Source organism: Microbacterium marinilacus (genome assembly GCF_019753765.1).
GTDB classification, from domain to species: Bacteria; Actinomycetota; Actinomycetes; order Actinomycetales; family Microbacteriaceae; genus Microbacterium; species Microbacterium marinilacus.
Genome location: NZ_JAIJZW010000004.1, coordinates 168,459 through 223,927, shown reverse-complemented (window position 1 = coordinate 223,927; position 55,469 = coordinate 168,459). Strand labels below are relative to the sequence as shown.

Below are 55,469 nucleotides of genomic sequence, written 5' to 3'. Positions count from 1 at the left end.
GGCTCCGCTCCCGAGCGCGACGAGGAGACCAACCAGGTCACCGAGGCCTCCGACGTGGACGTCTTCCAGCTCGAGGTCGGCGACTGCCTGCAGCTCGACGACGCCACCGAGCTCTCCGCTGCGGCGGTGGTCCCCTGCGACGAGCCGCACACCGACGAGATCTACGACGAGTTCGAGATGCCCGACGGCGACTGGCCCGGCAGCGAGGCCGTGCAGACGGCGGCCAGCGAGGGCTGCTACACCGAGTTCGAGCCGTTCGTCGGACTCGCCTACGAGGAGTCCGTTCTCGACTACAGCGCGTTCACACCCCTGGAGGAGGGGTGGAACGACCCCACCCTGCAGGACCGCATGGTGCAGTGCGTGATCTACGAGCCCTCCGCCGAGGGCGTCGTCGAGGTCAGCGGCTCCCTGGCAGGCTCCGCGCGCTGATCGAGACCGGTGGGCGTCCTCATCCCCGAAGGGTCATGAAGACGTCCACCGCGTCCTCGGCGTCGACGACGAAGCCCCGGCGCTCGTAGAGACGCCGCGCAGCGCTGCCCTGCAGCACGTTCAGCCGGGTGGGCTTGGAGCTCGGCTCTTCGAGGATCTCGGACAGCACCCGGCCGCCCACTCCCCTGTTCTGCGCTGCCGGCATGATGTAGAAGTGCTCGACCCAGCGCGCGTCGGGGGCATCCCGGACCGCCACGCAGCCCACCTCCTCGCCGTCGACGACGACGATGCGCGTCGCGGCGGGCGAGAACCCGTCACGCAGACGCTGCCGCACGCGCACCGGGTCGTATCGGCCGAGACGTTCGAGGTCTTCCCGCAGCACCTCGGCACGGAGCTCGACCAGCCATTCGAGGTCTTCCTCGCGGCTCGGTCGCAGCACGACGCTCACCTGTGACAGCGCCTCCGAGAAGGAGGCGCTCAACCACGGGCTCCCGCGAGCTCGTCGACGAACATCTGCGTCGCGCGCGGCACGTAGTCGGTGTTGGTGGAGGGGTCCCAGCCGACCAGGGCGAGCACCTCGTCCCCCACCCGCACCGTCGACCCGATGAGGGTGAAGGACGAGCCGGCAACGTCTCCGCTCACCTTCCACCCCAGGGAGTCGTCCGCACCGGTCAGGGCGAGGTCGTACGGCTCGACGGTCGTCGTCACCGGCTCGCCCTGCATCGTGAACAGCTCCTCGCCGTCCGCGCAGCGCGTCAGGGCGTCCTCCGACTGAGCCAGCAGCTCGTCGGCCGCGGCGGCGCCCGCCGCGCTCACGACGACGGCCGTCATCGACCGATCGGTGCTCGTGCCGAACTCGGCGGTGCCGCCATCGCCGGCGGCGGACTCCCACTCCGCACCGAACGGCGCGAGGCACGAGCGATCGGACACGGCGAGGCCGGGGTAGATCGAGTCGAGCAGCTCAGCGGTCGTGTCGTACTCGTCGGGCCCGAACATGATCGTCTCGAAGACCGTGGCCAGCTGGGCGTCTGTCAGCGGCTCCGACACGGGCTCGGAGGGCGTCGAGGACGAGGACGGCGCAGGCGCCGAGGCCGAGGCGGCCGGCGAGGTCGTCTCTGCCGCACCGTCGGGCTCGTCCGCGGCGGAGCAGCCGGCCAGCAGCAATGCGGCGCTCGCCGCCACCGCCATCGTCGTCAGGGTCCTCTTCATCGTCGTGCGCCTCCTGGGTATGCGGGTCGTGCTCACCACCGTACCCAGGCTCCTCCCCGGCGAAGGACGACGGCCATGGGGCAATCCTGCCCACACGCGCACCGACCCGGGCGTCACGACGAGAAGGCGCTACGGCGCTAGCTCCGTCGTCCACCTGCAGTGCGTGCAACGACATAGCCAATGCTCCGGCGCGTCATCGCCGGCCTTCCATCCCATCCCGACGGCGACGACCTGGCCGCCGCATTCCGGACACGGTTCCCCTTGTGCGTAAGCACTCAACACGTCCCCCAACGTGGTCATGAGCAGTTCTCCCCTTCACACTACGGTGTGCGCGTGGGGTGCTGCCCGACCGCGGCCGGGCACGGCTCCCCATGCCCGCGACCCGGCGGCGGGCGCTAGCCGCTCTGCTGCGCCGTGAAGGTCATGCCCCCGAAGGCGGCCTCCTCGGCGAGCTTCGTCAGCCACGACGGGTCGAGCTCCGGCCGCTCCGGCTCGTCGAAGATGAAGCGCAGCGGCACGGCAGGGTTCACCCAGATGGTGTTCCGGCCGTGCCCCTTCTCGTCCGCCCAGGACACCGCGAAGCTCTCGTTGCGCCGGAGCTTCGTCAGCATCACGGCCTTCAGGTGGCTCAGCGCCCTGTCGTCGACCGTGATCGGTGTCTCTTTGCCGTCGTAGTAGAAGCTCCCCATGAGACGAACATAGGCGCTGCCGGCTGGGCAACCGCCCTCGTACCGCCACCGCGCGGGAATCCGCCCCTCCGGGGAGCGAGGTAACGCTCTGACCCGGAGGGGCGGAGATGATGTCGCCGGTACCCGAAACCGGCTTCGAGGCCTCCCCTCACCCCAGAAGTGGATGCCTCGCCAGACAGCATGCCGGATGCCGCATGTCTCGCGCCAAAGAGCGGCACAGGGTTGACAACGCCCGCGCTGCGGGACTATCCGGGATGACCCCGAGGCGGCGGCGCCCGTCCGGTGCTCTCCCCTAGAGTGAGCCCGTGGCGGCGCGATCAGAGGACGGACTGCGACGGCTCGTCGAGGCCTTCTTCCGCGCGGAGAACGCTCGCGACTGGCGCACGTACGCGCGCCTTCTGCATCCCCACGTCGAGTGGACGCTCGTCGACGGGGCCTCCGAGCGCGTCGTCGTCGGGCGCGGCGACTACCTCTCGGCCATCCGGGCCGCCTACTCGGACGTCGCCACCGCCTTCCGCTGCGTCGACATGACGATCGACGTCGAACGGGCTCGCGTCGCGACATCTCTCGTCGACGACGCCGGCCGGCGGTCTCTCGACGTCTTCGAGTTCGACGGCGAGCTGATCCGCCGAGAGTGGGAGGTCCTCCTCGGCACCGAGCCATCCGCGATGAGCGGCTCGCTCACGGTCACCGGACTCGCCATCGCCGACAGCGACAGCGCGTGGCGCGCGCTCACCGCCGAACGCGGAGCGTGGTGGCCGGAGCTCGTCTTCGAGCCCGTCGTCGGCGCGCCGCTCACGGAGACCTGGACGCAAGACGGAAGCGCGCGCACCGCAACGGGGACCGTCCTGGCCGCCGAGACGTCGCAGCGCCTCGCCTTCGAATGGCACGACGGCGCCGTCGGCGCGCCGCGCACCGTCACCATCCGTCTCGCGCAGACCGGACCTGTGACCCGGATCGACATCACCGAGACGGGGTTCCCCGACACCGCCACAGGCCGACGGCTACGGGAGGAGCACCGGGACGGTTGGCGCCACCACCTCGCGAACCTCTGCAGGGCCGCCTCCGCCTGAAGCCGATGTCCCGAGGCATCGAGACGCCCGCGACGGACTGATGCGTCGCGGCGCGCGCGATCACGCCATGCAGGTGCCGATGTAGTGATCCGCCAGCCGCTCCCCCGCCTCGCGCGCCCCGGCGTCCGCGGACGAGAGCACCTCGTTCGCGGCGCCTGCCTCGTCGGAGTCGAGGAGATCGCGGGCCTCTTCGAGATGCGCCTGCCAGGCGTCGAAGTCGGACCGGAGGTCTTCGGGCACGTCGTCGCCCACCTCGTCCAGCAGCGCGAGACGCGTGTCCACCTCGGCCGACGTCGTCATGCCGGGGATGACCGGCGTGAACACGGTCGCCGACGTGGCGCTGTTCTCCGTCAACGTGTCGCAGTACGCCGAGCCGGCGCCCGAGCACCCCGCGACGAGCGTCATCGCACCGATGACCGTGACCGTGGCGGCGACTCGTCTCGCGGTTCGGCGTGCCCAGCTCATGTCTCGTCTCCTCCATCGTCCGGCGTCCTCCAGGTCGACGGGGACGCGCCAGCACGCAGGCTACCAGCCGTCACGGCCCGCTCCACGGCGGCAGATCTCCGCCGTGCGACGGAAGCGGCCCGACATTCGGACTCGTACGTTGGGGGCATGGCCGATGAGCAGAAGCCGCAGAAGGACGACAGGCGACCCCAGAGAGGCCTCGCGATCGGCATCTCGCTCGGCATCGCCTTCGGGCTGGTCTTCGGCTGGCTCGTCTTCGACAACCCCGCCCTCGGGCTCGGCTTCGGCATCGCCCTGGGCGTCGCCTTCGGCGTCGCGGTGGACAGCCGCCGCCAGAGCTAGCCTGCGTCGGAGACGGGTCGGCGATTCGCGAGGAGGCCGCGGCCGTGCCTCATCCGCTCCGTCAGGCCGGCGCCGAGACCGCGTTAGGCGGCGTTCTCGATCAGGTTGAGCTGCGTGCCGTCCGGGTCGACGAGGAATCCGGCTCGTTGCCCCCAGGGCTGCGCCTGCGCGGGGTGCAGCCGCGGACGCCCGGCGGTCTTCTCGACGACGCCCGCCTGCGTGATCTGCCGGTACAGCTCGTCGAGGTCGTCGACTCGGACGCTGCACATGAAGGAGCTCTCCTCGGGCACGAGATCGGGGAAGAGGAAGAACTCCAGCCGAAGCTCGCCGCGGCGGAGGATCAGCCAGCCCTCGTCTCGATGCGTCTGCTCGAAACCGAACCCCTCGTAGAACGCTCTCGTGTCGTCGAAGTCACGAGACGGGAGATTCGGAACCGCGTGATCGGTCATGGCCGAAGCCTAACGACCCGGTCCGATTCTCGGACGTGCGCTCGCACACGTCTCGCTCAGCCCTTGCCGTATCGGGCCTTCAAGATCGCCAGATCGCGTGCGTGGGGCTTCGTCGCCACGCCGTCGTAGGTCGTGACGTTCATGCACGACGAGCGATCCTCGTAGTGGGCGACGCCGAAGGCGTGTCCCAGCTCGTGGCAGATGATCGGCTGGCGGGTGCGAGGGTTGTTCTTCCAGAACTCCTCGACGTCCACGACGATCCTGCTGCCGCTGATCACCGTGTTCGGGTAGTCGCCCTTCACGGTGTTGTTCGTCGTCGCGAGAGTGCCGGTCTCGAGGCTGCCGCTCTTGATGGTCACCGTCCGCCCCTGGTAGGCCGACCCGCACTGCGCGCGATTCTTCGTCACGATCCTGAACGCGCTCCCGCTCTGCCAGTCGGTCGCGGCCTTCTTGACGTAGGTGTCCCACGTCTTGTCCAGCCAGTTCTCGACGCACACGGTCGACTTCGACCAGACGAGGTTGCGGGGGGCCTTCTCCTGCCCGGGAGCGGCGTGAGCCGCCTGCGCCGGGAGGAGCAGCGCGAGAGCGACGATGATGGTCGCCAGGCGCGCGAGTGTCTTCTTCATGGGGATCTGTTCTGTGGCGGTGAAGGACGCGAGCACCGCGATCGCGGCTGTCCTCCCTCCATTCGGCACGGACGGGGAAACGGATGGGCGGAGACGACGACCCGGCTCGGTCGCGAGGGAGACCGCCTCCGCGTCTGTGCCATGCTCGGGGCATGACACCTCCGGATCGCGGGCACTCTCGCCCCCGCAGCGCCGTCATCGGCCTGATCTTCTTCGTGATCGGCACGCCGCTCGCCGTCTGGCTGCTCTTCGTGTTGCTCTGACGCCGGTGCAACCGATCGCGGAAAGGGGAAGAGGCCCCCGACCTTGCGGTCGAGGGCCTCTCGTCGCTCCCCGGCTTGGACTCGAACCAAGAACCTGCCGGTTAACAGCCGGCTGCTCTGCCAATTGAGCTACCGAGGATCACTCCTCTACCCCTGCGGGGCAACCCCACAATTCTAGCAAACGCCGAGGTGTGCTCACGACACGGGTGCGCGCCCTGGCGTGTCGGCCGACCACGCCACCAGACCGCCCGGATTCTGGGCCACGACATGCCCGCCGCGCAGCGTGAGCTCGGCGGCGCCGAGCTCGCGGACGAGCGAGCCGTCGTTCGTGGCGACCAGGGCCGCCATGCCCCATTCCTGCCGGCGGCGGACGATCGCATCGAACACGACGTGCCGCACCTCGAGGTCGATGTTCGCGAGCGGCTCGTCGGCGACCAGGATGCGCGGGTCGAGCACGAGCGCCCGCGCGAACGCGACGCGCTGGCGCATGCCCGCGCTGAGCTCGAAGGGGAACTTGTCGGCGGCGCCCAGCGGAAGGTGCATCTCGTCGAGAAGGGCCGCCACCCGGACCGAGACCGCACGCGTGTTGGCTCGGCGCGTGCGGGAGGTGATCGGCTCCGCGATCGTCTCCCCTACGCTCAGCCGCGCCGGGAGGCTCGCGCCCGCACCCTGCGGCAGATAGCCCACGCGGTACGTCAGCACACGACGGTCGCGCCCACGACGGAGCACCGAGATGCCCGACACGCGCGCGTCCCCGCCCGCGACCGTCAAGGTGTCGTCACCACGTCCGGCGAGCACGCCGAGCAGGCTGGACTTGCCGGCCCCGGTCGCACCCGACACGCACAGCGTGCCGGCCGACGGCAAGGTGAACGTCACGCCGTCGACCGCACGGGTCTCCGGGCCATGCCCCCAGCGGCTCACGCTGAGGTCGTCGCACACGACGGCGTTCACGGGATCATCGGGGACGCGGAACATGCTTCCCATCCTGCCTCCCGCGGAGCACACGTGCCGACAGCGCGTCCCGCCGGGCGGGTCGCACCGGGCACGCGATCACTCCACGTCGATCAGCGCGCGCCGTTCGATGTCGATGTCGCGCAACCGCACCCGCAGCGCACGCCCCTCCTCGGATGACGGCGCGGTCCTCTGCACGGCGCTGAGCAGCTCGGTCTTCGACTGATCGAGCGAACGCAGCACCAGGCGTCGACAGATGTCGTTCACCGATGCGACGGCGTGCTCGTCGTCTCGCGCGGGGAAGTCGCGCGCGAGCAGCTCTCCGGCGAGCTGCCGATAGGGCTCGCGCACCGCCTCGATCGCCGCCATGGCCCATCCCGGTCGCGTCCGGTCGGCGGCAGCCGCGACGCTCGCGCGCACGGCCTCCAGCGCCTGCGTGCGGAACGGGATGGCGATCGCCCGCGCCAGCAGACCGGGCTCGATTCGGTGGCCGTAGAGCAGCACGCCGGTGAGGGCGTCCCGCTCCATCGCTACATCGGTCGTCCGCGGCAGCGAAGCGAGCGTGACCCGCTGAAGGGGCGCGTCGGACGTCGGCTGCTCCGAGCCGGGCATCGGACGCGGCCCGGCCGTCGCCGACGAGCGCGAGCCGCCGCCCTGCGAGGAGGACGACGAGGCGCGGCGTGCGGCCTGCTCGACCTCACCGCGCACGTCCCGCGGCTCCATGCCGAGCTTGCGGGCGAGCACGCGCTCGTACCCGGCCCGCACCATCCGGTCACGGATCGCCGCCACGACGGGCGCCGCGGAGCGGAGGGCACCGATGCGGCCCTCGACGCTGGCGAGGTCGAACCCGCCGATGCGACGGTCGATCACGAACTCGAACATCGGCTGCTTGTGGTCGAGCAGCCCCCGCACGGCGGCATCACCGCGCTGCAGTCGAAGATCGCAGGGGTCGAGCCCATCCGGCGCCACGGCGACGTACGTCTGCGCGTTGAACCGACCGTCCTCCGCGAACGCGCGGATCGCGGCCTTCTGCCCCGCCTCATCGCCGTCGAACGTGAACACGACCTCGCCCGACGCCGAGTCGTCGCCCATGATGCGGCGCAGCACCGTGACATGCTCCGAGCCGAAGGCGGTGCCGCACGTCGCGATCGCCGTCGTCACCCCTGCCAGGTGGCACGCCATCACGTCCGTGTATCCCTCCACCACGACCACGCGCTTCGGGTCGCCACGGGAGATGTCGCGCTTGGCGAGATCCAGGCCGTACAGCACCTGGGCCTTCTTGTAGATCGGCGTCTCCGGGGTGTTCAGGTACTTGGGCCCCTGATCGTCGTCGTAGAGGCGGCGCGCGCCGAACCCGACAGTCTGGCCGGTGACGTCGCGGATCGGCCAGACCAGCCGACCGCGGAAGCGGTCGTACACGCCACCGCGCTGATTCGTCGACACCAGCCCCGCCGTCGTGAGCTCCTCTCGGGAGAAGCCCTGGGCGGTGAGCGCCTTCAGCAGGTTGTCCCAGCCCTGCGGCGCGTAGCCGACCCCGAAGTGCGCCGCGGCGCCGGCGTCGAAGCCGCGCTCGCCGAGGAACCGCCGCCCGGTCTCGGCCTCGGCCGACATGAGCTGGCCGCGGAAGAACTCGGCCGCGGCCGTGTTCGCCGCGAACAGGCGCGAGCGCCCGCTGGTCTCGGGCGCCGGGCCGCCGTCCTCGTAGTGCAACGCGTAGCCGATGCGTCCCGCGAGCCGCTCCACGGCCTCGGTGAACGTCACGTGGTCCATCTCGCGCAGGAACGTGTACACGTCGCCCGACTCGCCGCAGCCGAAGCAGTGGTAGTACCCCACCTGGGGCCGCACGTGGAAGCTCGGGCTCTTCTCGTCGTGGAACGGGCAGAGGCCCTTCAACGACCCGACGCCGGCGGACCGCAGCGCGACGCGCTCGCCGATCACGTCGGCGATGTTCGTGCGGGCCTTGACCTCCTCGACATCGGCCTGCCGGATGCGCGGCATCAGGACACCCCGGCGTCCACCGCGCGCGATCCGGCACCGGCCCGGGCGCGAGCGCCCGGGTGGGCGTGCCGCGGCGTCCAGATGCCCACCTCGGCCGGATCGATCTCGCCGACCAGGCGGTTGTGCCAGTCGACCGCGGTCTGATCCGTCAGGCTCGCGACCTGGTCCACCACGACCCGCGCCCTCTCCGCGTCGGTCGTGGAGGCGCGGAAGTCGGCGGCGAACGCCGGCTCGAGCACGTCCGGGCCGGCCGACCACAGCGTGTCCGTCGACCAGAGCGCGTCGGCCAGGCGCTTGAGCACGCGTCGCTGCTCCTTGTACACGCCCTTGCGTGCGTCGATGGTGACGATGGCCGATCCCATGACGCCCTTCAGCACCGCGATCTCGACCTCGATGACGCGGGGCACGACCACGTGGGCGTTGTATCGCGCCAGGGACGGGCCGGCGTACGCCTCGCGCGTCGCCGACACGGCCGCGCGCGCGAACCGGCCGATCAGGTCGCTCGTGAGGTTCTTCAGCCGCGCCAGATCGCGACGCGATCGATCGAACGACTTCAGCCACATCGGCTGCCGTGTGAGGCGGTACAGACCGTCGGCGAGCTCCTCGCGCGAGTAGTCGTAGCCGACCCACTGCTGGATCTTCCCGATCAGCGGGTGGTGCTCCACGGGGTCGGACAGGCGCGCCAGGTCGACGTAGCCGTTGACCACCGCATCCTCGAAGTCGTGCACGGAGTACGCGATGTCGTCCGAGAGGTCCATGACCTCCGCCTCGATGCATCGCAGGCGCCCGGGGGCGTCCTGGCGCATCCAGTGGAAGACGGCCTCGTCCTCGGGGTACACGCCGAACTTGAGCCGCCCACCCGGATCGGGCAGCGGGTTGTCGACCGTCCAAGGGTACTTGCACGTCGCGTCGAGGCTCGCCCGGGTCAGGTTGAGCCCGACCGAGTGGTCGCGCTCGTCGAGCACCTTCGCCTCGAGCCGTGTCAGGATGCGCAGCGACTGCGCGTTGCCCTCGAACCCGCCGATGTGCTCGGCCCACTCGTTCAGCGCTCGCTCGCCGTTGTGACCGAACGGCGGATGCCCCAGGTCGTGGCTCAGGCACGCCGTGTCCACGACGTCGGCGGACAGCCCGAGGGCGATCGCGAGCTCGCGCCCGACCTGGGCGACCTCGAGCGAATGCGTGAGCCGGTTGCGGGCGAAGTCGGCCGTGCTCGCCGGGCTCAGCACCTGGGTCTTGGCCGCCAGCCGCCGCAGACCCGCCGAGTGCAGCACCCGGGCACGGTCCCGGGCGAAGTCGTCGCGCTCCGAGCGGTGCCGTTCGGCGACGAAACGCTCTCCGTCCAGCTCGCCGTAGCCCGCCGGACGGACCGCCTCAGCCGCCACTGGTGTCCAGCTCCGCTCCCTGCAGGACGCCGCTCGCGTCCTCACCGATGTCGCGCGAGTCGAGCCAGCCCTGCGGCAGCACCGGCCGCTTGGGGGAACCCGCTCGCCCGCGCTGCCCCTCTGCCGCCTCACCCGGATAGGGGGCGCCGTGGTCGAGCTGATCGAGCAGGTCGTCGATCTCCGCGAGGCTCGAGGCGGTGGCGAGGCTCGCGCGCAGGTCGCCTCCGACCGGATATCCCTTGAAGTACCAGGCGACGTGCTTGCGGATGTCGCGGCAGCCGCGGTCCTCGTCCTCGAAGAACTCGGCCAGCAGCTCCGCGTGGCGGCGGAAGGCCTGCGCGACGAAGCCGAGGTTCGCGTCGACCTGCGGCGCCTCCGCTCCGAAGGCCGAGGCCAGCTCGCCGAAGAGCCATGGGCGCCCCAGGCATCCGCGTCCGACCACGACGCCGTCGCAGCCCGTCTCCTCCATCATCCGCACGGCGTCGGCGGCGCTCCAGATGTCGCCGTTGCCGAGCACGGGGATGCCCGTCACGGTCTGCTTGAGCTTGGCGATCGCCGACCAGTCGGCCGTTCCGGAGTAGAACTCCGCAGCGGTGCGGGCGTGGAGCGCGACGGCGGCCGCCCCTGCGTCCTCGGCGATCCGCCCCGCGTCCAGGTACGTCAGATGGTCGGCGTCGATGCCCTTGCGCATCTTCACCGTGACCGGCACGGGCCCCGCCGCCTTGACCGCCCCCTCGACGATCTCGCGGAACAGGCCGAGCTTCCACGGCAACGCCGAGCCGCCGCCCTTGCGGGTGACCTTCGGCACGGGACAGCCGAAGTTCAGATCGATGTGGTCGGCCCGGTCCTCCTCGGCGATGATGCGCGCCGCCTCGGCGGTGACGACCGGATCGACGCCGTAGAGCTGGATCGACCGGGGCGTCTCCGACTCGTGGTGCCGGATCAGACGCATCGTGGCCTCGTTGCGCTCGACGAGCGCGCGGGTCGTGATCATCTCGCTCACGTACAGTCCGGCGCCGTACTCCCGGCACAGCCGGCGGAAGGCCGTGTTCGTGATCCCCGCCATCGGGGCGAGCACGACCGGCACGTCGAGGTCGATCGAGCCGATGCGCAGCGAGCGCCCCGGTTCCGTCGCGTGACGGGCGGGAGGAGCGAGGACGGGGGTCACGGAACCATTCTCCCAGACTCCGGGCTGTGCAGCCGAGCGGTGTGGAGGCGTGCGCTTGCGGCCCGCCGACGGCGCGGACGCCCGCGCATCAGCGGCCACGCGTCAGGAGTCGGCGCGGTGCTCGGCCCAGACCTGGCGGGCGACCTGCGTGAACGCCTCGGGCGGCTGCGCGCCGCTCACACCGTACTTGCCGTCGATGACGAAGAAGGGCACCCCGCTGATGCCGAAGGCGCGAGCCTGCGCCTGGTCCTGCCGCACGTCCGGCAGGTAGTGGTCGTTGTCGAGCACGTCTCGGGCGGCGCTCGCATCCAGCCCGACCTCCTCGGCGAGCTCCACGAGGTCGTCGATGCGGCCCACGTGGCGTCCCTCCACGAAGTAGGCGGACATGAGCCGCTCGGTCATCTCGACCTGCTTGCCGTGCTCCTTGGCGAAGTGCGTCAGCTCGTGCGCCTTCACGGTGTTCGTGTGCTGCTGCAGATCGAACCGGTAGTGCAGCCCTGCCTGCTGCTCGGCGATCTGCGCGACGCGATCGTTCATCTCCTGAGCCTGATCGGGTGAGATCCCCTTGTGCTGAGCCAGGAAGTCGGCGCTCGACCCGTCGAAGTCGATCGGCGTGTCGGGCGAGAGCTCGAACGAGTGGTACGTGATCTCCACTTGAGGCGCGTCCTCGTCGGCGGCCACGGCGGCGAGGCCGTTCTCGAGGTTGCGCTTGCCGATGTAGCACCACGGGCAAGCGATGTCGCTCCAGACATCGATCCGGATCGGGGCAGGGCTGTTCGTCACATCGCTCACACGGGGTGCAACTCGGCGGACCCGCGAGGTATTCCCCGCCGTTCATGCGTCTAGGCGGGGCCGGCGCCCTCCTGCGGAGTGTCGACCGCGCCGCCGAAGCGGCGTTCGCGGCCCAGGTACAGATCGATGGCGTGCCACAGATCCGCACGACTGAAGTCGGGCCAGAGCGTGTCGAGGAACACCATCTCGGCGTAGGCGGCCTGCCAGAGGAGGAAGTTCGACGTGCGTTGCTCGCCGCTGGATCGCACGAACAGGTCGACGTCCGGCATGTCGGGCACGTAGAAGTGACGGCGCAGCGCCTTCTCCGTCACCCCCGACGGCTTCAGCCGCCCCGCCGCGACCTCCTCCGCCAGCGCCCGCGCCGCGTCGACGACCTCGTTGCGGCCCCCGTAGTTGATGCACATCGTCAGCGTCAGCACATCGTTGCCTGCCGTCAGCTGCTCGGCGAAGCGCAGCTCCTTGATCACCGACCCCCACAGCCGCGGCGTCCGTCCCGCCCAGCGGATCCGCACGCCCCACTCGTTCAGCTGGTCGCGTCGCCGGTGCAGGACATCGCGGTTGTAGCCCATGAGGAAGCGCACCTCGTCGGGCGAACGGCGCCAGTTCTCCGTCGAGAACGCGTAGACCGACAGGTGCTTCACACCGGCCTGGATGGCCCCCGCGACGACGTCCAGCAGCACCTCCTCGCCCGCCTTGTGCCCCTCGATGCGCGACAGCCCGCGACGGTTCGCCCAGCGCCCGTTCCCGTCCATCACGATGGCCACGTGGCCCGGGGCATCGCGACCGTAGTCGGGCGCCTGCAGGCCGGTCCAGTCGATCGGGCGATACGGCACCGCGTCGCGATGCGTGTAGGGCTTGGGCGTCATCGGGATCCTCGCGTCTGCGAGAGCGCGCGAAGGCCGCGCTCCATCGTGAACTGTACGTACGCCGACACCAGGCCGGACGCCTGGGTGGCGTCGCGCTCCACGGCCGCGTCGACGGCCTCCCAGTCCCCCGCGAGCAGCGCGCGCAGCAGCCCGAGCACCGTCGCGCTCACGCGCGGTGTCCCCGGCGGGGCGCACGCGGCGCACACTGTGCCGCCCAGCTGGGCGAGGAACATGTCGTGCGGCCCCGGACGACCGCACCGCGCGCAGTCCTCGAGCGCCGGCGCCCATCCCGCCAGCGACAGGGAGCGCAGCAGATAGGAGTCGAGGGTGGGGCGGGGCGAGTGCTCGCCGCGCGAGAGGGAGCGCAGCGCGCCGACGAGGAGGAAGTACTGGTTCGGCGCCGGCTCGTCGTGCGTCAGGCGATCGGCCGACTCCACCATGGCGCTGGCCGCCGTGTAGCGCTCGTAGTCGGCGGCGATCTCGGCGCCGTAGGAGCCCAGCGACTCGGCCTGCTGGACGATGTCGAGCGAACGCCCCTCGTACAGCTGCACGTCCGCCACCATGAAGGGCTCGAGACGCGCGCCGAACTTCGACGAGGTGCGTCGCACGCCCTTCGCGACCGCGCGCACCTTCCCGTGCTCACGGCTCAGCATGGTGACGATGCGGTCCGCCTCGCCCAGCTTGTGCGTGCGCAGCACGACCGCTTCGTCTCGATAGGTGGGCACGCCTCCATTCTGCCGCGGTCGACCGACAAACGGCCGTGTCCCGCCCGGCACGCCGCTCCGGCTCGCCCGGGATGCGCAGGACCGGATGTCACGATAGGGGACGTGACCGAGCCCGCGTTCGTGCTGCCCCTCTGGGCGGACCTGACAGCCGTCGCCCTCGGCGGCGTGCAAGGCGCGGTGTTCGCCTCCGGCTTCCAGGGCCAGCGGCGGCTCGACCTGCTCGGCGTCGCGCTGATCGGCATCATCGTCGGCATGGGCGGCGGCCTCATCCGCGACGTTCTGCTGGGCGTGACGCCTGCCACCCTGCAGTCGAACTGGTACATCCTCACCGCCGTCGCCGCGTCGCTCACCGGCATGCTCCTGGCCGGCGTCTTCCAGCGCCTCAACAAGCTGATCGTCGCGCTCGACGCCGTGCTGATCGGCCTGTTCGGGGCGTTCGGCACCAGCAAGGCGCTGGCGCTGGGGCTGCCGCTGATCCCGGCGATCTTCGTCGGCGCCATCGCCGCGGTGGGCGGCGGCATCGCCCGCGACATCGCGATGGGACTGCCCATCGCCATCATGCACGTCGGCTCGCTCTACGCGGTCGCGGCGGCCGCGGGCTGCACCGCGCTCGGCATCTCGTACCAGCTGGGCCTCGAGATCGTGCCCGCCGCCGTGCTGGGCGTCTCGGTCACGACCGTGATCCGACTGCTCGCCGTGGTCTTCGACCTCAGCCTCCCCGAGCAGCGCCGCATCTACCGCCGTCGGGTCGCGCTCGAGACGTCGGCCATCCCGGTGATCTCTCCGGCGGTTCTCGCGCAGGCGCAGGCCGACGCCGAGCAGGCGCAGGCAGCGGCGTCGCAGGCCGCCGAAGCGGTGGAGCAGGCGCAGGCGGCCGCCGATCAGGCGGCAGACGTCATCGAGCAGGTGACGGAGGCCGTCGAACAGGCACAGGCGGCGGCCGACCTCGCGACCGAGGCGATCGACACGATCACCTGGGACGCGCAAGCGGGCGAGGCCGACGACGGCCCCGCCCGCTGAACGCGACGGCGATCAGACCGCCGCGCCGACCAGCTCGGGGGTGCGCGCGCGGATCGCGCGGTTGACGCCCGAGACGATGGCCTTCAGCGACGCCGTCGAGATGTCGCCGTCGATGCCGATCCCCCACAGCCGCTGGCCGTCGACCTGCAGCTCGACGTAGGCGGCCGCCTCGGCGTCGCCCGAGGCGCTCAGCGTGTGCTCGACGTAGTCGTACAGCGTGACGTCCACGCCCTGCTCCTGCAGCACCTGGAGGAACGCCGCGATGGGTCCGTTGCCGTGCCCCGACAGGTCGACCTGCTGGTCGCCGTCGCGCAACGCGACCTCGAGGGCGACATCGCCGTCCAGGCTGCTGCGCGTGCTCGTGCCGAGCAGCTCGAAACGGCCCCACCGGTCGTCGTCGTGCGAGGCGGGCAGGTACTCGTCCTGGAAGATCGCCCAGATCTGGCTGCTCGTGACCTCGCCGCCCTCGGCGTCCGTCTTGGCCTGCACCACTCCCGAGAACTCGATCTGCAGCTTGCGAGGCAGGTCGAGCGAGTGGTCCGTCTTCAGCAGGTAGGCGACCCCGCCCTTGCCCGACTGCGAGTTGACCCGGATGACCGCCTCGTACGAACGGCCCAGGTCCTTCGGGTCGATCGGCAGGTACGGCACTCCCCACTCGATGTCGTCGACCGTGACGCCCCGCGCCTCGGCCTTCGCGGCCATGGCCTCGAAGCCCTTCTTGATGGCGTCCTGGTGCGAGCCGCTGAACGCCGTGAACACGAGGTCGCCCGCCCAGGGGCTCCGCTCCGGGACCGGCAGCTGGTTGCAGTACTCGACCGTGCGCTTCACCTGGTCGATGTCGCTGAAGTCGATCTGCGGGTCGATCCCCTGCGTGAACAGGTTCACGCCCAGCGCGACCAGATCGACGTTTCCGGTGCGCTCCCCGTTGCCGAACAGACATCCCTCGATGCGGTCGGCGCCCGCCATGTAGCCGAGCTCCGCCGCCGCGACGGCGGTGCCGCGATCGTTGTGGGGGTGCAGCGAGATGATGACGTTCTCGCGGTGGTTCAGGTTGCGGCCCATCCACTCGATCGAGTCGGCGTAGACGTTGGGCGTGGCCATCTCGACCGTGGCGGGCAGGTTGATGATCACCTTGCGCTCGGGCGTCGGCTCGAGCACGTCGAGCACCTGGTTGCAGACGTCCACCGCGAACTCCAGCTCGGTGCCGGTGTAGCTCTCGGGCGAGTACTCGTAGAAGACATCGGTCTCGGGCACCGTCTGCTCGTACGTGCGGCACAGACGCGCGCCCTCGAGCGCGATGTCGACGATGCCCTGCCGGTCGGTCCGGAACACGACCTCCCGCTGCAGCGCGCTGGTCGAGTTGTACAGGTGCACGATCGCCTGCTTGGCGCCGCGGATCGACTCGTAGGTGCGCGCGATGAGGTGCTCGCGGGCCTGCGTCAGCACCTGGATGGTGACGTCGTCCGGGATCAGTCCCTCTTCGATCAGCTGACGGACGAAGTCGAAGTCGGTCTGGCTGGCCGACGGGAAGCCGACCTCGATCTCCTTGTAGCCCATCTTCACGAGCAGGTCGAACATGACCCGCTTGCGCTCGGGGCTCATCGGGTCGATGAGCGCCTGGTTGCCGTCGCGCAGATCGACCGCGCACCACCGGGGCGCCTTCTCGATCCGCTTCGCGGGCCACGTGCGGTCGGGCAGATCGACGCGGATCTGCTCGTGGAACGGCCGATACTTGTGGATCGGCATGCCGCTGGGCTTCTGGGTGTTCTCCATGATGTCGCTCTCTCGCTTCGTCGTTGTGTGTCGGGCCACGACGATCTCCGCGACGAGGAGGCCCTACTGCGAGGTCTCGTCGCGGCGGCTAAGGAGAAGGAGCCCACCGAGGCGCATACCGTCAGGGTAGCACGCACATTGCGCGATGTCGGCGGGGCTCAGCACCTCCAGGTTGCGCAGGATGCTCAGTCGAGCATCGCCTCGCGCCCGGGTGTGTCAGAACCCGAGACGTCCGAGCTGCTTGGGGTCGCGCTGCCACTCCTTCGCGACGCGCACGTGCAGCTTCAGGAACACCTTGGTGCCGAGGAGCGGCTCGATCTGCCCCCGGGCGCGGGCGCCGACCTCGCGCAGCCGCGACCCCTTGTGCCCGATGATGATGGCCTTCTGGCTGTCGCGCTCGACGACGACGCTGGCGAAGACGTCCGTCAGGTCGTCGTGCCCCTCGCGAGCGGCGATCTCGTCGACCGTCACGGCGATCGAGTGCGGCAGCTCGTCGCGCACGCCCTCGAGGGCGGCCTCGCGGATGATCTCCGCGACGCGGTCCTCGGTGCTCTCATCGGTGACCACGCCCTCCTCGTAGAGCGCCGGCCCCTCGGGCATCAACCCGAGCAGCTCGTCGCTCAGCACCTCGAGCTGGTCACCGGTCAGAGACGACAGCGGTATGACGGCCGCCCAGTCCTCGCGCAGCGCGTTGACCTCGATCAGGCGCTCCATCACCTGGTCGGAGGAGGCGGCGTCGGTCTTCGTCACGATCGCCACCTTCTTGGCCCTCGGATAGCCGTCGAGCGACTCCGCGATGCGGCGGTCGCCGGGGCCCACCTTCTCGGGCGCGGGCGCGCAGAACGCGATCACGTCGACGTCGCCCAGCACCTGCTCGACCAGGTCGTTCAGACGCTGTCCGAGAAGGGTGCGGGGCTTGTGGATGCCCGGGGTGTCGACCACCACGAGCTGGCCGGCCGGCCGGTTGAGGATGCCGCGGATCGCGCGACGCGTGGTCTGCGGCTTCTCGCTCGTGATGGCGACCTTCTCGCCGACGAGCGCGTTCATCAGGGTCGACTTGCCGACGTTGGGGCGGCCCACGAACGTGACGAAGCCGGATCGGGACGCCTCAGTCATCTTGCTTCTCTCTTCTGCTGATCTCGACCTCGCCGGTGCGCGGGTGGAACTCCGCGAACGCCTCCTCGACCGCCTTGAGCGCCTCGCCGCGCTCGACGAACACGGTGGCGATGCCGCGCCCGCGCCCGCGAGAGGTGCCGCCGGTCAACAGCACGCCCGAGACCTCGGCGACATCGCCCGGCTGCGGCACCCGGCCGAGCGTCTTGCCGAGCAGACCGCCCACCGAGTCGACGTCGTCGTCCTCGAGCTCGATGCCGAACAGATCGCCGACCTCGTCGAGCGGCAGCCGCGCACTGACGCGGTAGCGTCCGTCGGCGAGCTCGACGATCTCCCGCGACGGGGCGTCGTACTCGTCGGAGATCTCGCCGACCAGCTCCTCGATCAGATCCTCGAGCGTGACGAGACCGGCGATCCCGCCGTACTCGTCGACCACGAGACACACGTGCACGGCGTCGCGCTTCATCTGCTGCAGCAGGGTCTCGGCGCGCATCTGCTCGGGCACGAAGACCGCGGGGCGGGCGATCGCGCGGATGCCCGCGTCGCGCCAGCCGACCCGTTCCGCGCCGGTGACCGTGTCGCGGAATCCGAACTGCACGACGTCCTTGAGGTACAGCACCCCGACGATGTCGTCGACCTCGCCGTTCACGACGGGCATGCGCGAGATGCCGCGATCGAGGAAGAGCTGCATCGCCTCCCGCATGCTCGCGTCGGCGTCGACCGTCACCATCTCGGTGCGCGGCACCATGACCGCGCGCACCACCTGGTCGGTGAAGTCGAACACCGAATGGATGAGCTCTCGGTCGTCGTTCTCGATGAGGGCGTACGAGGCGGCCTCGTCGACGATGCTGAGCAGCTGCTCCTCCGACTCGAAGCTGCGTCGCCCCGCACCGGGCGTGACGCGGTTGCCGACGCTGGCCAGGCCGTGCGCCACGAGCCCGAACGCGACGCGGACGCCCCGCACGAGCGGCGCCGTGAGCGGCAGGAGCGTCGCGGCGTACCGTCTGCCATACGACGCGGGGCTCGAGGCCACCGCCACGTAGTCGACGACCGCCATCAGCACCGCCGCGACGAGGATAGCCCACCACACGCTGTCGAGAAGCAGCGAGAAGGCCGCGGTGACGAGGACCGCGGCGGTCATCTCCGCCAGCACGCGGACGAACACCACCACGCCGCCGTGACGGTCGGGGTCCGCCGCGATCCGGGCGAGAGCGCGCGAGTTGCGCCCCTCGGTGGCGAGGTCGACGAGGTCGCCGCGCGACGTCACGGACAGCGCCGCGTCGACAGCCGACATCAGGCCGGCGAAGAGGACGAGCAGAAGCGCCCCGCCCAGCAGGAGGAGGGGCGCGACGAGCGAGGTCTCGGTCATGCCGGTCGTCGACGCTCCGAGGCGGCGAACGCGGCGATGAGCTCGCGCTGCAGGCCGAACATCTCACGCTCATCGTCCGGCTCGGCGTGGTCGTAGCCGAGCAGGTGCAGAAGCCCGTGGGTCGTGAGCAGGATGAGCTCGTCCATCGTGGAGTGGCCGGCGGTCTCCGCCTGCGACTCGGCGACCTGCGGGCACAGCACGATGTCGCCGAGCAGTCCGGGCGGCGTCGGCTGGTCCTCCGTGCCGGGACGCAGCTCGTCCATCGGGAAGCTCAGGACGTCGGTCGGTCCCGGCTCGTCCATCCACTGGAGGTGGAGCTGCTCCATCGCACCCTCGTCCACCAGGACGATCGCGACCTCCGCGTCGGGCGACACGTGCAGGGCCGCCAGGTTCTCCTGGGTCAGCCGCAGCAGCACCGACTCGTCGATCTCGACGGCGGACTCGTTGTTGATGTCGATCACGATCGTCCTCGTTTGGGCATGCGGTCACGCGGACCGCTGGGTCGGGTGGCCGCTGAGCCGCGGCGCTCGGCGCGATTGGCCAGCTCGGAGGCCTCGTCGCGCTCGTGACGGGCTGCCATGCGGCGCTCGTCGTACTCGCTGTACGCGTCGACGATGCGCCCGACCAGCGAGTGGCGCACGACGTCGTCGCTCGTGAGGCGCGAGAAGTGGATGTCGTCGACCCGGTCGAGCACTCGCATCACGAGCCGCAGCCCCGACGCGCCCTGCGGCAGGTCGACCTGCGTGATGTCGCCCGTGACCACCATCCGCGTGCCGAAGCCGAGGCGCGTCAGGAACATCTTCATCTGCTCGGGAGTGGTGTTCTGGGCCTCGTCGAGCACGACGAAGGAGTTGTTCAGGGTGCGTCCGCGCATGTACGCGAGCGGCGCGACCTCGATGGTGCCCGTCGCCATCAGCTTGGGCACCAGCTCGGGGTCCATCATCTCGTTGAGCGCGTCGTACAGCGGGCGCAGGTAGGGGTCGATCTTGTCGGTGAGCGTGCCCGGCAGGAACCCGAGCCGCTCTCCTGCCTCCACCGCCGGGCGCGTGAGGATGATGCGGTCGACCTCGCGGCGCTGCAGCGCCTGCACGGCCTTCGCCATCGCGAGGTACGTCTTGCCCGTTCCGGCCGGACCGATGCCGAACACGATCGTGTTCTCGTCGATCGCGTCGACGTACTCCTTCTGGCCGACGGTCTTCGGCCGGATCGTCTTGCCACGACTGGACAGGATCGCCTCGCCCATCACCTCGCTCGGGCGCGGACCGGACTCGTCGCGCAGCATGCGGGCCGAGCTCTGCACGTCGGCGGGGCCGAGCGCATGGCCCGCCCTGGTCATCTCCAGCAGCTCATCGACGAGGACGCGCGCCGCACGGACGGCATCCGGCGCGCCCCGCAGGGTGATCTCGTTGCCCCGCACGTGGACGTCGACGCCCGGATGCGCCTTCTCGACCATCCTCAGCAGGCGGTCCTGCGGGCCGAGCAGCTGCACCATCGCGACGCCGTCAGCGGTCACCGTGTCGGTCACGGCGTCGCCGCCGAGCTCGGGGCGGCGATCGTCACTCACCGACGAGGCTCTTCTCTCCCAGGCCGCCCGCGAGCACGTGAGCGTGTACGTGGAACACCGTCTGACCGGCTCCCGCGCCGGAGTTGAACAGCAGGCGGTAGTCGCCGTCCGCGTGCTCGGCCGCGAGATCCTTCGCCACCTGCACCACCTCGGCCAGCAGCGACGGGTCTCCGGCGGCGAGCTCCGCGACGTCGCGGTACGGGGTCTTCGGGATCACGAGCAGGTGCACGGGCGCCTGCGGCGCGATGTCCTTGATGGCGAAGACGCGCTCGGTCTCGGCCACGATCTCGCCGGGGATGTCGCCCTGCAGGATGCGCGTGAAGATCGAGGGTTCAGTCATATGTCCCAGTCTATCCGCGTGCCTCACCAGCGGCCCAGCCGCGCGTTGACCAGCGCGAGCGCCGCCGGCCCCGCCGTGGACGTGCGCAGCACGGTGTCGCCGAGACGCACCGGCGTCGCTCCCTCGCCGACCAGGCGTTCGAGCTCGTCCGGGGCGATGCCGCCCTCGGGGCCGACCACGAGCAGGATCGATGCCGCGCCCTCCAGGCCCACCGCCGACAGGCGTACCTCCGCCGTCGGGTCCAGCACGAGCATCCGACTCGACGACGCCCGCCTGACGAGCTCCGTGGTCGTCTCGACCGGCACGACCTCGGGCAGCCAGGCGCGGTGCGCCTGCTTCGCCGCCTCGCGCACGATGGTCGCCCACCGCGCGCGCCCCTTCTCCGCCTTCGGCCCCTCCCATCGGGAGACGCTGCGCGCGGCCTGCCACGGCACGATCTCGTCGACGCCCAGCTCGGTCGCCGCCTGGACGGCGAGCTCGTCGCGGTCGCCCTTCGCGAGCGCCTGCGCCAACGCGATCCGCGGCGCGGGGGCGGGCTCGTCCCGCCGCCCGGCGATCCGCACGAGCACCTCGCGGGCGGCCACGCTCTCGCACGCGCCGTCGAGCCAGACGCCGCGTCCGTCGGTGACCGTGACGGCCTCGCCCACCCGCACGCGACGGACGTTCGCCGCGTGATGCGCCTCCGCACCGGTGAGGGCGAGGACGTCGCCGGCGGCGACGTCTCCCGCCGCCGGATCGATGAAGTGCAGCGCCACGGCGGCCTACGCGCCCCGGAAGCGATCGCGCAGCTTCGAGAACAGCCCCTGGTGGAACTCCGCGAGGTGCGGTCTCGGCGCCTTCGTGCGCTTCGCGAGCTCCTCGACGAGCGCGCGCTCCTTGGCGTCCAGACGGGTCGGCGTCACGACGTGCACGCCGACCCGCAGGTCGCCGCGCTTCGAGCTGCGCAGGCCGGTGATGCCGCGGTCGGCGATCGTGAGCACGTCGCCGCCCTGCACGCCTGCCCGCAGCTCGAGGTCGACGGTTCCGTCGAGCGCCTCGATCGTCGTCGTGGCGCCGAGGATCGCGTCGGTCATCGATACCTCGAGGGTCGCCAGGAGGTCGTCGCCGTCCCGGCTGAACACGGGGTGCGGGTTCACCTGCACCTCGATGTAGAGATCGCCGTTCGGCCCGCCGGCCGGCCCCACCTCGCCCGACCCGGGCAGCTGGAGGCGCAGGCCCGACTCGACGCCGGCCGGGATGTCGACCGACACCGTCCGGCGCGAGCGGACGCGGCCCTGACCGCCGCAGGTGGCGCACGGGTGCGGGATCGTCGTGCCGTAGCCCTGGCATGCGCCGCAGGGCTGCTGCGTGACCACGTTGCCGAGCAGGCTGCGCACCTGCCGCTGCACGAACCCGGCGCCGCCGCAGATCTCGCAGCGCTCCGGACTCGTGCCCGGCTGGCAGCACGATCCCTGGCAGGTCTCGCAGAGCACCGCCGTGTCCACCTCGAGATCCCGGTGCACGCCGAAGATCACGTCGCCGAGCTCGAGCGTCACGCGGACGAGCGCGTCCTGTCCCCGCTCCCGCCTCGACCGTGGCCGCCCGGCGCGCGGCCCGCCGCCTCCGCCGAAGAACGTCTCGAAGATGTCGCCGAAGCCGCCGAAGCCGCCGCCTCCGCCGAACATCCCCTCGTCGCCGCCCATGTCGTAGCGGCGCCGCTTCTCGTCGTCGCTCAGCACCTCGTAGGCGTGGGTGACGAGCTTGAACCGCTCCGCCGCCTCCTCGCTCGGGTTGACGTCGGGATGCAGCTGGCGTGCCAGCCTGCGGTACGCCTTCTTGATCTCGTCGGACGTCGCCTCACGCGACACTCCGAGCACCTCGTAGTGGTCAGCCACACTCGCCTTTCCTCGGGTCGGGCACGATCTCGCCGCACCCTCCCCGTCCTGACATCCGTACCGGTCGGATCCGGATCCTCTTACCGGTGGTTCTCGTCTTCTTCCAGCAGCCGCGTCAGGTATCGCGCCACTGCGCGAGCCGCCGCCAGGTTGCTCGGGTAGTCCATCCGGGTCGGGCCCATCAGACCGACCCGCGCCCTGCCCACGCCCGCCTCGTAGTCGCTCGCGATGATCGACGCCTCGGTCAGACCGAAGGCGTCGTTCTCGCGCCCGATGCTCGCCGACAGCCCGTGCTCGTCCGCCGCCATCTCCGACATGAGCCGGAGCAGCGTCACCTGCTCCTCGATGGCCTCGAGCAGAGGGTGGATGCTGCCGCGGAAGTCGTGCTCGCGCTTCGCGAGCGTCGCCGCCCCCGCCATCACCAGGCGGTCCTGGCGGAACTCGTCGAGCTCCTCGCCGACGACGCTCGCGAGCGCCAGCAGCGCCTCGTCGAGGGGCGAGCGGCCCGCGGCCGCCGCGGCGCGCAGCGCCTCGATGCGCTCGGACCCGATCCGCACCGAACGACCGGTGACGAGAGCCGAGAGCTGCGCGCGGAGCACCGCGACATCCTCGTCCTGGAGGCCCGCCGGACGGACGGTCAGCCGCTGCGAGACACGACCCGTGTCGGTGACCATGATCACGATCATCCGGGCGGCGTCCAGCGCGACGAGTTCGACGTGCGTCACGTTGGCGGAGGCGAAGGAAGGGTATTGGACGAGCGCCACCTGCCCTGTGAGCTGCGTCAGAAGCCTGACCGTGCGCACGAGCAGGTCATCCAGGTCGGAGGGATCGCCGAGGAACGTCGAGATCGCGGAGCGCTGCGCCGTCGACAGCGGCCGGAGCTCCGCGAGGTGATCGACGAAGACGCGATACCCCTTGTCGGTGGGCACCCGCCCCGAGGAGGTGTGCGGTGCCGCGATCAGGTCCTCGTCCTCGAGCAGCGCCATGTCGTTGCGGATCGTCGCCGCCGACACCCCGAATGCGTGGCGCTCGACGATCGACTTGCTGCCGACGGGCTCGTGCGTGTCGACGTAGTCCTGCACGATCGCGCGCAGCACCTGCAGTCCTCGTTCCGTGACCATCGCACCTCCCCGAACGACCTAGGGCCCCCTGGCACTCGTGACTTCTGAGTGCCAATCTTAGCGAGGATCGGGCCGTCGCGCGGCCTGGACGCGCGTCGCCGCCGCGAGCGTCGATAGAGTTCGAGGCCGGGAGGGACGCATGGGCCGAGGCCGTCGACGCGCACGCGCGCTGTACGTCGAGACGCTCATCCGCGCGGACATCGAGCTCGTCTGGCGGCTGACGCAGGATCCACGGCTGCACCCCCGGTGGGACCTGCGCTTCAGCGCGATCATTCCCGTGGCGGTGGACGAGCACGGACGCACCCGGTTCCGCTACGAACGGGCCCTGCCCTCGCGCGCGCTGCCGCTGCACCGCATCACCGGCACGGGCGTGTCGATCGGCGAACGCCTTCGAGACGACGGAACGCGCACGTCCGCGCTCGCCTTCGACACCCAGGACCCGCTCTCTCCGCTCCGGCGTGGGCGCGGCTACTGGCGGTACGTGCCCACCGCCGATGGAGTCCGTTTCATCACCGGCTACGACTACGCGCCGGGGTTCGGGGCGCTTCCCGATCTCGTGCTGCGACCGTTCATCCTCTGGATGACGGCGTGGAGCTTCGATCGGCTGCGCATCTGGGCGGAGACCGGTCAGGAGCCGGAGCACTGGGGTCCCGCCACCGTGCTGGCGTGGTGGCGCACCGGGCGGCCCCGCGCGGGTCGATGCCGGACGGCGCCTCCCGCCGCCGGGGCGATGGCGGAAGCGCCTGCCACGCTCGAGGGGCTGGACGCGTCGTGACGTCCGACGGGATGTTCCGCGCGGCCCTCGGACCGGCGTTCGACCGGCTGCATCCCATGCTGCAGCGGCGCTTCGGCGTCTCTCTCGCGGCCGGCTATTCATGTGTGGGACGCGGCACCATGACGCGGATCCGACGCGGTCCCTGGTGGACCGTGCCCTTCCTGCAGTTCGGCCGCGTGCGCCGCATCCTCGTCGCAGACACCGGCGACGACGTCCCGTTCCTGATCGAGAACTACCCGTATCGCGACCCCTTCGGACGGGAGACGGTGACGTTCGTGCGCGAGTATCGGGCCCGCCGCAGGCCGGCCCGCTTCGACGCGACGATGGTCTTCGACCCGAGCCGCGGCATCATCGTGGACTATCTCGGCACGCACCAGCACCTGGCGGTCGACCTCGAGCTCGACGTGGACGGCTCAGGCGGACTCGTGCTGAGGTCCGGCGCCCAGCGCTTCTACGAAGGGCCGATCGCGTTCCGCTTCCCGATGCTGTTCTCCGGGTACGCAGAACTTCATGAGCGGTACGACGACGAGCGCGGCGCGTTCCATGTGCGACTCGAGGTGCGCAATCGCGTCTTCGGCTTCCTGTTCGGCTATGAGGGCTGGTTCACGTGCGAGTTCCCCGAGTGCGCGGACGCGCCGGAGCGTCTCAAGCCCCGACGCCACGAGAGGCGGCTCTGAGCCCGAGGTCGTCTTGTGCCCTGCCGAGAGCGGCTCACTGGGTCAGCGCGCGCACGACGGCGTCGGCGAGCAGGCGGCCCTTCAGGGTGAGCACGACCCGGCCTCGAACGGCGGAGGCCCCGTCCACGAGACCGTCGGCGACGAGGCCGGCGACGGCGCGCCGGGCGTCCACGCCGAGGGTGTCGGCCGCGAGTCCTTCGCGGATGCGGCTCTCCAGCAGGACGCGCTCGAGCGCCCGCGCGCCGTCGTCCGGAAGCTCTCGGCCGGCTGCCGGCGAGGCCCCGCTCGCCAGGCGCTGCGCATAGGCCGCGGGATGCTTCACGTTCCACCAGCGAAGACCGCCCACATGGCTGTGGGCGCCGGGGCCGAACCCCCACCAGTCGGTGCCACGCCAGTAGGCGAGGTTGTGCCGCGATCGGTGCACCTCGCCCCGTGCCCAGTTGCTGACCTCGTACCAGTCGAAGCCGGCGGCGCCGAGCCGCGCGTCCGCGAGCTCGTACATGTCCGCCTGCAGGTCGTCGTCGGGCGCCGGCACCTCGCCGCGCTTGATCTGCCGCGCGAGCTTCGTGCCGTCCTCGATGATGAGCGCATACGCGGAGATGTGATCCGAATCGAGCGCGAGCGCCGACTCGAGCGAGTCCTCCCAGTCGGCGAGGGTCTCCCCCGGTGCGCCGTAGATCAGATCGACGCTGACGTCGAGACCGGCGTCGCGCGCGGCGTCCACGGCGGTGCGGACGTTCGCGGGCGAGTGCGTGCGGTCGAGCGCGGCGAGCACGTGCGGCACGGACGACTGCATGCCCACCGACATCCGCGTGACGCCCGCCGCGGCGAGCTCGCGCGCGACGGCGGGCGTCACCGTGTCGGGGTTCGCCTCGACCGTCACCTCCGCGTCCGGTGCGACGCCGAACGCCGAGCGCACGCCGTCCAGCATCCGGCCCAGGTCGCCGGCGGGAAGCAGCGTGGGGGTGCCGCCGCCGAAGAAGACCGTGCTCGCGGGGCGCAGGGCGTCCGCGTCCGCCATCACCTGGCGGGCGAGCGAGACCTCGTGCAGAAGGGTGTCGGCGTACTCGTCCTGCCGGGCGCCTCGCAGCTCGCTCGACGTGTACGTGTTGAAGTCGCAGTATCCGCAGCGCACGCGGCAGAACGGCACGTGCAGGTACACACTGAAGTCGACGTCCGCCGCGGAGCGGAGACCGGCGGGCAGGCGCCCGTCGGCGGGAGCCGGGTCTCCCAGGGGAAGGGGGCCGGCCATCAGCAGCCGGCCATCAGGTGCCGGGCGTGGCGAACAGCGGTGAGATCGCGCGCAGGTAACCGGCGAAGAGCGCCTTGCGGCGGCGGCGCACGATTCCGCGGAAGAGGCGGTGGAGCAGACCGACAGGGCGGTCGAACGCCTTCACCGTGAACCACACCTCGTCGTTGTCGCGCCACTCGACCATGAACGACTCCTCGCCGCTCACGACGGAGCCGCCGACCGTGCCCAGCGCGAACCCGATGCGGCGCGCCTCCTCGATCACGAAGATGACACGGAGCTCCGCGTCGGCACGCATGCCGCCCACGCGGCCGTGCACGCGGAGCGTCGTCCCGGGCCCCGCGTACGGCGTGCCCTCGGCGTCGTAGTGCTGGTCGGCCTCGAGACGGGAAGGCGCGACGGCGTTTCCGTCGCCGTCGAAGCTCACGCCCGAGTAGGCGGGCCCCGGGGCGGGGCGCACATCGGTCACCGTCAGGCCGGCCCCCTTCAGGGCGCCCCACGACAGCAGTGCGTCACCCGCGGTGCGGAACCGTTCCTCTCCACTGCCGATCCGCCACGAATCGGCCGCGGGGAGGCTGTGCTCCGGCGGGTATTGCAGCAGGTCGTGCGCCTGAGTGGCGCCGACCGCCGCATAGTCGACCGTCTCGTCCTGGAAGGTGCCGCGACGCATGTGCTCCAGCCTACGTTCTTAGCCTGACGGGCAGTGCCAGCCTCGACTACTTGGCAGCCTCGACGTCGCCCGACAGTGCCGCGATGAACGCGTTCTGGGGCACCTCGACGCGACCGACCATCTTCATCCGCTTCTTGCCTTCCTTCTGCTTCTCGAGCAGCTTGCGCTTGCGGGTGATGTCGCCGCCGTAGCACTTGGCGAGCACGTCCTTGCGGATGGCGCGGATGTTCTCACGCGCGATGATGCGCGCCCCGATCGCCGCCTGGATCGGCACCTCGAACTGCTGCCGCGGGATGAGCTTGCGCAGCCGCTCGGTCATCGTCGTGCCGTACGCGTAGGCCTTCTCGCGGTGGACGATCGCGCTGAAGGCGTCGACCCGATCGCCCTGCAGCAGGATGTCGACCTTCACCAGGTCGGCCTCCTGGCGCCCGGCGGGCTCGTAGTCCAGGCTCGCGTAGCCCTGCGTGCGGCTCTTCAGCTGATCGAAGAAGTCGAACACGATCTCGCCGAGCGGCATCGTGTACTTCAGCTCGACGCGCTGCTCGGACAGGTAGTCCATGCCGAGCAGGGTGCCGCGACGCGTCTGGCAGAGATCCATGATCGTGCCGACGTAGTCCTTGGGGGCGAGGATCGACGCCTTCACGATCGGCTCGGTGACGCCGTTGATCTTGCCGTCGGGGTACTCGCTCGGGTTCGTCACCACGATCGTCTCGTTCGTCTCCGTCGTGACCTCGTAGATCACGCTCGGTGCCGTCGTGATGAGGTCGAGCCCGAACTCGCGCTCGAGTCGCTCGGTGATGATCTCGAGGTGCAACAGGCCGAGGAACCCGCAGCGGAAGCCGAAGCCGAGGGCCACGGACGTCTCCGGCTCGTAGGCGAGCGACGCGTCCGACAGCTTGAGCTTGTCGAGGGCCTCGCGCAGGTCCGGATAGTCGCTGGCGTCGATCGGGTACAGGCCCGAGTACACCATCGGCTTGGGGTCGACATAACCGGCCAGCGCCTGCGTCGCGGGCGTGCGGGCTCCCGTCACGGTGTCGCCGACCTTCGACTGGCGGACGTCCTTCACGCCCGTGATCAGGTAGCCGACCTCGCCGACGCCCAGTCCCTTCGAGGGCACCGGCTCGGGCGACGAGACGCCGATCTCCAGCAGATCGTGCGTCGCGCGCGTCGACATCATCTGGATGCGCTCGCGCGGCGACAGCGTGCCGTCGATCATGCGCACGTACGTCACCACTCCGCGGTACGCGTCGTACACGGAGTCGAAGATCATCGCGCGCGCCGGGGCGTCGGCATCGCCCTTCGGTGCGGGGATCTCGGCCACAAGGCGGTCGAGGAGCTCCTCGACGCCCTCGCCGGTCTTTCCCGACACGCGCAGGACATCGTCCGGGCTGCCGCCGATCAGGTCGGCGAGCTCCTTCGCGAACCGCTCCGGATCCGCTGCGGGCAGGTCGATCTTGTTGAGCACCGGGATGATCGTCAAATCGTTCTCGAGCGCCAGATACAGGTTCGCGAGCGTCTGCGCCTCGATGCCCTGCGCGGCGTCCACCAACAGGATCGCGCCCTCGCACGCGGCCAGCGACCGCGACACCTCGTACGTGAAGTCGACGTGGCCCGGGGTGTCGATCATGTTCAGCGCGAACGCGTGGCCGTCCTGCTCCCACGGCATGCGCACGGCCTGCGACTTGATCGTGATGCCGCGCTCGCGCTCGATGTCCATGCGGTCGAGGTACTGGGCGCGCATGTCGCGATCGGCCACCGCGCCGGTGATCTGCAGCATCCGATCGGCCAGCGTCGACTTGCCGTGGTCGATGTGGGCGATGATGCAGAAGTTCCGGATGCGCTCGGGGGGCGTCGCGGCGGGCTCGAGCGGCGAAGAGGCACGGGGAGACATGTCCGTCCGATTCTACGGTGCCGCGACTCGAAGGCTCGAACCGTGTCTCCGAGCCCGCGCGCGAGCGTCCCGGCTAGCGTGAGGCGCATGACTGTGCAGGTCGTGCTCGTCCACGGCATCAGGACCTCCGCGACGATGTGGCGCGCGCAGCTGGAGCACCTCGAGGCGAGAGGCGTGGCCGCGCGGGCGATCGACCTGCCGGGCCACGGCACGCGCATCGCGGAGGTGTTCACCCTGGACAGCGCGCTCGATGCGATCGATGCCGCCGTGCGCGACGCCGCCGACCGCGGACCGGTGCTCCTCGTGGGGCATTCGCTCGGCGGCCTGATCTGCACCGAGTACGCGGGCGCGCCGACGCCGCCCCCTGTCGCCGGGTTCGTCGCGACCTCCTGCACCGCGATCCCGCGCGGGCTCGGTCTGCGCCTGTATCGGACGCTCGCTGCGGGCTTCAACGCCCTGCCCGGTCGCGGGCGCTGGCTGACCGAGCGCGTGCTGCGGGCGACGCTGCCCGTCGAGACCCGCGCCGACTTCGGCGCGGGCGGCTACGCCTATCTCGCGCAGGACACCGCTCTGCGCAGCCTGTCGGTGCTCGATCTGGTCGCCGCCCTGCGACGGATCCGGGTGCCGCTGTGGTTCGTGAACGGGCAATGGGATCAGCTGCGCCTCCACGAGCGGCTGTTCCTGCGCCTCGCGCCGCACGCCGAGCTCGTCGTCGTCCCGCGCGCGACGCATCTGGTCACCGCCATGCGACCGGAGGCGTTCAACGCCGCGCTCGATCTCGCGGTCGCCGTCGTAGCCGACACCGCAGACAACGGTCGGGGCCCGACCTGCTAGACTCGGTCCTTGGCTTGCGTGTGGGGTCTCCCACACCCGTCGTGCGACACCCCTCTCTTGTCAATCGACATCGTCCGAACAACCTCTGAACGAAAGTCCTCTGACACGTGGCAAACATCAAGTCGCAGATCAAGCGCAACAAGACCAACGAGAAGGCGCGCGAGCGCAACAAGGCGGTCAAGAGCGAGCTGAAGTCGGTCGTCCGTCGCACCCGCGAGGCCGTGGCCGCCGGCGACAAGGCGGCCGCCGAGGCCGCTCTGGTCAAGGCCGGCAAGAAGCTCGACAAGGCCGTGAGCAAGGGCGTCATCCACAAGAACCAGGCGGCGAACCGCAAGTCGGCCATCGCCAAGAAGGTCGCCGCTCTCTGAGCCGAGTCCTCCACGAGAAAGGCCCGTCCCGATAAGGGGCGGGCCTTTCTCGTCGGTCACAGCACCGCCGCGGGCACGTACTCGGACCAGGCGGGGTCGCGAAGACCCGGGCAGTGCTCCTCGCTGGGGTGCTGCGCGTGATCGATGACGCGGTCCAGGGCGTCGCGGGCCGCAGCGAGATCGGCGATCGCGGCGGTGATGCGGTCGCGTTCGCTCGTCAGCAGCGCCATCGCCTCCGCCGACCCGTGTCCGGTGTCCACGCAGGGCAGGATCTGCCCGATGGTGCGGCTCTTGAGCCCCGCCGCGAAGAATCGCTGGATGAGGCGCACGCGCTCGACCGCCGCGTCCGCGTACGTGCGCTGCCCGCTCGGGGTGCGCCGGGACGTCAGCAGCCCCTGCTCCTCGTAGTACCGCAAGGCCCGACTGCTGACTCCCGCCTGTGCGGCGAGGTCTCCGATGCGCATGGTCTCTGTCCTCTGCTGGCGAACGAACTTGCCCTTGACGTTAGCGTCAGGTTTTAGCGTAGTCCGCGCCGTCGGCCACCGGCCGGATCAACGGCACTCACTCACGCAGCAGGAAGCAGCGCATGAACAACATCACCGACCAGACCGCCCTGGTGACCGGCTCGAACCGCGGCATCGGACGCCAGTTCGTCCTCGAGCTCCTGGAACGCGGGGCGCGCAAGGTCTACGCCACGGCGCGGCGCGTCGAGACCGTCGACTTCGACGACGAGCGCGTCGTCCCGCTGCAGCTCGACCTGCTCGACCCCGCCACGATCGCCGCCGCCGCCGAGAACGCGCCGGACGTCACCCTCCTGATCAACAACGCAGGCGTCTCCACGGGAACCCGGCTCGCCGTGGGCGACCTCGACGGAGTCCGCCGCGAGATGGACACGCACTTCTGGGGCACGCTGCGGGTGATCCGCGCCTTCAGCCCGGTGCTCGCGCGCAACGGCGGCGGCGCGATCGCGAACGTGCTCTCCGCGCTGTCGTGGTTCTCGACGCCGGGATCCGGCGCATACTCTGCCGCGAAGGCCGCGGAGTGGAACATGACCAACGCCATGAGGCTCGAGCTCGCCGAACAGGGCACCTTCGTGCAGGGAGTGCTGCTCGGCGCCGCCGACACCGATCTCTCCGCGGGCTACGACGGCGCGAAGATCGACCCGCGCGACGTTCCTCGCAAGGCGCTGGACGGCCTCGCCTCAGGGGAGATCGAGGTCATCGTGGACGACTGGACGGCCATGGTGAAGCAGTCGCTCGCCGGCGACCCGTCGACGTTCTACGAGCGCATGCGCGTCCTGCTCGAGGGCTGACCGTCGCCAGGGGCTCGCCTCGGCGCTGACCTCGCCGCGGCGAGCCTCCACGACCCGCCGGCCCCGGTCACTCGCCGAAAGGACGGCGCGTGGCGATCACGGCGATCATGCGCTCGAGCGCGAACACCGGGTCGCGCGAGGCGCCCTTGACCTCGGCGTCCGCACGCGCGGTCGCCTGGATCGCCAGCCCGAGGCTCGACTGCGTCCAGCCCACCAGGTCCCGCTTCGCACGGTCGACCTGCCAGTCCTTCATCCCGAGCCGCGCGGCGAGGGCACGCGCGGGCTCGCGGGAACCGGCGACCTTGGCCATCGTCCGCAGCTTCATCGCGAAGGCTGCGACGATCGGCACCGGGTCCGCTCCGGACGCGAGCGCGTGCCGAAGACCCACGAGAGCCTCTCCGTAGCGGCCCGCGATGGCGGTGTCGGCCACCGCGAACGCGTTCGTCTCCACGCGACCGCCGTAGTACCGCGCGACGATCTCCTCGGTGATGTCGCCGTCGACGTCCGAGATCAGCTGCTGACACGCCGCCGCGAGCTCGGTCAGGTCGTCGGCGAACGCCGAGAGCAGTGCCTGCAGAGCACGTGGGGCGATCCGGCGGTCTGCGGCCTTGAACTCGCCCGCCGCGAAGTCGTGCCGGTCGGCGTCGCGCTTCACAGCGGCGCACGGCACCTCGACTCCCCCGCCGACGCCCGAGCGGATCGCGTCCAGCAGCTTCTTGCCGCGGACGGTAGCCCCGGTGTGCCGGAGCACGACGGTCGCGCCGTCCTGGGGGTGCTCGATGTAGGCCAGCGCCTCGGCGAGGAATGCGTCCGAGCACTTCTCGACGCCGGAGACCCGCACCAGGCGCGGCTCACCGAACAGCGAGGGCGCGGACACCGCCAGCAGCGTTCCGGACGTGTAGTCGTCGGCCCGGATGTCACTGATCTCGAGCGCCGGGTCCTCGGTCTTGAGGTAGTCGCGCACGCCGCCGATCGCACGCTCGGCGCAGACCTCTTCCGGCCCCGACACCAGCACGATGGGAGCCGGCCGCGGTGTCCGCCACGACACCTGCGGGATGGACGCCTTGGCTCCGCCCGATCGAGCCGACCCGCCGGAGCGGGACCGGGAAGCGGAAGCGGCTGCCATGCTGCCAGCCTACCGGCGCGGTCCGACAGTCATCGCGCGGCACGACGCCGGGCCCGCCTCGTCCAGGCTCACGCGCGAGGTCGCCAGCCCTGCTCGCTCCGGATCGCGCCATTGACGCGTCGGGCGCTCGCGCCCAGCTGCTGCGCCTGGGATCGCGACAGCGAGTCGAACACCAGTCTGCGCACGAGCGCGACGTGACCGGGCGCCGCACGACGCACGGCGTCCTGCCCCTGCTCCGTCAGCGACGCGACGTTGCTACGGCCATCGTGCGGGTCCGGCGCTCGGCGCACCCAGTCCTTGGCCTCCAGTCGCGCGACCGCGCGAGAGAGCCTCGAGAGCGTGCCGTTGGCGTAGCTCGCCAGCTCGCTGAGGCGGAGCGTGCCGCCCTCGGCCTGGGAGAGGGCGAAGAGCACGCCGAACTCGAAGTGGCTGATCTCCGAGTCGCGCTGCAGCTGGGCGTCGAGCACGGCCGGCAGCCATTCCAGCAGGGTCGCCAGCGTCGACCAGGTGTCGAGCTCTTCGGGGGTGAAGTCTTCCGGGTCCTCTTGGCGGGTCATATGGACGACCCTACCGAGAAACTTGCCTGAGCAACTAGATGTGCCTAGATTTGACTTGCTCAAGCAAGTAACTGACGCCCGGACGGGCAGAAGAGGAGAGGCCTCATGGACTATGGGCTGACCGGCAAGCGGGCGTTCGTCAGCGGCTCCACGCAGGGCATCGGGTATGCCGTCGCGAGGACGTGCGCGGCGGAGGGAGCCTCGGTCGTGCTCAACGGGCGCGACGCGCATCGGGTGGATCGGGCCGTCGATCGGCTGCGCGCCGAGCTGCCGGACGCCGACGTGTCCGGGATCGCCGCCGACTTCGCCGACGGCCGGGAGGTCCAGGCGCTCCTCGACGCGCTCGGACGGGTGGACGTCCTGGTCAACAACGTCGGGCTGTTCGGCGTCGAGCCGTTCATCGACACCGGCGACGACACCTGGCGGCGGTACTTCGAGGTCAACGTGATGAGCGGGGTGCGGTTGTCTCGCCGGCTGCTGCCGGCGATGCTGGCCGCAGGCTGGGGCCGCATCGTCTTCGTCGGCACCGAGTCCGCCGTGGACGTGCCGGGCGACATGGTGCACTACGGCGCGACCAAGGCGGCGGTGATGGCGCTGAGCAACGGGCTGGCGAAGCTCACCCGGGGCACGGGCGTCACCGTCAACACCGTGCTCGGCGGCCCCACGTACTCCGAGGGCGTGGCCGACACCGTCGAGAGGATCGCGGCCCTGCGTGGGACGTCGCCGGACGAGCTGAAGGCGGCGCTGGTGCGCGACACCTCGCTCCTCCAGCGCTTCATCGAGCCCGACGAGGTCGCCCACCTGGTCGCGTACCTCGCAAGCCCGGTCTCCTCGGCGACGAACGGCGCCGCGCTGCGAGCGGACGGCGGGGTGCTCACCACCCTCGTCTGAGCGGCCACCGCGACGACGACCGCAGCACGGAGGTCGTCGGCGCGGCGCTCCGCCCTACGGGGGATGCTCGCGCCAGACCACGAGCTCGCCGTCGTCCTCGGCGATCAGGATCAGGCCCGACTCGTCCGTTCGAGCGGTGGTGGCGCCGAGCGACGCGAGAAGCGTCAGGATCTCGGCACGCGGATGCCCGTAGTCGTTGTCCGCGCCAACGGTCACCAACGCCACGGTGGGTGCGAGCTCCGCATACAGCTGCGGCGCCTGGTCGGCGCTGCCGTGGTGCGCGACCTTCACCACTCGATAGGGCCCGGCGACGCGCGCCGTGCCGAGGAGAGCGGTCTGTGCCGACGCCGACAGGTCGCCGAGCAGGATGGTGCGAGGCACGTCCGGACCGGCGATCTCGATCACCACACTCGCGTCATTGCCCTCGCCGAACGCCGCCGATGCGGCGCGCGGCCAGAGGACCCGCCATTCGGCGCCGCCCAGCGTCCCCGTCATGCCCGCAGTCGCCAGCACGCGCTCGGCCTCGCCGAGGTCGTCGAGCGCCTGCCCCGCCGATGAGCGCGTCGCCGGACCGTGCAGCACGGTGGTGACGCGGTCGCGCAACGCGGCCGCGCCGCCCACGTGATCGAGGTCGAAGTGCGTCAGCACCAGCAGGTCGACATCGGCCACGCCGAGCCGCGCGAGGCAGGCGCCCAGCGCGGCCGGCTCCGGACCGGTGTCGATCACGGCGACGGCGCCGGCCGAGCGGATGACGAGCGCGTCTCCCTGCCCGACGTCGCACGCAGCGAGCGACCAGTCGGCGGGCACGGTGAGCGGCCCCGCCACGCCGCCGAGAGCCGAGACCCCCACGGCCACGCCGAGGCCGGCGGCGAGGGCACCCGAGATGACCCGCCGCAGTCTCCGCACCGACGAACGGGCCGTGTCGGTGTGGGCGAGCAGCACCGCGATCCCCGCTCCGGCCAGGGCGAGGAGGACCGCTCCCCCGAGCCCCGGCGGCCACACGAGACGCGCCCCGGGCATCCCGGCGAGCATCTGCGCCGTCTGCGCCACCCACGCGGAGGGCAGCCAGGCCAGACCCGCGAGCCCGTCGGCGAGCACGGGGATCGGTGCCGCGAGGCAGGCGGCGAGGCCCAGCACCGTCGCCAGGGGCGCCGCCGGTCCGGCCAGCAGGTTCGCGATGACGCCGTAGACGGGCACCTCCGGCGCCAGGAGGACCAGCACCGGGCCACAGGCGAGCTGGGCGGAGAGCGGCACGCTCAGCGCGAGCGCGAGCGGACCCGGCAGCCAGCGGCTGAGCCCCCGCGACAGCGGTCCGGCGAGCAGCAGCAGGGACCCCGTCGCCACCACCGACAGCACGAACCCATACGACGTCGCCAGCCAGGGGTCGGCCACGAGCAACGTCGTGGTCGCCAGCGCGAGCACGGACACGCCCGCGCCGGCGCGGCCCAGCACGATCGCGAGCAAGGCGATCGTCGCCATGGTCGCCGCCCGGACGACGCTCGGCTCCGGGGTGACGAGCACCACGAACCCCGACAGTGCAGCCAGCGCGACCCCGACGCGTGCACCTCGAGGCAGCCCCGCCAGTGCCGCGGCTCCGAAGGCGATCCCGACCACGAGCGCACAGTTGGCCCCGGAGACCGCGGTCAGGTGGGAGAGGGACGTCGCCTTCATCGCCGCGTCGAGCTCGTCGGAGACCGCGCGCGTGTCGCCCACCGAGAGCCCGGGCAGCAGCAGGGAGCCCGGAGCGGGCAGCGTCGACGAGCGTTCGACGAACGCGTCTCGGAGGCCCGCCGCGGCCCCCAGGAGCGCCGGTGGCGCGGCGCGCGCCTCCACCTCCCGCGCGAAGACGACGAGCACCGCGCGATCCCCGGCCCCGCCGGCCTGCGCGCTGCCGCGGGCGACCGCGGACGAGCCCAGATCGAGCTTCTCCCCCGTCGCCGCCTCCGCCGGCACGCTGACCGTCACGGGCACGGCGCCGCGCAACCTCTCGTCGCCACGGCGCACCTCCGACGCGTCGGCGTCGAACCACAGCGCCTCGCCTCGCCTCTCCACCTTCGACGTGACCGTCAGCTCGAGCTCGATCGTCCGTCCCCCGCTCCCGGCGAACTCCGCGGCGACGACGCGACCGGGCTGAGCCACAGCGACATGCGCCGCGGCGGCACCTGCCGCCACGCACGCGAGCACCGCGAGCCCGCACGCCTCGCGCCATGGGACCCGAGACCAGATCGCGAGGCCGGTCGCTATGAGAGCGGCGGCGGTGATCGCCACCCCGACGGAGATCGCCGGCGCGAGCACGCTCGCGAACGCCGCGACCCAGCACACCGCCCCGATCCCGACCATCCGCAGATCCCGTGGACCGGGACTGGCAGGCATCCGCTCCGCGCTCGACATGGCCCAAAGCTACGAAGCGATCGCCGGGCGGGAAGGCGGGACGTCCCTATGAGGAGCGCAGCGGACGACCATGCCACTTGGGGACGAGGGACGTCGAACCCCGCCGCCATTCGTTCATCGAACGTCCGCCGGATTCGTCCGGGCCGAGACGCTCTCGACAGACGCAGGCGTGGCTATGCCTCGACGTACTCCTGACGAACACGGCCGGCGGAGGCGTTCTCGAGGTAACCGAAGTCCTCGTCGGAGTTCAGGATCACTGCGTCGTCGACGACGGCGTACGCGGCGATGAGGCAGTCGAACGCCGCGGCGGCGCGAACGGGGCCGCTCTCCCAGAGCGGCTGCTGGAGATCGAGGGCGTCGCGCTCGGCGAGGTGTTCCCACGACGAGGTAGGTCGTCACGACGCATGCTTTGCGGCGCGGCGGCGCGGACCTGACGCATGGTCTGGCGTCGCCGGTGGGGCGGCCGCAGGAGCATCGATCGGGTCAGGCGCGAAGCGACGACGGATGATCCGTTCCACGGCCGCGGGCTGACGGCGCACCGCGATCAGCGTACGAAGCGCCAGGTCGACCGTCTCGCGGTTGCTCTTCGTTCGGGCGAGCTCCTTAGCCTGCTGGAGACGATCACCCGACGCGGACCAGGGGACGCAGCGCCTCGAGCATCTTGTCGCCGATGCCGGACACCGCCAGCAGGTCCTCCACGCTCTCGAAACGGCCGTTCGCCTCGCGCCACTCGATGATGCGCGCCGCCAGCGCCGGGCCGATGCGCGGCAGCTCCTCGAGTGCGGCGGCATCGGCGGCGTTGATGTCGACGGTCGCCTCGGCGCCGCTGCCGCCCTCCACCGTCACCGGCGGCGGCGCCTCACCCTCCGCCGGCACCACCAGCTGCTCGCCGTCGCTGACGACGCGGGCGAGGTTCACGGCGGCGCCGGCCGCGTCGTCCGTGAGTCCGCCGGCGGCCGCTATCGCATCGACGACCCGTGCGCCCGCGGGCAGCACATACAGTCCCGGCGCGCGCACCGACCCGTCGACGTGCACGTACACGCGCCCGGCGGCCACCGTCGCGACAGGGCTCGGCGTCGCCTCACCCGTCACGTGCTCCACGGGGGTCGAGGCCGACCGCCAGACACCGACGCCGATCGTCATGCCGAGGGCGGCGACCGTCAGCACCACGACCGCGCCGAGGCCCAGCCGCACTCGGCGCGGCGGAGCGCTGATCCCCTCGACGGTCGGCATACGCCCACGCTACGGAGCACCGCGCCACCCGATCCCTCCCCGCACCCGGCGGTGTACAGGCCGTGGGACGGAAGCCCCTGGGGACGACCGGCGGCGCCGACAGTCCGCAGCCGCTCAGCCGGTCGCGGGCAGGAACACCACTCGGTCCTGGTCGAGCTGCAGCACCAGCGCGCCGTGCTCGTTGACTGCGAGGAAGCGCCCCGGCACACCCGCCGTCACGTCCTCTCCGGTGTCGCCGTCCAGCACGACGCCCTCGCCCGCGTCGACGCTGCCGTACACCAGGCCGCCGAACAGCACCGGGTTCCTCGGCGCGACGCGCTCGTCGGTCGGGAGCTCCCACCTGACGGAGAGCGATGTCGGATCGATCGACCGGATCCCGTTCCCGGAGACGTCGTAGAGCAGGTCGCCGTCGGTCGCGGGCCCGTCAAGGAGGAGGTCCGGCACCTCCTGCCGCGCCTCGCCGGTCAGCGGGTCGAGGATGCTCGTCACGGCGTCCGCTCCCGAGTACGTGCGCGGGGTCACCACGAGCCCGGCCGGCGTGTCCGCCGCCGCCGCCGACGTGACGGCCGTCGATGCGTCGCCGCCGGCGATCCACAGCTGCTCCCCGGTCGAGGGGTCGATGCCCGCCAGCTGCGGGTACGGGCTGTCCTCGGGAGTGCGCACCATGAGCAGCGCATCGGGCGTCGTGTGCTGCAGCGTCCCCGCAGCGGTCCACTCGACGTCGTGCGCACTCCTGTCCACGGACGCGACCATGCCCTGCTGCGTGATGCCGTCCCCCGCGTATGCGACGAGCACCCTCTCGTCGTCCACGGCAGCGATGCTCACGGAGACCGCTGCGGTGTCGGTTACCTCCTCGGGCGCCGGCACGTCGCTGCTCCAGTCGATCTCCCCGCTCGTCGCGTCGACCGCGATCACCTGGAAGGCGAACGAGTCGGTGCTGGTGCCTCCGCCCTCCCATCGCACGGTGCTGACGGCGTACACGAGGGACCCGTCGTCGCTGACGCGCGGCGCTCCCGCGCCCCGCTCGTCATAGAAGACGCCGGCGACCTGCTGCTCGCCGGAATCGGGGAACGCGGTCTCCCAGAGGGTCTCGCCGCTGAGCAGATCGGCCGCGCTGACGGACGTGCCGGTCATGGCGTAGACGCGATCACCGGCGAGCGTGTATCTGCTCGAGAAGTCACCGGCCAGGTTCGCGTCGACGGCGTCCAGCTCGATGGGGACGGGATCGCCCTCGAAGGCCCGCGGAGAGGCGAACGACGCGAGCTCAGGAGCCTCCGTCGAGGCGTCCGGCGCCGGAGTCGTCGGCTCCGGGGCGCCGTTCGCGGGGGCACAGCCGGCGACGAACGCCGTCGCCACGAGCATGCTGACCACGGACGCGATGCGCTTCACTGTCACCCGGAAAAGATATCGCGAGGCCGCGGCCGGCCCCGCGGCCGCGTCACACCACCGTCATCGCCGTCGACGCGCGGCGGAACCGGCGAGACTCGACGCCCGGGGACCCGCCCCCGCCGGATCCCGATCCGCGCTGACGCCATCCCTACTATGGAGAGGCAGCGCCGCGAGGCGACGCCCAGGAGGGAGCCCCGCATGACCGATGAGCGCTCACGCGACCGGATCCAGAGCATCGAGCGCGGCATCGAGGTGCTGCTCGCCTTCGGCGGCCACGACGCCGCGCTCAGCGTCGCGGCCATCGCGGGCCAGGTCGGCCTGTCGCGGCCGGTGGTGCGACGGATCCTGCTGACGTTCGAGCATCTGGGATACGCGGAGTCCACGGGCGGCGTCTGGCGCCTCACCCCGCGCATCCTCGAGCTGAGCGCCGGCTACTTCGCGGCGTCCTCGCTGCCGGAGATCTCGTACCGCTACCTGTCCGACGCGGTCGGCCGCACCGGCGAGACGTGCAGCATCGGCGTGCTGGACGGCCGTCACGTGATGCACGTCGCGCGCGTGGAGGACCGGCGCCCGCTGCCCGACGCCGTCCGCATCGGCCAGCGGCTGCCCGCGCACGCCACGGCGCTCGGCAAGGTGCTGCTCGCCGATCTGGACGACGCCGAGCTCGACACCCACCTCGCCGAGGAGCCGCTCGAGCCGCACACGCCTCGGACTCTCACCGACCCCGCCGCGCTGCGCGAGCGCATCGCGCAGGTACGGACGCGGGGGTACGACGTCTCGCTCGAGGAGCTGCACCCGGGCATGCTCGCCGTCGCGGTGCCGATCGTCGTCGACGGCAGCACCGTCGGCGCGCTCTCGGCATCGTCCACGACGGTGCGAGAGACCGAGGAGTCGCTCGTGGGCGTCGTGCTGCCGATCCTCACCCAGACCGCCGCGGACATCGCGCGCGCCTACCGCAACGCCAACCCGCAGGTGTTCCGCAACGGCTCCCGCGCCCGACGCGTCGCGCCCGGCGCGGCGTCCTAGCGGCGGGCGCCCTCAGGCGTGCACGATTCCGCCGCGAACGTTCCTTCCCGCCAGCAGGTCGTCGTAGCCCTGACCGATGTCGTCCAGGGCATAGGTCGCGGAGATGAGCTCGTCGAGCTTCAGCTGGCCCGCGCGGTACATCGCGTACTGCCGGGGGATGTCCGCCCGGGGGTTGCTGGCACCGTAGATCGCGCCCTGGATGCGCTTCTGGTAGCGGGTGATGTCGAGGGGCGGGATCGGGATGCTCGTCTCCGATGCCGGCGCGATCGACGTGACGACGACGGTGCCCGCCTTGCGGATCGAGTAGAACGCGTCGGCCACGTCCTTGCCGCTCAACACGCCGACGGTGAGGATGGCACGGTCGGCACCCTGCCAGTCCGTGATCGTCCGCGCGAACTCGCTCGCCTCCTCGATCGTCGCGAAGGCGTGCGTCGCCCCCACCTCGAGCGCCTTCTCGCGCTTGAGCTCCACCGGGTCGACGGCGATGACAGCGACCGCGCCGGCGTGCCGCGCACCCTGGACCGCGTTGATCCCCACCCCGCCGATGCCGATCACGATGACGACGTCGCCGGGCTCGGTCTGCGCCGCGTACACGGCGGATCCCCATCCCGTGCCGACACCGCAGCCCAGCAGCCACAGCTTGTCGAGCGGGGCGTCCTCCGGCAGCTTCACCGCCGAGTCGACGTCGACGACCGTCCGCTCGGCGAACGTGCCGAGACCGCACATCTGTCCGACCGGCGTGCCGTCCGGCAGCGAGACGCGGTAGCTGTCGACGTCCGTGAACCGGCTGCCGCGCATCAGGTAGGCGCCGAGGTTGCAGAGGTTCGTCATGCCCTCGTTGCACCACCGGCACTTGCCGCAGCTCGCGATGAACGAGAACACGACCTTGTCGCCGACCTCCCAGCCCGGGGTGTGCGGCCCGACGGCCTCGACGACGCCGGTTCCCTCGTGCCCGCCGACCATCGGCAGCGTCCCGGCGGTACTGTCGCCGGTCGCCAGGTGGTAGTCGGAGTGGCACAGGCCGCTCACCGCCATCTTCACGAGGATCTCTCCCTGTCGCGGGTCGTCGAGGACGACGTCGGTCACCTCGAACGAGCCGGGCTGGTCGCGGACGATCGCCGCGCGCGTCTGAATGGGCATGGTCTCTCCTTTGAAACGTCGCCGGAACGGTCGCCGAGGCGTTCGTGGGACGGGTGCCCGCCGATCGGCTGGCGCTCACGCTAGCGGACTTCCCGGCGACGTGCACCGCAGAGCGTACATATCGCACGCCCTGCGGAACTTTTTCCTGGACACCTCGTGCCCGGTGTGGAACGATCGCGATCGTCCGGAGCACGCAGCAGCGGGCGCATCAGACAGTCGTCAACGTCGACGGCCGTGCCCCTGCTCCACCCGACCCGTGACACAGAGCATGTCCAACTGGCAACGGAGGCAGTCATGGCATTCCCCCACACCCGATCCCTCGCCGGCATCGCCGGCATCGTGCTCGTCCTCGGGCTCGCCGCGTGCGGCTCCTCGTCGTCGTCGGGCGACGGCGAGGGCGACGACGGGCCTCGCGACCTCGTGGCCGGGGTCATCCCCGTCACCGACATCGGCCCGGTGTACATGGCGGAGAAGAACGGCGTCTTCGAGGAGCACGGTTTCGAGCTCACCCTGCAGCAGGCCGGGTCGTCGACCGAGATCATCCAGGCCATGCAGTCGGGGCAGGTGCAGATCGGCTACGGCGGCACGACCGGCGTCTTCCAGGCGATCGAGGGCGGCGTCGACCTGGTGATCATCGCCGCCGCCAGCGCGACTCCGGATGATCCGGAGAACGGGATCAACGATCTCCTCGTCACCGCCGACAGCCCGCTCACGTCCGCGAAGGACCTCGAGGGCAAGAAGGTCGCGGTGAACGCGCCGGGCGGGTACACGCAGCTGCTGTCCGACATCGCGGTGAAGGCCGACGGCGGCGACCCGTCGAAGGTCCAGTACGTGCAGATGGGCGTGCCCGACCAGCCGGCCGCCCTCGAGAGCGGGGCGATCGACGCGTTCGTCGCCGGGGAGCCGTTCGGCACCCTGGGGCGCGAGGAGAAGGGCTTCCGGACGCTCGCCAACCCGTTCGTCTCGCTGTCGGATCACGCCGTCGTCGCCGGCGCGTGGTACGCCCTCCGCGAGGCCGTCGACGCCGACCCCGAGCTGTACGGCGAGATCGCCGACACCATCGACGAGGCCAATGCGTACGCGCTGGAGAACGACGACGAGCTGCGCGAGAGCATCGCGGAGTTCACCAAGATCGACCCCGAGCTGGCGGCCCGCATCCGTCTGGGCTCGTACGGGCAGCTGCCCCTGACGGCGGAGAACCTGCAGGCGCTCGCCGACTGGTCGCTCGAGCTCGGCTACATCCAGAACCCCGTCGACCTCGACGCCATCATCTGGGAGCGGTGAGCGCGACCGATCGGTCCTCGTCGATGACCTCCGCAACCGCCCCGGCCGACGGCCGCGCGCCCTTCCTGCAGTCGCGCTGGTCGACCCCGGTGCTCGGCGCGACCGGCATCCTCGTCTTCCTCGCCCTGTGGGAGGCCGCCCCTCGCCTCGACCTCGTCAACGCCGCGTATCTTCCTCCCTTCTCGGAGGTCGTGCCGCGCATCGCCGAGGTCGTCGCCGGCCCCGGGCTGCGCGAGGAGTTCTGGCGCGCCGTGTCGATGACGATGCTCGGCTGGGCGGCAGGACTCGCCATCGCGCTCGTCCTCGGCGTCGTCCTGGGCGTCGTGATCGGCTCCAGCCGGTGGATCCGCGAGTACACCGGCTCGACCATCGAGTTCCTCCGCCCCATCCCCTCGGTCGGCCTCATCCCCGTGGCGGTCGTGATCTTCGGGGTGCGGCCGACCGCCACGGTGTTCGTCGTCGCGTGGGCGTGCTTCTGGGTCGTGCTGGTCCACGTCATCGCCGGCGTCGCCGACGTCGACCCGGTGGCCGACGCGACCGCCCGCAGCTACGGCATGGGCCCCCTTCAGCGTGCCGCCCATGTGGTGTGGCCCACCGCGCTGCCGTACCTCATGACGGGCACGCGGCTGTCGGCGACGATCGCCCTCGTCGTCGCGATCACGATCGAGATCGTCGTGGGGGCGCCCGGCATCGGTCAGATGATCGCGACCTATCAGTCGGCGGGCAACGTCGGCGTGGTCTACGCGCTCGCGATCCTCGCGGGGGTCCTCGGCCTGCTGATCAACCTCGCGATGCGGCGGCTCGAGGACACGCTGCTCGCCTGGCACTCGTCGGTGCGGCAGGAGGACGCGGCATGAGGGCCGTCAGGGCGGTCTCGGCCGCGCTCGCGCTGCCGATCGTCATCGTCGCGATCTGGTGGCTCGGCACCCGGGGCACCACGAATCCCTTCGTGCCGAAGCCCGACCTGATGCTCTCCGACCTCGTCTCCGTGTGGATCGGCCCGCTGCTGGTCGAGCAGGTGACGCCGTCGCTCTACCGGCTGCTCGTCGGGCTGGGGGGCGCCATCGTGGTCGGCACCCTGCTCGGAGTTCTGATCGGCTCGAGCCGCGTCGCACGCCGGATGACCGGGCCGATCTTCGAGTTCATCCGCGCGGTGCCGCCACCCGTGCTGCTGCCCGTCCTGCTGCTGATCATGGGCATCGACGATCGCTCGAAGATCTTCCTGATCTTCCTGGGGTGCCTCTGGCCGATCCTGCTCAACGCGATCGACGGCGTCCGGTCGGTGGACCCGGTGCTCTCCGAGACGACGGCCTCCTACGGGATGACGGGATGGACGCGCTTCCGGCACTTCGTGCTGCCCGCGGCGCTGCCGCGCATCATGACGGGCATCCGGCTCGCGCTGCCGATCGCCATCATCCTCATGGTGGTGTCGGAGATGTACGCCGCCACGGACGGCATCGGATACCGGGTGATGCTCTTCAAGCAGACGTTCCAGAACGGCCCGATGTGGGCGGGCATCCTGCTGATCGGCCTGATCGGCGTCGTCATCGCCGCCGTCTACGGCTGGATCGAGAGGCGGAGCCTGGCCTGGTACCACGGCCAGCGAGAGAGGGAGAAGCAGTGAGCGCAGATGTCGCGGCGGGATCCGCCGCAGGAGAGGTCCTGCTCTCCGTGCAGGGCGTGCAGAAGGTCTACCGGACGGAGAAGGGGCCGTTCGAGGCGGTGCGCGATCTCACCTTCGACGTGCACCGCGGCGAGTTCACCTGTCTGGTCGGGCCGTCCGGCTCGGGCAAGACGACACTTCTGAAGGTGATCTCCGGCCTGATGCCCGCGACGTCCGGCCGGGTTCTGCTCGACGGCGAGGTCATCGACGGCCCGCCGAAGAACATGGCTCTCGTGTTCCAGGAGTACGGGCGCTCGCTCTACCCCTGGCTGCGGGTCGCCGACAACGTCGAGCTGCCGCTGAAGACGAGCGGCGTGCCGAAGCCGGAGCGGCGGCGACGCGTCGCGGAGGCATTGGACGCCGTCGGTCTCGCGCACGTGCCGACGTCGTACCCGTGGCAGCTCTCGGGCGGCATGCAGCAGCGCGTGGCCATCGCGCGCGCCATCGCCTACCAGCCGGAGATCCTGCTCATGGACGAGCCCTTCGCCGCGGTCGACGCGCAGACCCGCGCCGACCTCGAGGACCTCGTGCGATCGGCCGCGCGCCGCCTCGGTCTCACCGTGCTGTTCGTCACGCACGACATCGACGAGTCGGTGTACCTCGGGGAGCGCGTCATCATCCTCTCCTCGTCGCCCACCATCGTGCTCGAGGACCTCGGGATCGACCTGCCCGACGAGCGCGACCAGCTGGAGACGCGCTCCCTGCCGGACTTCGTGGATCTGCGCCGCCACGTGTACGCGCAGATCCAGAAGGCGAAGAGCTACACGGGCGACACGGAGGGCGTCCGGACGGTCCGGACGCCGGCGCGGTGACCGGTCGGCACGGCTCTCGACGGCCGGCCGGCGCCGCGCCGTCCCGGCCTCAGCGCCAGATCGACTTGACCTCCTGGTAGTTGCGCACGGCCTCGATGCCGAACTCCCGGCCGAGGCCCGAGTCCTTGTAGCCGCCGTAGGGGGTGTTGAGATCGGGCCGGTAGCCGTTCAGGCCGATCGACCCCGTGCGCACCCGGCGGGCGACCGGCAGCACCTCGTCCGGGTCGCCGTAGACGGCACCCGCCAGTCCGTAGCGGCTGTCGTTCGCGATGCGCACCGCATCGTCGACGTCGGCGTACGGGTGCACCGAGACGACGGGGCCGAACACCTCCTCCTGCGCGATCTCGCTGTCCGGTGCGGCGTCGGTCACGACCGTCGGCGCGACGAAGTACCCCTCGTCGGGCAGCGGTGTGTCGCCCGCCAGCAGGGTCGCCCCCTGGGCGCGGGCACGACCGACCATGCCCGTGACCCTGTCGTGGATGCGCCGGGACACCAACGGCCCGAGCTCGGTGCTCTCGTCGAGGGGATCTCCGACACGCAGGTCGCGTGCGAGGTCGACGAGCCTGTCGACGACCTCGGCGTAGAGCGGGCGCGGCGCCAGCACCCGCGCCATGAGCGCGCAGGTCTGTCCGGTGTTGTCGAACGAGGCGCCCCGCAGGCTCGCGAACACGGCGTCCAGATCGGCGGACTCCAGGATGATCGCCGCCGACTTGCCGCCGAGCTCGAGCGTGACCGGCATCAGCCGCTGCCCCGCGATGGAGGCGATGGTCCGCCCCGCCTCGGACGAGCCCGTGAAGCCCACCTTGTCGATGCCCGGATGGGCGACCAGCGCGCGACCGGTGTCGCGACCTCCGGGAACGATGTTGATGACCCCGGGCGGCATGCCGATGGCCAGGCTCGCCTCGGCGAGGTTGAAGATGTCGAGCGGCGACTCCGGCGCCGGCTTGATCACGACCGTGCAGCCGGCCGCGAGCGCGGGGGCGAGCTTGAGCGTCGTCGACGCCTGCGGGTGGTTCCAGGGCACGATCAGCGCGGCGACGCCGAGCGGCTCGCGCTGCACGATCGACGTGCCCTCACGGTTGGCGTTCGGGCGCTCCTCCTCGTCGAACCCGGCCTGCCGCGCGAGGCGCGCGTAGTACCGCAGGTGCGCCACCGGGCGCACTCCGCCCCAGGGGCGCGACAGCGCGACCGGCTGGCCGATCTCGGCGGTGATGAGGGCCGATGTCTCCGGCCCCCGACGTTCCAGCTCGTCGGCGAGGCGGTCGATCCAGTCCGCCCGCTCGGACGCGGACATACGGGGCCAGGGACCCTCGTCGAACGCGGCACGTGCGGCCCGCACGGCCCGATCGACGTCCTCTTCTCCCCCGTCGACCGCGCGTCCCACCTCGCGGTGGTCGACGGGGCTCTCCACGACGATCTCTGCGCGGCTTGCGGGGCTCAGCCACTCGCCGCCGGCGAACACGCGATCGCGCAACACCATTGTTGTCACCATGCCGCGAGCGTAGCGCTACTGCCCTCGGGAGGGAACACCTGGCGTTCGTTCCGCACGCTGTGCGTACAGTCGTGGGAACGCCGAAGCGAGCCCTTTCCCCTCCCGTCAGCTCGAGGACGGGATCACTTCGTGGAGAAGCTCACGACCTTCGGGGCACGCACGATGGCGCGCACGATCTCTCGGTCGCCGAGCGCCCGCAGCACGCGCTCGTCCGCGCGCGCGCGCTGCTCCAGCGCCTCCGGGTCGATCTTCGCCGGCACCTCGAGCGTCGCGCGCACCTTGCCGTCGATCTGCACGACGGCGGTCACCGCCTCCTCGACCAGGAGGGCAGGGTCGGCGTTGCGCCACGTCACGCGTCCGACGGACCCCCGGTAGCCCAGCAGCTCCCACATCTCCTCGGCGGTGTGGGGTGCGAACAGGTCGAGGATCATGGCGGTCGCCTCGACGGCCTCGCGCACGGCGGGGTCGGAGGCGCCGGCCGAGCCGTCGACCGCCTTGCGGATCGCGTTGACGAGCTCCATGAGCCGCGCCACCACGACGTTGAACTTCGTCTGCTCGACCAGCACCGGGGCGTCGGCGAGCAGACGGTGGGTCACCCGGCGCAACGCCGCGTCGCCCTCCGCCCACACGACGTCCTGCGGGCTGTCGACCTCCTGCGCGAGACGCAGCGCACGCGCCAGGAACTTCTGCGCACCGGTGGTCGAGACGTCCTTCCAGTCCTTGTCGTCCTCCACGGGGCCGGCGAACGCCAGCGCGACACGCAGCGCGTCCGCGCCGTGGCGCTCGAGCTCCTCGCTGAACAGCACGAGGTTGCCCTTCGACTTCGACATCTTCGCGCCGTCGAGGATCACCATGCCCTGGTTGATCAGGCTCGAGAAGGGCTCGGTGAAGTCCACCTGCCCCAGGTCGAACAGCACCTTGGTGATGAAGCGCGCGTACAGCAGGTGCAGGATCGCGTGCTCGACGCCGCCGATGTAGGCGTCGACGGGCGCCCAGCGGTCCGCGTCGCGCGGGTCGAACGCCTTCGCGTCGTTGCCCGGCGACAGGAAGCGCAGGAAGTACCACGAGCTGTCGACGAACGTGTCCATCGTGTCGGGGTCACGCAGAGCGGGCTCCCCCGTGCGCGGGTCGGTGGTCTCCACCCAGCCCGTCGCGGCGCCGAGCGGCGACTGCCCCTTCGGCTTGAGGTCGAGCCCCTGCGCGTCGGGCAGCCGCACGGGCAGCTCGTCGGCGGGGACCGGCACGATGTCGCCGTCCTGGGTGTGGATCATGGGGATCGGCGTCCCCCAGAACCGCTGACGCGAGATCAGCCAGTCGCGCAGGCGGTACTGCTTGGCGGCGCGGCCCTTCCCCTCGGCCTGCAGCTGCTCGATGACGCGGGCGATCGCGTTGCGCTTGGACAGTCCGTCCAGGCTGCCGGAGTTGATCATCCGGCCCTCGCCCGTGAGCGCCTCGCCCGTGCTGCGCGGGTTCATCTCGTCCAGCTGCGGGTCGATCGGCACGCCGTCCTCGTCGAGCTCGATCACCGGGATCGCGCCGGTGATCGGCGCGGTGGTGTCGACGACGACCCGGACCGGCAGGTCGAACTGACGGGCGAAGTCGAGGTCGCGCTGGTCGTGCGCGGGGACGGCCATCACGGCGCCGTGCCCGTAGTCGGCCAGCACGTAGTCGGCGGACCAGATCGGCAGCCGCTCGCCGTTGACCGGGTTGATCGCGTACCGCTCGAGGAACACGCCGGTCTTCGGCCGGTCGGCCGACTGGCGCTCGATGTCGGTCTGCCGCTGCGTCTGCTGGAGGTAGTCCTGGAACCGCTGGCGAGCCTCGGGCGACGCGGCCGAGACCAGCTCCGCCGCCAGGTCGCTGTCGGGCGCGACGACCATGAAGGTCGCCCCGTGCAGCGTGTCGGGACGGGTGGAGAACACCGTCACCTTCTCGGCGCGTCCCTCGATCTCGAAGTCGATGTCGGCTCCGACCGACCGACCGATCCAGTTGCGCTGCATCTGCAGCACCTTGTGGGGCCAGAAGCCCTCCAGCTGGTTCAGGTCGTCCAGCAGCCGGTCGGCGTACTCGGTGATGCGGAAGTACCACTGCGTGAGCTTCTTCTTCACGACCTCCGCGCCGCACCGCTCGCAGCGACCGTCGACGACCTGCTCGTTCGCGAGCACGGTCTGGTCGTTCGGGCACCAGTTGACCGGGCTCTCCTTGCGGTAGGCGAGGCCCCGCTCGTGCAGCTGCTGGAACAGCCACTGGTTCCACCGGTAGTAGTCGTCGTCGCTCGTGTGCAGCACCCGGCTCCAGTCGAACGACACGCCGTACGCCTTCAGGCTCTCGCGCTGCTGGGCGATGTTCGCATAGGTCCACTCTCGCGGGTCGGCCCCACGCTGGATCGCCGCGTTCTCGGCGGGCAGCCCGAACGAGTCCCAGCCGATCGGGTGCAGCACGTTGTAGCCGCGATGACGCCAGAAGCGCGCCACGATGTCGCTGTAGAGATAGTTCTCGGCGTGCCCCATGTGCAGGTCGCCCGAGGGGTACGGGAACATCGCCAGCACGTACTTCCGAGGCCGCGTGTCATCGGCGCCGCCCGCGAGGAACGTGCCGTTCTTCTCCCAGTACGCCTGCCACTTCGCGTGCAGGGCGTGGACGTCGAACGCGCCGTCGGCGGGCGCTGCCTGGGCGGCGGGAGAGTTCTGGGACACGGGTGTAGCCAATCGGATTTCCAGGGAAACGAGCGAGATTCCAGGTTAGCGCCCGGGACCCCCGCTTATGCTCATGCGGGTGAACGAGGCACTGACCTGGCTGCTCGACGTCGTGCAGTCCGTCGATCCCGTGCTGCGCACCCTGCTCGCGGGGCTGGCGATCATGCTCGAGACGAGCGTGCTGATCGGCCTGATCGTCCCGGGCGACACGGTGGTGATCGTCGCGGCGACGGGCGTCTCCTCCACTCTCGAGGGGTTCGTGCTCGGCGCCGTGGTGGTCGTCGGCGCCCTGCTCGGCGAGTCCATCGGCTTCGCCCTCGGGCGCTGGCTCGGGCCGCACATCCGCACGTCGTGGGTCGGACGGCTGATCGGCGAGCAGAACTGGCAGCGATCGGAGCGCTACCTTCGGAGGCGCGGCGGGCTGGCGATCTTCCTGTCGCGGTTCCTCCCGGTCCTGCACTCCCTGGTGCCGCTGACCGTGGGCATGAGCGGCTACTCGTACCGGCGGTTCCTGATGTGGACGCTGCCCGCCTGCGTGCTCTGGACCTCGCTGTACGTCTCGATCGCGGCCGGCGCCGCCCGCTCGTACCGCGAGGCCGCCGACAGCGCGCACTACGCCGGCTACGTCTTCGTCGGTGTGATCCTGCTGCTCGTCGTCGGCGTGTTCACCGCGAAGAAGATCATCGCGCGGGTCGAGCGCCGCCACATGCACGACTGACCCGGGAGGCACCGGGACGAGGGCCGCGTCGCGTGAAAGACTGGGGCGGATGTCCTCCACCACGCACCGCGACCGGATCCATTGGATCGCCCGGATCGAGCGCCGCGTCCACGCCTGGCGTGAGCGGCGCGCTCGACGGCACGGCCGGAAGCCCACGGTCCTGGTCTTCCCCGGCTACGGCGGCGACGGCTGGGTGCGGGTTCTCGGCCGCGTCCTCATCGTGCCGCCCGCGAAGCGCACGAGGACGGGCGAGCTCGCGAGCGTCCGCGGCTGGCGCAGCTTCGTCGGCATCCCGGTCGGCTACGCCTCCGTGTCGATCACCGTCGGCGACCGCGTGCACGAGGTGGTCGCCGACCGCGGCGGGGTGATCGACGCGCGCATCGAGGCCGACCTCGAGCCGGGCTGGCGCCTGGTGACCATGTCGGTGGAGGGCGGCGAGCCCGGGGAGTCGCTCGTGCAGATCGTCTCGCCGGAGGCACGGCGCGGGGTCGTGTGCGACGTCGACGACACCGTGATGGTGACCGCGCTGCCGCGTCCGCTGCTCGCGGCATGGAACTCGTTCGTGGTCGACGAGCACGCCCGCCAGCCCGTGCCGGGCATGGCGGTGCTGCTGTCGCGTCTGTCGCGCCAGCAGCAGGGCGCGCCGATGGTGTACCTCTCGACGGGCGCCTGGAACGTCGCGCCGACGCTCACCCGGTTCCTCAACCGGCACCTCTTCCCCTCGGGGTCGCTGCTGCTCACCGACTGGGGCCCCACCCACGACCGCTGGTTCCGCAGCGGAACCGACCACAAGGTCACGAACCTGCGCCGGCTGGCCGAGGAGTTCCCGGACGTGAGCTGGCTGCTCGTCGGGGACGACGGCCAGCACGACGACGAGATCTACACGCGGTTCACCAGCGAGTACCCGTCGTCGGTCGCCGGCGTCGCGATCCGCCGCCTGTCTCCGGCAGAGGCGGTGCTGGCGGGTGGACGCACGGCCGTCAACGACCACTCGGCCGCCTCGGTGCCGTGGGTCACCGCCGACGACGGCGCGGGCCTCGCGGAGCGCCTCGAGCAGGTGGGCCTGCTCGAGCCCGAGGGCTGATCGGCCGCACGGGATTGTCCGACGCCGGGCATACGCTGGCGGCATGTGCGGACGATTCGTGGTGGCGAGGGTGGGGAGCGAGCTCGTGGGCGAGCTGCGTGTCGATCTGGTGGCCGACGAGCTCCCGGCGCCCTCCTTCAACGTCGCGCCGACCGACTCCGTGGCGATCGTCCTCGACTCGGCGAAGACCGAGCCGCCGACGCGGCGTCTCGAGCCCGCGCGCTGGGGACTCGTGCCCTCCTGGGCGAAGGACACCTCGATCGGCGCACGGGCGATCAACGCGCGCTCGGAGGAGGTCGAGCAGAAGAAGATGTTCCAGAACGCGCTGATGAAGCGACGTGCCATCGTCCCGTCGTCCGGCTACTACGAGTGGCGGCAGGACGGGACCGAGAAGGTGCCGCACTTCATCCATCCTGCGGAGGACGGCGCTCCGCTGCTCTTCGCGGGCCTGTACGAGTGGTGGAAGGACCCGTCGAAGGCCGCGGACGACCCGGCCCGCTGGGTGCTGAGCTTCACGATCCTGACCCGCGACGCGATCGGACCGCTCGGCTCGATCCACGACCGGATGCCGGTCTTCCTCGACGCCGACCATGCCGATGCCTGGCTCGACCCGACCGTGGACTACCCGCTGGACGTGCTCGACGCGGCGGTCGACGCCGCCCCTTACGTGGCGGAGACCCTTGCCTTCCACGCCGTGTCGAAGGCGGTCGGCAACGTCCGCAACGACTCGCCCGACCTCATCGAGCCGCTGCCTGCGGCGTAGCGCGGGGGCCAGGATCGGCCGTCCTCGTGCGCATATCCGCGGCACGCGATAATGAGGTGGTGACCGCCGACAGAGTTCCCGCCGACGCCCGTGCCCACATCGACGACCTCGCCGCTTTCGTGACGGCCTCCCCCTCGTCGTACCACGCCGCCGCCGAGGCGGCGCGCCGAGCGGAGGAGGCGGGCTACACGCGGCTCACGGAGGGCGACCCGTGGGAGCTGGCCGGCGGCGGGCGCTACGTGGTCGTGCGCGACGGCTCCGTGGTCGCCTTCGCGCTGCCGGAGGACACCGGGCCGACCACGCCGTTCACGATCGTGGGCGCTCACACCGACTCCCCCGGCTTCAAGCTCAAGCCGAAGCCCACCACCCACGGCGCCGGCGGGTGGTGGCAGCTCGGCCTCGAGGTGTACGGAGGGCCGCTGCTGAACTCGTGGCTCGACCGAGAGCTCGAGCTCGCGGGACGTCTCGTCACCCTCGACGGCGAGGAGCACCTCGTACGCACGGGCTCGCTGCTGCGCATCCCGCAGCTGGCGATCCACCTCGACCGCGGCGTCAACGACGGCCTCGCCCTCGACAAGCAGCGGCACACCCAGCCGGTCTGGGGGCTCGGCGACGCGGAGAGCGCCGACGTCCTGCAGGCGCTGGCCGCACGCGCCGGCGTGGAGGCGTCCCAGGTCGGCGGCTACGACATCGTCGTCGCCGACACGCAGGAGCCGCGCACGTTCGGTCACGACCAGGAGCTCTTCGCCTCGGGGCGGCTCGACAACCTGCTGTCCGCCCACGCCGCACTCGTCGCTCAGCTCGCGTCGGCCCCCGAGGGCTCGATCGCGATGTACGCGGCGTTCGACCACGAGGAGATCGGCAGCGCATCGAGGTCGGGCGCCGCGGGGCCGTTCCTCGAGGACGTGCTGCGGCGCGTGTCGACGGCGTTCGGCGCGGACGCCGATCAGCGTGCCCAGGCGTTCGCGGCGTCCTTCCATGTCTCGAGCGATGTGGGTCACGCCGTGCATCCCAACTACCCCGAGCGTCACGACCCCGCCAACCGGCCGGTCGCCGGCGGCGGCCCGATCCTGAAGATCAACGCCAACCAGCGCTACGCCACGGACGCGCACGGAGCGGCGGTCTGGAACGCCGCGTGCGAGTCCGCCGGCGTGCCGACGCAGGAGTTCGTCTCGAACAACGCGGTGCCGTGCGGCTCGACCATCGGGCCGATCGCCGCGACCCGGCTCGGCATCCGCACGGTCGACGTGGGCGTGCCGATCCTGTCGATGCACTCCGCCCGCGAGCTGACGGCCGTCGTCGACCCGTGGCACCTCTCGCGCGCGATGTCCGCGGTGCTGGCGCGGTGACCGCGGGCATCGCCGGCGTCAGCGCGTTCCCGTTGACGCCGCTCGCCGACGATCGCCTGGACGAGGACGCCCTCGGCCGTCGGATCGCCCGGATCGCGCAGTCGGGCGTCGACTCGATCACCGTGCTCGGATCGACGGGCTCGGGCCCCTACCTCTCGGAGGCAGAGCGACGCGCCGCCGTGCAGATCGCGGTCGAGCACTCGGGCGAGGTCCCCGTCTACGTCGGGATCGGGGCGCTGCGCACCCGCGACGCCATCCGCCACGGCGAGACCGCGCAGGATGCCGGCGCCGAGGCCGTGCTGCTCCCGCCGCTGGCCTACCAGCCGCTCACCGACGAGGAGGTCGTCGGACTCTACGCGGACGTCGCGAACGCCGTGGAGCTGCCGCTGATCGTGTACGACAACCCCCGCACGACCGGGGTGACGTTCACCGACGAGATGTACCGCAGCGTCGCCGCCCTGCCGCGGGTCGCCTCGGTGAAGACGCCGGGGAGCGCGGCGACCGCGACGCAGGGGCGCATCGACGCGCTGCGTTCGCTCCTGCCGCAGACCGTGACCGTCGGGTTCTCCGGCGACGCCTTCGCGGCCTCCGCCCTCCTGGCGGGCGCCGATGCGTGGTACTCGGTGATCGCGGGCGCGTTCCCGGAGACGGCGCTGCGCCTCGCCCGTGCGGCCCGCGCCGGCGACGCCCGAACGGCCGTGGACGAGACCGCACGGCTGCAACCGCTGTGGGACGCGTTCGCCGCGTACGGCAGCGTTCGGGTCGTCGCGACGATCGCCGAGGCACTCGGTCAGACGGGCGCCGGCTCCCTGCCCCGTCCGCTGCGGGCGCTCGGGGGCGAGGCACGTGTGTCCGTCCTGGGCCTGGTGACCCGGCTGGGTCTGGACGGCGACGGCTGAGGCCCGCTCCAGCCTGCGCCCAGCGTCCCCGGGGCGCGAGCGCCTATCCTCGATCCGTGTCTCCGCAGCCCCCAGCCCCGATGCGCCTCACGCGCACGGAGTGGCGGGCCCGGGAGCGGGCGCATCGGGAACGCGCCGACGCCCTCACCGCGGAGCACCGCGAGCGCGCCTCCCGCGGCGAGACGCATCCCGTGTGGGACTTCCTGTTCACCTACTACTCCTACAAGCCCGCCGTGCTGCGCCGGTGGCACCCCGGCCCCGGCGTGGAGCTCGAGGACGCGGCCGACGAGCCGCGCGGGCAGTGGCGCTGGTACGCGCCCGGAGACGCCCCGCGCTCGCTCGTCGTCGATCGAGCGGCGTTCGAGCATGACAAGGCTCCACTGTGCAGGCTGGTGGAGATCATGCTGCGCCGCACCGCCGGTCGCCCGGGACGGTTCGACTGCTTCGGGCTGCACGAGTGGGCGATGGTCTACCGGCAGCACGAGCACCGCCATCCGGTGCCGTTGCGCCTCGGGCAGGAGTCCACGGACGCCGTCGTCGACGACCACGAGCTGCGCTGCACCCATTACGACGCGTTCCGCTTCTTCACCCCCGATGCCGTGCCGCGCAACCGCGACGCGCCCACCCGCGAGTCCCAGCCTCTGCTCGATCAGCCGGGCTGCCTGCACGCGGGCATGGACGTCTACAAGTGGGCCGTGAAGCTCGGGCCGCTCGTGCCGGGCGACCTGCTGCTCGACGCGTTCGAGCTCGCCCGCGACATCCGGCGGCTCGACATGGAGGCCGCGCCGTACGACCTGTCCGGCTGGGGCTTCGTCCCGGTGCGCATCGAGACCGCCGAGGGCAAGGCCGAGTACGTGCGGCGTCAGCGCGACCTCGCTGCGCGGGGCAACGCGCTGCGCGGCCGGATCCTCGACGCCTGGGGCCCGATCGATCAGCGCCGCAGCACCCTGCGCACGAGCGCGTCCCCGGCCCAGGCCAGCGCCACGCCCGCCGCGTAGAACACCAGGTCCGACACGGAGAACACCGTGCCGAACACGAGCATCGACGGCCGGAACGCCGAGCCCCACGCCGCCGGCAGTCCGGTCAGCTGCAACAGCTCGACCGCTACGCACCACGCGTAGGCGGCGCCCGCCGCCGCCCAGCCCGGCGCGCGCGGCGCGACGAACACGACGATCAGGTAGATGAGGACCGCGTACAGCGCGTCGCCTGCGGCGTCGGAGGCGAATCCGTCCGGGGCGAGCAGATGGACGGCGAGTCCCGCGACGACGACGCCGGCCCCTGCCCCGCACGCGGTCCAGCGGCGGGCGGCCGGGCGCGCGGCACTGCTCTCGTCGGTTGTCGGCGCCATCCGCAGCACTATAGGCGTCGTTCCTCCCGGCTCCCGCGGGCCGCGCGGGTCGCACGCGGGCCCGGCAGGCGCCCGGCCCGCGAAACACGATCGAGACACGGATGTAATCGACCGCCCGAGGCTCGACCACTAGGTTGACCCATATGCCCGGGCCCGAAGAGGGGCCTGCGGCACCTGCGTCCAGAAAGGTGCACAGCATGTTCCACACTGCACGGCGACGAGGTCTTGTCG

Annotated in this window: 56 protein-coding genes, 1 tRNA gene and 1 pseudogene (2 of these 58 cut by a window edge); 22 read left to right on the top strand and 36 right to left on the bottom strand. The window is 71.2% G+C overall.

Translation table 11 applies throughout. The annotated features are described in order from the left end of the window. A protein-coding gene (locus K5S26_RS08825) for a septum formation family protein (protein WP_221857607.1) crosses the window boundary here: on the top strand, positions 1-429 show its 3' portion. The gene continues 102 nt to the left of window position 1, outside the view; the window shows 429 of its 531 coding nt (coding positions 103-531); its start codon lies off the left edge, out of view; it ends in the stop codon at positions 427-429. A gap of 19 nt (positions 430-448) precedes the next feature. Here K5S26_RS08825 and K5S26_RS08820 read toward each other — a convergent pair whose 3' ends face one another. The 3 genes from K5S26_RS08820 to K5S26_RS08810 form a co-directional block, all read right to left on the bottom strand. Further along, a complete protein-coding gene (locus K5S26_RS08820) occupies positions 449-910 on the bottom strand; it encodes a GNAT family N-acetyltransferase (RefSeq protein ID WP_246603786.1) in 462 nt (153 codons plus the stop codon). Then, positions 907-1,638, bottom strand: coding sequence for a hypothetical protein (locus tag K5S26_RS08815; RefSeq protein ID WP_221857606.1), 732 nt, complete (start codon positions 1,636-1,638; stop codon positions 907-909). The genes K5S26_RS08820 and K5S26_RS08815 overlap by 4 nt, the downstream gene beginning before the upstream one ends. A 395-nt stretch (positions 1,639-2,033) precedes the next feature. Continuing rightward, positions 2,034-2,327, bottom strand: coding sequence for a DUF7882 family protein (locus K5S26_RS08810; protein WP_221857605.1), 294 nt, complete (start codon positions 2,325-2,327; stop codon positions 2,034-2,036). A gap of 305 nt (positions 2,328-2,632) precedes the next feature. Here K5S26_RS08810 and K5S26_RS19160 point away from each other — a divergent pair, with 305 nt between their 5' ends. After that, positions 2,633-3,400 carry an SRPBCC family protein gene (locus K5S26_RS19160; RefSeq protein WP_221857604.1) on the top strand — a complete coding sequence of 256 codons (768 nt, stop codon included), beginning with the start codon at positions 2,633-2,635 and terminating at the stop codon, positions 3,398-3,400. A gap of 60 nt (positions 3,401-3,460) precedes the next feature. On the opposite strand, the gene K5S26_RS08800 is transcribed toward K5S26_RS19160, so the two are convergent. Further along, the gene (locus K5S26_RS08800; protein ID WP_221857603.1) at positions 3,461-3,865 is read right to left on the bottom strand and encodes a hypothetical protein; all 405 of its coding nucleotides are present in this window, start codon (positions 3,863-3,865) and stop codon (positions 3,461-3,463) included. Between the two features lie 147 nt (positions 3,866-4,012). On the opposite strand from K5S26_RS08800, the gene K5S26_RS08795 reads away from it, so the two are divergent. Further along, on the top strand, positions 4,013-4,207 hold the full coding sequence (locus K5S26_RS08795; RefSeq protein ID WP_221857602.1) for a glycine zipper domain-containing protein: 195 nt from the start codon (positions 4,013-4,015) through the stop codon (positions 4,205-4,207). Positions 4,208-4,290: 83 nt separating this feature from the next. Here K5S26_RS08795 and K5S26_RS08790 read toward each other — a convergent pair whose 3' ends face one another. From K5S26_RS08790 to recO, 10 genes are all read right to left on the bottom strand, one after another. Then, positions 4,291-4,656 (bottom strand): bleomycin resistance protein, encoded by a 366-nt coding sequence (locus tag K5S26_RS08790; RefSeq protein ID WP_221857601.1) that lies wholly within the window; start codon positions 4,654-4,656, stop codon positions 4,291-4,293. 56 nt (positions 4,657-4,712) lie between these two features. Then, positions 4,713-5,282, bottom strand: coding sequence for a matrixin family metalloprotease (locus K5S26_RS08785; protein ID WP_221857600.1), 570 nt, complete (start codon positions 5,280-5,282; stop codon positions 4,713-4,715). A 329-nt stretch (positions 5,283-5,611) separates the two neighbouring features. Next, positions 5,612-5,684, bottom strand: a tRNA-Asn gene (locus tag K5S26_RS08780). A 56-nt stretch (positions 5,685-5,740) separates the two neighbouring features. Then, a complete protein-coding gene (locus K5S26_RS08775) occupies positions 5,741-6,520 on the bottom strand; it encodes an ATP-binding cassette domain-containing protein (RefSeq protein WP_221857599.1) in 780 nt (259 codons plus the stop codon). A 75-nt stretch (positions 6,521-6,595) separates the two neighbouring features. Continuing rightward, entirely contained in the window at positions 6,596-8,494 is a 1,899-nt protein-coding gene (gene dnaG / locus K5S26_RS08770; RefSeq protein WP_221857598.1) for a DNA primase, read from the bottom strand. Then, positions 8,494-9,876 (bottom strand): deoxyguanosinetriphosphate triphosphohydrolase, encoded by a 1,383-nt coding sequence (locus K5S26_RS08765; protein WP_221857597.1) that lies wholly within the window; start codon positions 9,874-9,876, stop codon positions 8,494-8,496. Before K5S26_RS08765 ends, dnaG begins: the two co-directional genes overlap by 1 nt. After that, a complete protein-coding gene (gene dusB / locus K5S26_RS08760) occupies positions 9,866-11,044 on the bottom strand; it encodes a tRNA dihydrouridine synthase DusB (RefSeq protein ID WP_308122854.1) in 1,179 nt (392 codons plus the stop codon). Before dusB ends, K5S26_RS08765 begins: the two co-directional genes overlap by 11 nt. Before the next feature lie 102 nt (positions 11,045-11,146). Next, on the bottom strand, positions 11,147-11,827 hold the full coding sequence (locus K5S26_RS08755; RefSeq protein ID WP_221857595.1) for a DsbA family oxidoreductase: 681 nt from the start codon (positions 11,825-11,827) through the stop codon (positions 11,147-11,149). A 59-nt stretch (positions 11,828-11,886) separates the two neighbouring features. After that, positions 11,887-12,702 (bottom strand): isoprenyl transferase, encoded by an 816-nt coding sequence (locus K5S26_RS08750; protein WP_221857594.1) that lies wholly within the window; start codon positions 12,700-12,702, stop codon positions 11,887-11,889. After that, entirely contained in the window at positions 12,699-13,427 is a 729-nt protein-coding gene (gene recO, locus K5S26_RS08745) for a DNA repair protein RecO (protein WP_221857593.1), read from the bottom strand. The genes K5S26_RS08750 and recO overlap by 4 nt, the downstream gene beginning before the upstream one ends. A 102-nt stretch (positions 13,428-13,529) precedes the next feature. Between recO and K5S26_RS08740 the strand changes: the two are divergent. Continuing rightward, a pseudogene (locus tag K5S26_RS08740) lies at positions 13,530-14,213 on the top strand (trimeric intracellular cation channel family protein); the annotation flags it as partial. A gap of 246 nt (positions 14,214-14,459) precedes the next feature. On the opposite strand, the gene leuA reads toward K5S26_RS08740, so the two are convergent. From leuA to hrcA, 9 genes are all read right to left on the bottom strand, one after another. Further along, positions 14,460-16,220 (bottom strand): 2-isopropylmalate synthase, encoded by a 1,761-nt coding sequence (gene leuA / locus K5S26_RS08735; protein WP_221857591.1) that lies wholly within the window; start codon positions 16,218-16,220, stop codon positions 14,460-14,462. Between the two features lie 216 nt (positions 16,221-16,436). Beyond that, positions 16,437-17,336, bottom strand: a complete 900-nt coding sequence (era, locus tag K5S26_RS08730; RefSeq protein ID WP_221857590.1) for a GTPase Era — start codon at positions 17,334-17,336, stop codon at positions 16,437-16,439. Further along, positions 17,329-18,702, bottom strand: a complete 1,374-nt coding sequence (locus K5S26_RS08725) for a hemolysin family protein (RefSeq protein ID WP_221857589.1) — start codon at positions 18,700-18,702, stop codon at positions 17,329-17,331. Before K5S26_RS08725 ends, era begins: the two co-directional genes overlap by 8 nt. Beyond that, the gene (gene ybeY / locus K5S26_RS08720) at positions 18,699-19,166 is read right to left on the bottom strand and encodes an rRNA maturation RNase YbeY (RefSeq protein WP_221857756.1); all 468 of its coding nucleotides are present in this window, start codon (positions 19,164-19,166) and stop codon (positions 18,699-18,701) included. Before ybeY ends, K5S26_RS08725 begins: the two co-directional genes overlap by 4 nt. Beyond that, positions 19,160-20,194 carry a PhoH family protein gene (locus K5S26_RS08715; protein WP_221857757.1) on the bottom strand — a complete coding sequence of 345 codons (1,035 nt, stop codon included), beginning with the start codon at positions 20,192-20,194 and terminating at the stop codon, positions 19,160-19,162. Before K5S26_RS08715 ends, ybeY begins: the two co-directional genes overlap by 7 nt. Positions 20,195-20,258: 64 nt before the next feature. Next, entirely contained in the window at positions 20,259-20,606 is a 348-nt protein-coding gene (locus K5S26_RS08710; protein WP_221857588.1) for an HIT domain-containing protein, read from the bottom strand. A gap of 23 nt (positions 20,607-20,629) precedes the next feature. Next, positions 20,630-21,361, bottom strand: a complete 732-nt coding sequence (locus tag K5S26_RS08705) for a 16S rRNA (uracil(1498)-N(3))-methyltransferase (protein WP_221857587.1) — start codon at positions 21,359-21,361, stop codon at positions 20,630-20,632. A gap of 6 nt (positions 21,362-21,367) precedes the next feature. Beyond that, entirely contained in the window at positions 21,368-22,480 is a 1,113-nt protein-coding gene (dnaJ, locus tag K5S26_RS08700; protein WP_221857586.1) for a molecular chaperone DnaJ, read from the bottom strand. A gap of 80 nt (positions 22,481-22,560) precedes the next feature. Beyond that, the gene (gene hrcA, locus K5S26_RS08695; RefSeq protein ID WP_221857585.1) at positions 22,561-23,601 is read right to left on the bottom strand and encodes a heat-inducible transcriptional repressor HrcA; all 1,041 of its coding nucleotides are present in this window, start codon (positions 23,599-23,601) and stop codon (positions 22,561-22,563) included. Between the two features lie 139 nt (positions 23,602-23,740). On the opposite strand from hrcA, the gene K5S26_RS08690 reads away from it, so the two are divergent. Both K5S26_RS08690 and K5S26_RS08685 read left to right on the top strand, forming a co-directional pair. Beyond that, a complete protein-coding gene (locus K5S26_RS08690; RefSeq protein ID WP_246603785.1) occupies positions 23,741-24,376 on the top strand; it encodes an SRPBCC family protein in 636 nt (211 codons plus the stop codon). After that, positions 24,373-25,053 carry a DUF4166 domain-containing protein gene (locus K5S26_RS08685; RefSeq protein WP_308122853.1) on the top strand — a complete coding sequence of 227 codons (681 nt, stop codon included), beginning with the start codon at positions 24,373-24,375 and terminating at the stop codon, positions 25,051-25,053. The genes K5S26_RS08690 and K5S26_RS08685 overlap by 4 nt, the downstream gene beginning before the upstream one ends. A gap of 34 nt (positions 25,054-25,087) precedes the next feature. Here the strand turns inward: K5S26_RS08685 and hemW are convergent, their stop codons facing one another. From hemW to lepA, 3 genes are read right to left on the bottom strand one after another with little or no spacing between them, the layout of a single operon-like run. Continuing rightward, the gene (gene hemW / locus K5S26_RS08680) at positions 25,088-26,305 is read right to left on the bottom strand and encodes a radical SAM family heme chaperone HemW (RefSeq protein ID WP_221857584.1); all 1,218 of its coding nucleotides are present in this window, start codon (positions 26,303-26,305) and stop codon (positions 25,088-25,090) included. 13 nt (positions 26,306-26,318) lie between these two features. Then, complete coding sequence (locus K5S26_RS08675; RefSeq protein WP_221857583.1) at positions 26,319-26,972, bottom strand: DUF1990 domain-containing protein; 654 nt, start codon at positions 26,970-26,972, stop codon at positions 26,319-26,321. A gap of 46 nt (positions 26,973-27,018) precedes the next feature. After that, positions 27,019-28,863, bottom strand: coding sequence for a translation elongation factor 4 (gene lepA / locus K5S26_RS08670; protein WP_221857582.1), 1,845 nt, complete (start codon positions 28,861-28,863; stop codon positions 27,019-27,021). An 87-nt stretch (positions 28,864-28,950) separates the two neighbouring features. Here lepA and K5S26_RS08665 point away from each other — a divergent pair, with 87 nt between their 5' ends. Together K5S26_RS08665 and rpsT are read left to right on the top strand one after the other, a co-directional pair. Continuing rightward, the gene (locus K5S26_RS08665; RefSeq protein ID WP_221857581.1) at positions 28,951-29,697 is read left to right on the top strand and encodes an alpha/beta fold hydrolase; all 747 of its coding nucleotides are present in this window, start codon (positions 28,951-28,953) and stop codon (positions 29,695-29,697) included. 107 nt (positions 29,698-29,804) lie between these two features. After that, positions 29,805-30,065, top strand: coding sequence for a 30S ribosomal protein S20 (gene rpsT / locus K5S26_RS08660; RefSeq protein ID WP_221857580.1), 261 nt, complete (start codon positions 29,805-29,807; stop codon positions 30,063-30,065). Between the two features lie 56 nt (positions 30,066-30,121). Here rpsT and K5S26_RS08655 read toward each other — a convergent pair whose 3' ends face one another. Further along, positions 30,122-30,529, bottom strand: coding sequence for a MerR family transcriptional regulator (locus K5S26_RS08655; RefSeq protein ID WP_221857579.1), 408 nt, complete (start codon positions 30,527-30,529; stop codon positions 30,122-30,124). A 122-nt stretch (positions 30,530-30,651) separates the two neighbouring features. Here K5S26_RS08655 and K5S26_RS08650 point away from each other — a divergent pair, with 122 nt between their 5' ends. Next, on the top strand, positions 30,652-31,377 hold the full coding sequence (locus tag K5S26_RS08650; RefSeq protein ID WP_221857578.1) for an SDR family oxidoreductase: 726 nt from the start codon (positions 30,652-30,654) through the stop codon (positions 31,375-31,377). Positions 31,378-31,444: 67 nt separating this feature from the next. On the opposite strand, the gene holA is transcribed toward K5S26_RS08650, so the two are convergent. Next, positions 31,445-32,503 carry a DNA polymerase III subunit delta gene (gene holA / locus K5S26_RS08645; RefSeq protein WP_221857577.1) on the bottom strand — a complete coding sequence of 353 codons (1,059 nt, stop codon included), beginning with the start codon at positions 32,501-32,503 and terminating at the stop codon, positions 31,445-31,447. 68 nt (positions 32,504-32,571) lie between these two features. Beyond that, positions 32,572-33,060, bottom strand: a complete 489-nt coding sequence (locus K5S26_RS08640) for a MarR family winged helix-turn-helix transcriptional regulator (RefSeq protein WP_221857576.1) — start codon at positions 33,058-33,060, stop codon at positions 32,572-32,574. A gap of 105 nt (positions 33,061-33,165) precedes the next feature. Between K5S26_RS08640 and K5S26_RS08635 the strand changes: the two genes are divergently transcribed. After that, positions 33,166-33,951, top strand: a complete 786-nt coding sequence (locus K5S26_RS08635) for an SDR family NAD(P)-dependent oxidoreductase (protein WP_221857575.1) — start codon at positions 33,166-33,168, stop codon at positions 33,949-33,951. Positions 33,952-34,005: 54 nt separating this feature from the next. On the opposite strand, the gene K5S26_RS08630 is transcribed toward K5S26_RS08635, so the two are convergent. The 3 genes from K5S26_RS08630 to K5S26_RS08620 form a co-directional block, all read right to left on the bottom strand. Continuing rightward, on the bottom strand, positions 34,006-36,291 hold the full coding sequence (locus tag K5S26_RS08630; RefSeq protein ID WP_246603784.1) for a ComEC/Rec2 family competence protein: 2,286 nt from the start codon (positions 36,289-36,291) through the stop codon (positions 34,006-34,008). A gap of 672 nt (positions 36,292-36,963) precedes the next feature. Continuing rightward, complete coding sequence (locus K5S26_RS08625; protein ID WP_221857574.1) at positions 36,964-37,575, bottom strand: helix-hairpin-helix domain-containing protein; 612 nt, start codon at positions 37,573-37,575, stop codon at positions 36,964-36,966. A gap of 114 nt (positions 37,576-37,689) precedes the next feature. After that, on the bottom strand, positions 37,690-38,970 hold the full coding sequence (locus K5S26_RS08620; protein ID WP_221857573.1) for an outer membrane protein assembly factor BamB family protein: 1,281 nt from the start codon (positions 38,968-38,970) through the stop codon (positions 37,690-37,692). A 192-nt stretch (positions 38,971-39,162) separates the two neighbouring features. Here K5S26_RS08620 and K5S26_RS08615 point away from each other — a divergent pair, with 192 nt between their 5' ends. Continuing rightward, the gene (locus K5S26_RS08615; RefSeq protein ID WP_221857572.1) at positions 39,163-39,990 is read left to right on the top strand and encodes an IclR family transcriptional regulator domain-containing protein; all 828 of its coding nucleotides are present in this window, start codon (positions 39,163-39,165) and stop codon (positions 39,988-39,990) included. A 12-nt stretch (positions 39,991-40,002) separates the two neighbouring features. On the opposite strand, the gene K5S26_RS08610 is transcribed toward K5S26_RS08615, so the two are convergent. Next, entirely contained in the window at positions 40,003-41,130 is a 1,128-nt protein-coding gene (locus K5S26_RS08610) for an NDMA-dependent alcohol dehydrogenase (RefSeq protein ID WP_221857571.1), read from the bottom strand. A 294-nt stretch (positions 41,131-41,424) separates the two neighbouring features. Between K5S26_RS08610 and K5S26_RS08605 the strand changes: the two genes are divergently transcribed. Genes K5S26_RS08605 through K5S26_RS08590 form a run of 4 tightly spaced genes read left to right on the top strand, consistent with a single transcriptional unit; the run spans position 41,425 to position 44,889 of the window. Next, positions 41,425-42,414, top strand: coding sequence for an ABC transporter substrate-binding protein (locus K5S26_RS08605; protein ID WP_221857570.1), 990 nt, complete (start codon positions 41,425-41,427; stop codon positions 42,412-42,414). Positions 42,415-42,437: 23 nt separating this feature from the next. Next, entirely contained in the window at positions 42,438-43,271 is an 834-nt protein-coding gene (locus K5S26_RS08600) for an ABC transporter permease (RefSeq protein ID WP_221857569.1), read from the top strand. Further along, on the top strand, positions 43,268-44,038 hold the full coding sequence (locus K5S26_RS08595) for an ABC transporter permease (RefSeq protein WP_221857568.1): 771 nt from the start codon (positions 43,268-43,270) through the stop codon (positions 44,036-44,038). The genes K5S26_RS08600 and K5S26_RS08595 overlap by 4 nt, the downstream gene beginning before the upstream one ends. Continuing rightward, positions 44,035-44,889, top strand: a complete 855-nt coding sequence (locus tag K5S26_RS08590; protein ID WP_308122850.1) for an ABC transporter ATP-binding protein — start codon at positions 44,035-44,037, stop codon at positions 44,887-44,889. Before K5S26_RS08595 ends, K5S26_RS08590 begins: the two co-directional genes overlap by 4 nt. A gap of 49 nt (positions 44,890-44,938) precedes the next feature. Here K5S26_RS08590 and K5S26_RS08585 read toward each other — a convergent pair whose 3' ends face one another. Continuing rightward, complete coding sequence (locus K5S26_RS08585; protein ID WP_221857567.1) at positions 44,939-46,381, bottom strand: aldehyde dehydrogenase family protein; 1,443 nt, start codon at positions 46,379-46,381, stop codon at positions 44,939-44,941. 122 nt (positions 46,382-46,503) lie between these two features. Then, entirely contained in the window at positions 46,504-49,077 is a 2,574-nt protein-coding gene (gene leuS, locus K5S26_RS08580) for a leucine--tRNA ligase (RefSeq protein ID WP_308122849.1), read from the bottom strand. A 79-nt stretch (positions 49,078-49,156) separates the two neighbouring features. Between leuS and K5S26_RS08575 the strand changes: the two genes are divergently transcribed. From K5S26_RS08575 to K5S26_RS08550, 6 genes are all read left to right on the top strand, one after another. After that, positions 49,157-49,795: a DedA family protein gene (locus K5S26_RS08575; RefSeq protein ID WP_221857565.1), complete on the top strand. Its 639-nt coding sequence runs from the start codon at positions 49,157-49,159 to the stop codon at positions 49,793-49,795. 49 nt (positions 49,796-49,844) lie between these two features. Further along, the gene (locus K5S26_RS08570) at positions 49,845-50,879 is read left to right on the top strand and encodes an App1 family protein phosphatidate phosphatase (protein ID WP_221857564.1); all 1,035 of its coding nucleotides are present in this window, start codon (positions 49,845-49,847) and stop codon (positions 50,877-50,879) included. A gap of 43 nt (positions 50,880-50,922) precedes the next feature. Next, the gene (locus K5S26_RS08565) at positions 50,923-51,642 is read left to right on the top strand and encodes an SOS response-associated peptidase (protein ID WP_221857563.1); all 720 of its coding nucleotides are present in this window, start codon (positions 50,923-50,925) and stop codon (positions 51,640-51,642) included. Positions 51,643-51,701: 59 nt separating this feature from the next. Beyond that, the gene (locus K5S26_RS08560) at positions 51,702-52,991 is read left to right on the top strand and encodes a M18 family aminopeptidase (protein ID WP_221857562.1); all 1,290 of its coding nucleotides are present in this window, start codon (positions 51,702-51,704) and stop codon (positions 52,989-52,991) included. Then, the gene (locus tag K5S26_RS08555; protein ID WP_308122848.1) at positions 52,988-53,890 is read left to right on the top strand and encodes a dihydrodipicolinate synthase family protein; all 903 of its coding nucleotides are present in this window, start codon (positions 52,988-52,990) and stop codon (positions 53,888-53,890) included. Before K5S26_RS08560 ends, K5S26_RS08555 begins: the two co-directional genes overlap by 4 nt. An 80-nt stretch (positions 53,891-53,970) precedes the next feature. After that, the gene (locus K5S26_RS08550) at positions 53,971-54,888 is read left to right on the top strand and encodes a 3-methyladenine DNA glycosylase (RefSeq protein WP_246603818.1); all 918 of its coding nucleotides are present in this window, start codon (positions 53,971-53,973) and stop codon (positions 54,886-54,888) included. Here the strand turns inward: K5S26_RS08550 and K5S26_RS08545 are convergent. Beyond that, a complete protein-coding gene (locus tag K5S26_RS08545) occupies positions 54,822-55,238 on the bottom strand; it encodes a ribosomal maturation YjgA family protein (protein ID WP_221857561.1) in 417 nt (138 codons plus the stop codon). The genes K5S26_RS08550 and K5S26_RS08545 overlap by 67 nt on opposite strands. A 197-nt stretch (positions 55,239-55,435) precedes the next feature. Here K5S26_RS08545 and K5S26_RS08540 point away from each other — a divergent pair, with 197 nt between their 5' ends. Next, positions 55,436-55,469, top strand: partial view of an ABC transporter substrate-binding protein gene (locus K5S26_RS08540; protein WP_221857560.1) — the 5' end (the start) only. The gene runs 1,634 nt beyond the window's last position; the window shows 34 of its 1,668 coding nt (coding positions 1-34); it begins with the start codon at positions 55,436-55,438; its stop codon lies beyond the right edge, outside the window.

Bases quoted from the DNA above. Each gene is read 5' to 3' on its own strand.
- K5S26_RS08815 (WP_221857606.1), bottom strand. From the start codon at position 1,638: ATGAAGAGGACCCTGACGACGATGGCGGTGGCGGCGAGCGCCGCATTG.
- K5S26_RS08810 (WP_221857605.1), bottom strand. From the start codon at position 2,327: ATGGGGAGCTTCTACTACGACGGCAAAGAGACACCGATCACGGTCGAC.
- K5S26_RS08800 (WP_221857603.1), bottom strand. From the start codon at position 3,865: ATGAGCTGGGCACGCCGAACCGCGAGACGAGTCGCCGCCACGGTCACG.
- K5S26_RS08795 (WP_221857602.1), top strand. From the start codon at position 4,013: ATGGCCGATGAGCAGAAGCCGCAGAAGGACGACAGGCGACCCCAGAGA.
- K5S26_RS08790 (WP_221857601.1), bottom strand. From the start codon at position 4,656: ATGACCGATCACGCGGTTCCGAATCTCCCGTCTCGTGACTTCGACGAC.
- K5S26_RS08785 (WP_221857600.1), bottom strand. From the start codon at position 5,282: ATGAAGAAGACACTCGCGCGCCTGGCGACCATCATCGTCGCTCTCGCG.
- K5S26_RS08775 (WP_221857599.1), bottom strand. From the start codon at position 6,520: ATGTTCCGCGTCCCCGATGATCCCGTGAACGCCGTCGTGTGCGACGAC.
- dnaG (WP_221857598.1), bottom strand. From the start codon at position 8,494: ATGCCGCGCATCCGGCAGGCCGATGTCGAGGAGGTCAAGGCCCGCACG.
- K5S26_RS08750 (WP_221857594.1), bottom strand. From the start codon at position 12,702: ATGACGCCCAAGCCCTACACGCATCGCGACGCGGTGCCGTATCGCCCG.
- leuA (WP_221857591.1), bottom strand. From the start codon at position 16,220: ATGGAGAACACCCAGAAGCCCAGCGGCATGCCGATCCACAAGTATCGG.
- era (WP_221857590.1), bottom strand. From the start codon at position 17,336: ATGACTGAGGCGTCCCGATCCGGCTTCGTCACGTTCGTGGGCCGCCCC.
- K5S26_RS08725 (WP_221857589.1), bottom strand. From the start codon at position 18,702: ATGACCGAGACCTCGCTCGTCGCGCCCCTCCTCCTGCTGGGCGGGGCG.
- K5S26_RS08715 (WP_221857757.1), bottom strand. From the start codon at position 20,194: ATGGTGCAGCTGCTCGGCCCGCAGGACCGCCTGCTGAGGATGGTCGAG.
- K5S26_RS08710 (WP_221857588.1), bottom strand. From the start codon at position 20,606: ATGACTGAACCCTCGATCTTCACGCGCATCCTGCAGGGCGACATCCCC.
- hrcA (WP_221857585.1), bottom strand. From the start codon at position 23,601: ATGGTCACGGAACGAGGACTGCAGGTGCTGCGCGCGATCGTGCAGGAC.
- K5S26_RS08690 (WP_246603785.1), top strand. From the start codon at position 23,741: ATGGGCCGAGGCCGTCGACGCGCACGCGCGCTGTACGTCGAGACGCTC.
- hemW (WP_221857584.1), bottom strand. From the start codon at position 26,305: ATGGCCGGCCCCCTTCCCCTGGGAGACCCGGCTCCCGCCGACGGGCGC.
- K5S26_RS08675 (WP_221857583.1), bottom strand. From the start codon at position 26,972: ATGCGTCGCGGCACCTTCCAGGACGAGACGGTCGACTATGCGGCGGTC.
- lepA (WP_221857582.1), bottom strand. From the start codon at position 28,863: ATGTCTCCCCGTGCCTCTTCGCCGCTCGAGCCCGCCGCGACGCCCCCC.
- K5S26_RS08665 (WP_221857581.1), top strand. From the start codon at position 28,951: ATGACTGTGCAGGTCGTGCTCGTCCACGGCATCAGGACCTCCGCGACG.
- K5S26_RS08655 (WP_221857579.1), bottom strand. From the start codon at position 30,529: ATGCGCATCGGAGACCTCGCCGCACAGGCGGGAGTCAGCAGTCGGGCC.
- K5S26_RS08650 (WP_221857578.1), top strand. From the start codon at position 30,652: ATGAACAACATCACCGACCAGACCGCCCTGGTGACCGGCTCGAACCGC.
- holA (WP_221857577.1), bottom strand. From the start codon at position 32,503: ATGGCAGCCGCTTCCGCTTCCCGGTCCCGCTCCGGCGGGTCGGCTCGA.
- K5S26_RS08640 (WP_221857576.1), bottom strand. From the start codon at position 33,060: ATGACCCGCCAAGAGGACCCGGAAGACTTCACCCCCGAAGAGCTCGAC.
- K5S26_RS08635 (WP_221857575.1), top strand. From the start codon at position 33,166: ATGGACTATGGGCTGACCGGCAAGCGGGCGTTCGTCAGCGGCTCCACG.
- K5S26_RS08630 (WP_246603784.1), bottom strand. From the start codon at position 36,291: ATGGTCGGGATCGGGGCGGTGTGCTGGGTCGCGGCGTTCGCGAGCGTG.
- K5S26_RS08625 (WP_221857574.1), bottom strand. From the start codon at position 37,575: ATGCCGACCGTCGAGGGGATCAGCGCTCCGCCGCGCCGAGTGCGGCTG.
- K5S26_RS08615 (WP_221857572.1), top strand. From the start codon at position 39,163: ATGACCGATGAGCGCTCACGCGACCGGATCCAGAGCATCGAGCGCGGC.
- K5S26_RS08610 (WP_221857571.1), bottom strand. From the start codon at position 41,130: ATGCCCATTCAGACGCGCGCGGCGATCGTCCGCGACCAGCCCGGCTCG.
- K5S26_RS08605 (WP_221857570.1), top strand. From the start codon at position 41,425: ATGGCATTCCCCCACACCCGATCCCTCGCCGGCATCGCCGGCATCGTG.
- K5S26_RS08600 (WP_221857569.1), top strand. From the start codon at position 42,438: ATGACCTCCGCAACCGCCCCGGCCGACGGCCGCGCGCCCTTCCTGCAG.
- K5S26_RS08595 (WP_221857568.1), top strand. From the start codon at position 43,268: ATGAGGGCCGTCAGGGCGGTCTCGGCCGCGCTCGCGCTGCCGATCGTC.
- K5S26_RS08585 (WP_221857567.1), bottom strand. From the start codon at position 46,381: ATGGTGACAACAATGGTGTTGCGCGATCGCGTGTTCGCCGGCGGCGAG.
- K5S26_RS08570 (WP_221857564.1), top strand. From the start codon at position 49,845: ATGTCCTCCACCACGCACCGCGACCGGATCCATTGGATCGCCCGGATC.
- K5S26_RS08565 (WP_221857563.1), top strand. From the start codon at position 50,923: ATGTGCGGACGATTCGTGGTGGCGAGGGTGGGGAGCGAGCTCGTGGGC.
- K5S26_RS08550 (WP_246603818.1), top strand. From the start codon at position 53,971: ATGCGCCTCACGCGCACGGAGTGGCGGGCCCGGGAGCGGGCGCATCGG.
- K5S26_RS08545 (WP_221857561.1), bottom strand. From the start codon at position 55,238: ATGGCGCCGACAACCGACGAGAGCAGTGCCGCGCGCCCGGCCGCCCGC.